The sequence below is a fragment of the Acinetobacter sp. MF4640 genome, assembly GCF_002018895.1.
GTDB lineage: Bacteria > Pseudomonadota > Gammaproteobacteria > Pseudomonadales > Moraxellaceae > Acinetobacter > Acinetobacter johnsonii.
Genome location: NZ_MVOM01000006.1, coordinates 1 through 57671, shown reverse-complemented (window position 1 = coordinate 57671; position 57671 = coordinate 1). Strand labels below are relative to the sequence as shown.

The 57671-nt window shown below is 40.0% G+C and carries 55 protein-coding genes and 2 pseudogenes (1 of these 57 running past the window's edge); 24 read left to right on the top strand and 33 right to left on the bottom strand.

Annotated elements, in window-relative coordinates; translation table 11 throughout:
• A protein-coding gene (locus MF4640_RS03210) for a hypothetical protein (RefSeq protein ID WP_078388665.1) crosses the window boundary here: on the bottom strand, window positions 1-782 show its beginning. The gene continues 1183 nt to the left of window position 1, outside the view; the window shows 782 of its 1965 coding nt (coding positions 1-782); its start codon is at window positions 780-782; the stop codon falls past the left edge of the window.
• A gap of 239 nt (window positions 783-1021) precedes the next feature.
• Between MF4640_RS03210 and mdh the strand changes: the two genes are divergently transcribed.
• Both mdh and MF4640_RS03200 read left to right on the top strand, forming a co-directional pair.
• Window positions 1022-2233 carry an iron-dependent methanol dehydrogenase gene (mdh, locus tag MF4640_RS03205; protein WP_078388664.1) on the top strand — a complete coding sequence of 404 codons (1212 nt, stop codon included), beginning with the start codon at window positions 1022-1024 and terminating at the stop codon, window positions 2231-2233.
• Between the two features lie 192 nt (window positions 2234-2425).
• Entirely contained in the window at window positions 2426-3397 is a 972-nt protein-coding gene (locus tag MF4640_RS03200) for an alpha/beta hydrolase (RefSeq protein WP_078388663.1), read from the top strand.
• 29 nt (window positions 3398-3426) lie between these two features.
• Here MF4640_RS03200 and MF4640_RS03195 read toward each other — a convergent pair whose 3' ends face one another.
• Window positions 3427-4602: a helix-turn-helix domain-containing protein gene (locus tag MF4640_RS03195; protein ID WP_010326873.1), complete on the bottom strand. Its 1176-nt coding sequence runs from the start codon at window positions 4600-4602 to the stop codon at window positions 3427-3429.
• Between the two features lie 198 nt (window positions 4603-4800).
• On the opposite strand from MF4640_RS03195, the gene MF4640_RS03190 reads away from it, so the two are divergent.
• The 4 genes from MF4640_RS03190 to eutC all read left to right on the top strand — a co-directional run bounded on the left by MF4640_RS03190 (window position 4801) and on the right by eutC (window position 10309).
• Window positions 4801-6312: an aldehyde dehydrogenase family protein gene (locus MF4640_RS03190; protein WP_078388662.1), complete on the top strand. Its 1512-nt coding sequence runs from the start codon at window positions 4801-4803 to the stop codon at window positions 6310-6312.
• A gap of 326 nt (window positions 6313-6638) precedes the next feature.
• Window positions 6639-8084, top strand: a complete 1446-nt coding sequence (gene eat, locus MF4640_RS03185) for an ethanolamine permease (RefSeq protein ID WP_078388661.1) — start codon at window positions 6639-6641, stop codon at window positions 8082-8084.
• A 13-nt stretch (window positions 8085-8097) separates the two neighbouring features.
• Complete coding sequence (locus tag MF4640_RS03180) at window positions 8098-9483, top strand: ethanolamine ammonia-lyase subunit EutB (protein ID WP_078388660.1); 1386 nt, start codon at window positions 8098-8100, stop codon at window positions 9481-9483.
• 10 nt (window positions 9484-9493) lie between these two features.
• On the top strand, window positions 9494-10309 hold the full coding sequence (eutC, locus tag MF4640_RS03175; RefSeq protein WP_078388659.1) for an ethanolamine ammonia-lyase subunit EutC: 816 nt from the start codon (window positions 9494-9496) through the stop codon (window positions 10307-10309).
• A 66-nt stretch (window positions 10310-10375) separates the two neighbouring features.
• On the opposite strand, the gene MF4640_RS03170 is transcribed toward eutC, so the two are convergent.
• Complete coding sequence (locus tag MF4640_RS03170; RefSeq protein WP_078388658.1) at window positions 10376-10972, bottom strand: 2-hydroxychromene-2-carboxylate isomerase; 597 nt, start codon at window positions 10970-10972, stop codon at window positions 10376-10378.
• Window positions 10973-10983: 11 nt separating this feature from the next.
• Window positions 10984-11751 carry an SDR family oxidoreductase gene (locus tag MF4640_RS03165; protein ID WP_078388657.1) on the bottom strand — a complete coding sequence of 256 codons (768 nt, stop codon included), beginning with the start codon at window positions 11749-11751 and terminating at the stop codon, window positions 10984-10986.
• Window positions 11752-11845: 94 nt separating this feature from the next.
• On the opposite strand from MF4640_RS03165, the gene MF4640_RS03160 reads away from it, so the two are divergent.
• Together MF4640_RS03160 and MF4640_RS03155 are read left to right on the top strand one after the other, a co-directional pair.
• Complete coding sequence (locus MF4640_RS03160) at window positions 11846-12409, top strand: TetR/AcrR family transcriptional regulator (RefSeq protein ID WP_078388656.1); 564 nt, start codon at window positions 11846-11848, stop codon at window positions 12407-12409.
• A gap of 116 nt (window positions 12410-12525) precedes the next feature.
• Window positions 12526-13230, top strand: a complete 705-nt coding sequence (locus MF4640_RS03155; RefSeq protein ID WP_078388696.1) for a glutamine amidotransferase — start codon at window positions 12526-12528, stop codon at window positions 13228-13230.
• Between the two features lie 103 nt (window positions 13231-13333).
• Here the strand turns inward: MF4640_RS03155 and MF4640_RS03150 are convergent, their stop codons facing one another.
• The 4 genes from MF4640_RS03150 to tkt form a co-directional block, all read right to left on the bottom strand.
• Window positions 13334-13930: a YceI family protein gene (locus tag MF4640_RS03150; RefSeq protein WP_004696771.1), complete on the bottom strand. Its 597-nt coding sequence runs from the start codon at window positions 13928-13930 to the stop codon at window positions 13334-13336.
• Between the two features lie 123 nt (window positions 13931-14053).
• Window positions 14054-14503, bottom strand: a complete 450-nt coding sequence (locus tag MF4640_RS03145) for a GNAT family N-acetyltransferase (RefSeq protein WP_078388655.1) — start codon at window positions 14501-14503, stop codon at window positions 14054-14056.
• 114 nt (window positions 14504-14617) lie between these two features.
• Window positions 14618-14833: a hypothetical protein gene (locus MF4640_RS03140; RefSeq protein WP_004696769.1), complete on the bottom strand. Its 216-nt coding sequence runs from the start codon at window positions 14831-14833 to the stop codon at window positions 14618-14620.
• Between the two features lie 116 nt (window positions 14834-14949).
• Entirely contained in the window at window positions 14950-16938 is a 1989-nt protein-coding gene (tkt, locus tag MF4640_RS03135; protein WP_078388654.1) for a transketolase, read from the bottom strand.
• Between the two features lie 720 nt (window positions 16939-17658).
• On the opposite strand from tkt, the gene metK reads away from it, so the two are divergent.
• Complete coding sequence (gene metK, locus MF4640_RS03130; RefSeq protein WP_004984924.1) at window positions 17659-18825, top strand: methionine adenosyltransferase; 1167 nt, start codon at window positions 17659-17661, stop codon at window positions 18823-18825.
• Between the two features lie 97 nt (window positions 18826-18922).
• Here metK and MF4640_RS03125 read toward each other — a convergent pair whose 3' ends face one another.
• A complete protein-coding gene (locus tag MF4640_RS03125; protein WP_078388653.1) occupies window positions 18923-19213 on the bottom strand; it encodes a hypothetical protein in 291 nt (96 codons plus the stop codon).
• 269 nt (window positions 19214-19482) lie between these two features.
• Between MF4640_RS03125 and MF4640_RS03120 the strand changes: the two genes are divergently transcribed.
• A complete protein-coding gene (locus MF4640_RS03120) occupies window positions 19483-19695 on the top strand; it encodes a hypothetical protein (protein ID WP_078388652.1) in 213 nt (70 codons plus the stop codon).
• Here MF4640_RS03120 and MF4640_RS03115 read toward each other — a convergent pair.
• Both MF4640_RS03115 and MF4640_RS03110 read right to left on the bottom strand, forming a co-directional pair.
• Complete coding sequence (locus tag MF4640_RS03115; protein ID WP_078388651.1) at window positions 19657-20298, bottom strand: LysE family transporter; 642 nt, start codon at window positions 20296-20298, stop codon at window positions 19657-19659. The two genes, MF4640_RS03120 and MF4640_RS03115, sit on opposite strands and share 39 nt — an antisense overlap.
• Before the next feature lie 131 nt (window positions 20299-20429).
• The gene (locus tag MF4640_RS03110) at window positions 20430-21011 is read right to left on the bottom strand and encodes an FxsA family protein (RefSeq protein ID WP_035327338.1); all 582 of its coding nucleotides are present in this window, start codon (window positions 21009-21011) and stop codon (window positions 20430-20432) included.
• A 122-nt stretch (window positions 21012-21133) separates the two neighbouring features.
• On the opposite strand from MF4640_RS03110, the gene ruvC reads away from it, so the two are divergent.
• The gene (ruvC, locus tag MF4640_RS03105) at window positions 21134-21679 is read left to right on the top strand and encodes a crossover junction endodeoxyribonuclease RuvC (protein ID WP_004984936.1); all 546 of its coding nucleotides are present in this window, start codon (window positions 21134-21136) and stop codon (window positions 21677-21679) included.
• An 8-nt stretch (window positions 21680-21687) separates the two neighbouring features.
• On the opposite strand, the gene MF4640_RS03100 is transcribed toward ruvC, so the two are convergent.
• The 5 genes from MF4640_RS03100 to MF4640_RS03080 all read right to left on the bottom strand — a co-directional run bounded on the left by MF4640_RS03100 (window position 21688) and on the right by MF4640_RS03080 (window position 25892).
• Entirely contained in the window at window positions 21688-22014 is a 327-nt protein-coding gene (locus MF4640_RS03100; protein ID WP_078388650.1) for a hypothetical protein, read from the bottom strand.
• 29 nt (window positions 22015-22043) lie between these two features.
• A complete protein-coding gene (locus tag MF4640_RS03095; RefSeq protein ID WP_078388649.1) occupies window positions 22044-22883 on the bottom strand; it encodes a hypothetical protein in 840 nt (279 codons plus the stop codon).
• A 145-nt stretch (window positions 22884-23028) separates the two neighbouring features.
• Window positions 23029-24327 (bottom strand): glutamate-1-semialdehyde 2,1-aminomutase, encoded by a 1299-nt coding sequence (hemL, locus tag MF4640_RS03090; RefSeq protein WP_078388648.1) that lies wholly within the window; start codon window positions 24325-24327, stop codon window positions 23029-23031.
• Between the two features lie 42 nt (window positions 24328-24369).
• On the bottom strand, window positions 24370-24990 hold the full coding sequence (thiE, locus tag MF4640_RS03085) for a thiamine phosphate synthase (RefSeq protein ID WP_078388647.1): 621 nt from the start codon (window positions 24988-24990) through the stop codon (window positions 24370-24372).
• A 518-nt stretch (window positions 24991-25508) separates the two neighbouring features.
• On the bottom strand, window positions 25509-25892 hold the full coding sequence (locus tag MF4640_RS03080; protein WP_078388646.1) for a DUF962 domain-containing protein: 384 nt from the start codon (window positions 25890-25892) through the stop codon (window positions 25509-25511).
• Between the two features lie 286 nt (window positions 25893-26178).
• On the opposite strand from MF4640_RS03080, the gene MF4640_RS03075 reads away from it, so the two are divergent.
• The gene (locus MF4640_RS03075; protein ID WP_078388645.1) at window positions 26179-27639 is read left to right on the top strand and encodes a CYTH domain-containing protein; all 1461 of its coding nucleotides are present in this window, start codon (window positions 26179-26181) and stop codon (window positions 27637-27639) included.
• A 397-nt stretch (window positions 27640-28036) separates the two neighbouring features.
• Entirely contained in the window at window positions 28037-29497 is a 1461-nt protein-coding gene (locus MF4640_RS03070) for a CHAD domain-containing protein (protein ID WP_078388644.1), read from the top strand.
• Window positions 29498-29567: 70 nt separating this feature from the next.
• Here MF4640_RS03070 and MF4640_RS03065 read toward each other — a convergent pair whose 3' ends face one another.
• Window positions 29568-30200, bottom strand: a complete 633-nt coding sequence (locus MF4640_RS03065; protein ID WP_078388643.1) for a hypothetical protein — start codon at window positions 30198-30200, stop codon at window positions 29568-29570.
• Window positions 30201-30314: 114 nt separating this feature from the next.
• On the opposite strand from MF4640_RS03065, the gene MF4640_RS03060 reads away from it, so the two are divergent.
• Both MF4640_RS03060 and MF4640_RS03055 read left to right on the top strand, forming a co-directional pair.
• Entirely contained in the window at window positions 30315-30710 is a 396-nt protein-coding gene (locus MF4640_RS03060) for a DUF3144 domain-containing protein (protein ID WP_004696747.1), read from the top strand.
• A gap of 121 nt (window positions 30711-30831) precedes the next feature.
• Complete coding sequence (locus tag MF4640_RS03055; RefSeq protein WP_078388642.1) at window positions 30832-31896, top strand: amidohydrolase family protein; 1065 nt, start codon at window positions 30832-30834, stop codon at window positions 31894-31896.
• Window positions 31897-31985: 89 nt separating this feature from the next.
• Here the strand turns inward: MF4640_RS03055 and MF4640_RS03050 are convergent, their stop codons facing one another.
• The 3 genes from MF4640_RS03050 to MF4640_RS03040 form a co-directional block, all read right to left on the bottom strand.
• On the bottom strand, window positions 31986-34763 hold the full coding sequence (locus MF4640_RS03050; RefSeq protein ID WP_078388641.1) for a M16 family metallopeptidase: 2778 nt from the start codon (window positions 34761-34763) through the stop codon (window positions 31986-31988).
• Between the two features lie 146 nt (window positions 34764-34909).
• The gene (locus MF4640_RS03045; RefSeq protein ID WP_078388640.1) at window positions 34910-35737 is read right to left on the bottom strand and encodes a PhzF family phenazine biosynthesis protein; all 828 of its coding nucleotides are present in this window, start codon (window positions 35735-35737) and stop codon (window positions 34910-34912) included.
• A gap of 152 nt (window positions 35738-35889) precedes the next feature.
• On the bottom strand, window positions 35890-37278 hold the full coding sequence (locus MF4640_RS03040) for an L-cystine transporter (protein WP_078388639.1): 1389 nt from the start codon (window positions 37276-37278) through the stop codon (window positions 35890-35892).
• A gap of 159 nt (window positions 37279-37437) precedes the next feature.
• Here MF4640_RS03040 and MF4640_RS03035 point away from each other — a divergent pair, with 159 nt between their 5' ends.
• Complete coding sequence (locus tag MF4640_RS03035) at window positions 37438-38043, top strand: flavin reductase family protein (RefSeq protein WP_078388638.1); 606 nt, start codon at window positions 37438-37440, stop codon at window positions 38041-38043.
• A gap of 108 nt (window positions 38044-38151) precedes the next feature.
• Window positions 38152-39354, top strand: a complete 1203-nt coding sequence (locus MF4640_RS03030; protein ID WP_078388637.1) for a YbfB/YjiJ family MFS transporter — start codon at window positions 38152-38154, stop codon at window positions 39352-39354.
• A 220-nt stretch (window positions 39355-39574) separates the two neighbouring features.
• On the opposite strand, the gene MF4640_RS03025 is transcribed toward MF4640_RS03030, so the two are convergent.
• The 3 genes from MF4640_RS03025 to icd form a co-directional block, all read right to left on the bottom strand.
• Entirely contained in the window at window positions 39575-40126 is a 552-nt protein-coding gene (locus MF4640_RS03025) for a M23 family metallopeptidase (RefSeq protein WP_078388636.1), read from the bottom strand.
• Between the two features lie 349 nt (window positions 40127-40475).
• Complete coding sequence (locus tag MF4640_RS19390; RefSeq protein WP_171263844.1) at window positions 40476-40649, bottom strand: hypothetical protein; 174 nt, start codon at window positions 40647-40649, stop codon at window positions 40476-40478.
• A gap of 285 nt (window positions 40650-40934) precedes the next feature.
• The gene (icd, locus tag MF4640_RS03020; protein ID WP_005401098.1) at window positions 40935-42188 is read right to left on the bottom strand and encodes an NADP-dependent isocitrate dehydrogenase; all 1254 of its coding nucleotides are present in this window, start codon (window positions 42186-42188) and stop codon (window positions 40935-40937) included.
• A gap of 385 nt (window positions 42189-42573) precedes the next feature.
• Here icd and MF4640_RS03015 point away from each other — a divergent pair, with 385 nt between their 5' ends.
• On the top strand, window positions 42574-43791 hold the full coding sequence (locus MF4640_RS03015; RefSeq protein ID WP_004984978.1) for a tyrosine-type recombinase/integrase: 1218 nt from the start codon (window positions 42574-42576) through the stop codon (window positions 43789-43791).
• 641 nt (window positions 43792-44432) lie between these two features.
• Here the strand turns inward: MF4640_RS03015 and MF4640_RS03010 are convergent.
• The 3 genes from MF4640_RS03010 to MF4640_RS03000 all read right to left on the bottom strand — a co-directional run bounded on the left by MF4640_RS03010 (window position 44433) and on the right by MF4640_RS03000 (window position 45735).
• A complete protein-coding gene (locus MF4640_RS03010) occupies window positions 44433-44642 on the bottom strand; it encodes a hypothetical protein (RefSeq protein WP_004676710.1) in 210 nt (69 codons plus the stop codon).
• Between the two features lie 501 nt (window positions 44643-45143).
• Window positions 45144-45413 (bottom strand): hypothetical protein, encoded by a 270-nt coding sequence (locus MF4640_RS03005; protein ID WP_004984984.1) that lies wholly within the window; start codon window positions 45411-45413, stop codon window positions 45144-45146.
• Window positions 45414-45507: 94 nt separating this feature from the next.
• Window positions 45508-45735: a hypothetical protein gene (locus MF4640_RS03000; RefSeq protein ID WP_005005832.1), complete on the bottom strand. Its 228-nt coding sequence runs from the start codon at window positions 45733-45735 to the stop codon at window positions 45508-45510.
• Window positions 45736-46297: 562 nt separating this feature from the next.
• Here MF4640_RS03000 and xseA point away from each other — a divergent pair.
• Together xseA and xseB are read left to right on the top strand one after the other, a co-directional pair.
• On the top strand, window positions 46298-47560 hold the full coding sequence (xseA, locus tag MF4640_RS02995; RefSeq protein ID WP_005005834.1) for an exodeoxyribonuclease VII large subunit: 1263 nt from the start codon (window positions 46298-46300) through the stop codon (window positions 47558-47560).
• Window positions 47553-47747: an exodeoxyribonuclease VII small subunit gene (gene xseB, locus MF4640_RS02990; RefSeq protein ID WP_004986572.1), complete on the top strand. Its 195-nt coding sequence runs from the start codon at window positions 47553-47555 to the stop codon at window positions 47745-47747. The genes xseA and xseB overlap by 8 nt, the downstream gene beginning before the upstream one ends.
• A 46-nt stretch (window positions 47748-47793) precedes the next feature.
• On the opposite strand, the pseudogene MF4640_RS02985 reads toward xseB, so the two are convergent.
• Window positions 47794-47996: pseudogene (locus tag MF4640_RS02985) on the bottom strand (transposase); the annotation flags it as partial.
• 260 nt (window positions 47997-48256) lie between these two features.
• Between MF4640_RS02985 and otsB the strand changes: the two are divergent.
• Both otsB and MF4640_RS02975 read left to right on the top strand, forming a co-directional pair.
• Window positions 48257-49111: a trehalose-phosphatase gene (otsB, locus tag MF4640_RS02980; RefSeq protein WP_005005835.1), complete on the top strand. Its 855-nt coding sequence runs from the start codon at window positions 48257-48259 to the stop codon at window positions 49109-49111.
• The gene (locus tag MF4640_RS02975; RefSeq protein ID WP_010326898.1) at window positions 49099-50535 is read left to right on the top strand and encodes a trehalose-6-phosphate synthase; all 1437 of its coding nucleotides are present in this window, start codon (window positions 49099-49101) and stop codon (window positions 50533-50535) included. Before otsB ends, MF4640_RS02975 begins: the two co-directional genes overlap by 13 nt.
• A gap of 61 nt (window positions 50536-50596) precedes the next feature.
• On the opposite strand, the gene MF4640_RS02970 is transcribed toward MF4640_RS02975, so the two are convergent.
• The 5 genes from MF4640_RS02970 to MF4640_RS02950 form a co-directional block, all read right to left on the bottom strand.
• Window positions 50597-51787, bottom strand: a complete 1191-nt coding sequence (locus MF4640_RS02970) for an MFS transporter (protein WP_005325067.1) — start codon at window positions 51785-51787, stop codon at window positions 50597-50599.
• A gap of 384 nt (window positions 51788-52171) precedes the next feature.
• Complete coding sequence (locus MF4640_RS02965) at window positions 52172-52816, bottom strand: glycosyltransferase (RefSeq protein ID WP_005325061.1); 645 nt, start codon at window positions 52814-52816, stop codon at window positions 52172-52174.
• The gene (locus MF4640_RS02960) at window positions 52813-53412 is read right to left on the bottom strand and encodes a class I SAM-dependent methyltransferase (protein ID WP_005325058.1); all 600 of its coding nucleotides are present in this window, start codon (window positions 53410-53412) and stop codon (window positions 52813-52815) included. Before MF4640_RS02960 ends, MF4640_RS02965 begins: the two co-directional genes overlap by 4 nt.
• Entirely contained in the window at window positions 53405-54181 is a 777-nt protein-coding gene (locus MF4640_RS02955) for a PIG-L deacetylase family protein (protein ID WP_004985005.1), read from the bottom strand. Before MF4640_RS02955 ends, MF4640_RS02960 begins: the two co-directional genes overlap by 8 nt.
• Window positions 54169-55182 carry an acyl-CoA/acyl-ACP dehydrogenase gene (locus MF4640_RS02950; RefSeq protein ID WP_004985006.1) on the bottom strand — a complete coding sequence of 338 codons (1014 nt, stop codon included), beginning with the start codon at window positions 55180-55182 and terminating at the stop codon, window positions 54169-54171. The genes MF4640_RS02955 and MF4640_RS02950 overlap by 13 nt, the downstream gene beginning before the upstream one ends.
• Before the next feature lie 264 nt (window positions 55183-55446).
• On the opposite strand from MF4640_RS02950, the gene MF4640_RS02945 reads away from it, so the two are divergent.
• Window positions 55447-55680: a DUF2171 domain-containing protein gene (locus MF4640_RS02945; RefSeq protein WP_004772208.1), complete on the top strand. Its 234-nt coding sequence runs from the start codon at window positions 55447-55449 to the stop codon at window positions 55678-55680.
• A 200-nt stretch (window positions 55681-55880) separates the two neighbouring features.
• Here the strand turns inward: MF4640_RS02945 and MF4640_RS02940 are convergent, their stop codons facing one another.
• The gene (locus MF4640_RS02940; protein ID WP_005005848.1) at window positions 55881-57287 is read right to left on the bottom strand and encodes an iron-containing redox enzyme family protein; all 1407 of its coding nucleotides are present in this window, start codon (window positions 57285-57287) and stop codon (window positions 55881-55883) included.
• 257 nt (window positions 57288-57544) lie between these two features.
• Between MF4640_RS02940 and MF4640_RS02935 the strand changes: the two are divergent.
• Window positions 57545-57671: pseudogene (locus MF4640_RS02935) on the top strand (IS5/IS1182 family transposase); the annotation flags it as partial.

Here is a 57671-nt window from a genome sequence, read left to right as displayed (position 1 = left end):
TCCCGATGCATAAGCCGCACAAAGCCAAGCATATTGGGCTGCTCTTTAGCATGCGGATATAACAAGTGAATGTCATGCGTATGATCCACCAACTCTTGTAAAGAAAACCGTTCAGGAAATGCCGTTTGTACAATGCGATAAACATACGGATCTAAGAGTTGACTAGCACTACAACACAGCTCGTCATAACTACTCATCAAAGACTGTAAGGGTAAAATATCTTCCGCCTGATCTGCATCTAAGCAGCATAAGCGCTGCAACTCGGCCAGCAAACTTCGCTCAGAGGTTGAATCATCTGTATTGAATTCAACTTGCTGGCACAGCTGTTGAAAGAGTTCTGATTGCGTTTGCCGTATTTCAGTCAAAATTGTTTGTACGCGACTCGGTCCATCGAACAAAAAAAACAGCTGTTGAAGAATCAGCTGACGCAACTGTTTAACTTTATTGCGCAAATACAAAGAATGTTGTGGAGATTGATCACCCACTAAAAACACAATGTCGTGTAAACAAAATTCTTCGAGCGCTTCTGCATAGTGCCCTTGATAGATAAACTGTGGAACACACAGCTCCGCCTGTTCCGTCGGTGTATAAAACTGAATATGAAAACAATGATTTAAAATTTGAATCCGTTGTTGTTTTGCATCGACACTTAAAACGTTTTGCACATTGAGTGTGGAAAGAAAAGCGAATTGCTCGTGATAAAGCTGCTGAATACTCGGAACAACTTGTCTTAACTGTATAGCAAGACTTTGATATTGCTTAAGCTTATCGTTTTTCTCCACGGCTGGCCCTCTTTGAATTTGGCTATTTTCACCACAACTTCAAAACCAATATAAACAAATCCTGAACCACAGGCTATGCCTTTTATCGATAGCCATTTTGTTCGGTGAAGCCATTTTTCCTCATTCCCTTACTCATGGTAGGTATTTGGTAGGTACACAAGTTTTTGGAATCATTCAATACTCTAAAAACGGTAATGAGCACCGATAACAACATAAATAATGGTAGAAGGAATCGCACCATGGCTTTTAAAAATATTGCAGATCAAACGAACGGTTTTTATATCCCTTGTGTTTCACTTTTTGGCCCAGGCTGTGCCAAAGAAATTGGTGGTAAAGCACAAAACCTCGGTGCAAAGAAAGCACTGATTGTAACCGACGCAGGGTTATTTAAATTTGGCGTAGCCGACACAATTGCAGGATATCTCAAAGATGCAGGTGTTGATAGCCACATCTTCCCAGGTGCAGAACCGAACCCAACTGACATCAATGTCCACAACGGCGTGACTGCGTATAACGAACAAGGTTGTGACTTTATTGTGTCCTTAGGTGGTGGTTCTTCGCATGACTGCGCTAAAGGTATTGGACTCGTGACTGCGGGTGGTGGTCATATTCGTGACTACGAAGGAATTGATAAAAGTACGGTTCCAATGACCCCTCTTATTGCCATCAACACCACGGCAGGTACAGCATCAGAAATGACACGCTTCTGTATTATTACCAATACAGATACCCATGTAAAAATGGCAATTGTAGACTGGCGCTGCACTCCACTGATTGCAATTGATGACCCTAAACTGATGATTGCAAAACCTGCAAGCTTAACAGCGGCAACAGGTATGGATGCCTTAACCCATGCAGTAGAAGCTTATGTTTCAACAGCAGCAAACCCAATCACTGATGCCTGTGCTGAAAAAGCCATTTCAATGATTAGCGAATGGTTAAGTCCAGCAGTTGCGAACGGCGAAAACTTAGAAGCGCGTGATGCCATGAGTTATGCACAATATTTAGCAGGTATGGCATTTAACAATGCATCTCTAGGTTATGTCCATGCGATGGCTCACCAACTGGGTGGCTTCTATAACCTACCTCACGGCGTATGTAATGCAGTCCTACTTCCACACGTCTGTGAGTTCAACTTAATTGCCTGCCCTGACCGTTATGCACGAATTGCTGAACTGATGGGAGTTAACATCACAGGTTTAACTGTGACAGAAGCTGGATATGCTGCAATTGACGCAATTCGTGAACTATCTGCATCGATTGGTATTCCATCGAGCTTATCTGAACTGGGTGTGAAAGAGCAAGATTTGGGTGTTATGTCTGAAAATGCGCAAAAAGATGCCTGCATGCTGACGAACCCACGTAAAGCAAACCATGCTCAAGTGGTCGACATCTTCAAAGCTGCACTCAAATCTGATGCTTCAGTGGTCGATTTTAAAGCAGCGGTCTAAGTTCTCCCCTTAACTTTTTGTTTGCTTTGACAATTTAAGTGGAATGAAACAGACGTCCATACTGTTTCATTCTGGTAAGCCTAATCCTTGCTTACCTGTGCACTTAAATTGTCTTTTTTTATTTGTGGTTGACAAAGTTTTGCACTTCATCAAGGATAAGAAAACTCATGACAATAACAACCAGAGCGAATTATGTCAGCAACTCAGACTCATCCTGCGTATACAACTGATGTCCTCGGTGAAGGCTATGAACAATTAAAACTCAGTTTTCCAGACGATTATGAAGGTGCTGTATGCGCAACCCTCGTACGCAAAAAAGCACCGCAAAATACTCAAAAAGCTGTGCTGTATATCCATGGTTTTATTGACTACTTTTTCCAAACCGAAATGGCTGAACAATTTAATCAGCATGGTTATGATTTTTATGCGCTCGATTTAAGAAAATATGGTCGTTCTCACTTGAGCCATCAAAAATATTATAACGTCCGTGATCTCAGCGAATACGATGCTGAAATTACCCAAGCCTTAGAGATCATTGGCAATGAAGGCCATACTACGGTGCTGCTTGCAGGACACTCTACGGGTGGCTTAATCACGACTTTATACGCTGCACACAATCCTAAGCATCCGCTGATCAAAGCACTTTGGGCCAATAGCCCTTTTTATGATTTTAATATGCATCCCATTAAGCGCAAACTTGGCGTGCCGCAGCTCAGTCGACTCGCAAAGCATTTTCCTGACCTCAAGTTTCCAAGTGAACTGAATAAATGGTATGTACCGAGCCTACATCAAAACGAGCATGGTGAATGGAACTTTGATTTGGAGTGGAAACAACCAAGCTACTCTATGGTTCGCATCAGCTTTGTACGTGCAATTCATGAAGCACAGAAAGAAATTCATCGCGGTGGTTTAAAGCTCTCTGTTCCTGCACTCATTATGCATTCACATCAAACGCTTAACCCGAAGAAATGGGGCCTAGCCGCGCAAACCAGTGATGTGATTTTAGATGTTAAAGACATTGAAAAGCAGGCCAAAAATTTACAAGGTGACGTCAGTGTCGTGACCATTCAAAATGGTTTACACGACTTAGTCCTCTCCGCACCTGAAGTTCGTGCCGAAGTCTATGCTGAGCTGTTCCAGTGGCTCGAGCAAAAAATAGTGTAAATACACCTTTCCAACACAATTCATAATTTTTAAATTTTATATTTCTCAAGTAGCTGATGCGCAGGATGTCCATCCGGAGTCAGCTCAATGAGTCGCTCAACGGCATCAATCGCCTCTGGGTAACGTGCGACATGTTTAAACAACATATCGGTTTCATTGGCTTTAAAAATCGCACTGCTTAAACGTGACTCCAAGCAGTCGCGCCATGCACATAGAAATGGACTTTCTGTTTTAGGCAGTAAAACACCTGAACACAGCTTCAATGCGGTCTCAATATAGGCAGCATCTAAGGCCTGCTCGGCTTGTAAAAAATCGGCCTCAATATGCGCCAAAATTCGATAGGGACGAGATCCCAACATGCCACCAAGCAAGTCACGCAGTTGTGACATTTCGGCCTTAAGTGTTCCCACACTCACCTTGCGCTCACCATATAAGGCCTGATGCAAAGTATCTAAAGTCATACCCTGTGGGCACAACGCCAAGATGGTCAAAATTTCAATTTGTCGCGGTGTGAGGACCATCACTTTGCCATTAAAATGTACTTGTGGTACACCAAAAGCACGGATATATAATTGTTGGCGCTGATATTCTAACAGTGCCGTTTGGATGATAGATGCACAGCGCTCTGCTGCGAGTAGACCAAGGCTATTATGATTTTTCCATGTGGTGGATAAATCAATCACCCCAAGGACGTGTTTTGAGTAAGGGTCAATGATTGGTGCAGCATAACAAACCCAATCATGAATGGAACTCATATAGTGTTCATTTGAAAAGACACAACTGGACTGTTGAGTTTTTAAGGACAAGGCCAATGCATTGGTCCCCACCAATTCCTCTCGCCACTGTCCACCTTCAACAAAATGTACACTTTCTGCCGCATTACGCATTTGTCTACTGGACGCACTCCAAATAATGGTACTACCAATATCGCCTACAGCCACCACCATAGACGACTGTTGTGCAATATGTCTCAGTTCATCTGCGCAATAACTCAAAGCATGTTGCAACGCTGAACCTTGTGACATGGAACCCTCAGAAATGGGCGCAGCAAAGCGATCTTTTGGAATTTCTGCGGAGTTAGAGCGCTGCCATGAACTTGCAATACTTTTTCCCAATTGTTCAGCTTGTACCGTCGAAATACTGCTACTGGTTCTAAGCTTTTCTATTTCTTGTCTTTTCTGTATTAAATGTTGCATTGCCATCATTCCTTATACTCAAAACAATTCCTGATATACGTCCACTGTATTACTTGGTTGTAAACATTTGTCAAAGGCTTGTAAACCTCCTTCCTTCCAACCTTTTTCCAACCTTATATTAGTTATGCTACTTAAATATTGTACAGATGTACCTTATACCAAAGCTGTAGATGCTTTTAAAAAATCAATAAGCAAAGGAACTTCAATATGCGCTATGTAGACCCTAACCAATCTGGTTCTAAAGTAGAATTTAAAGCACAGTATGACAACTTTATTGGTGGCGAGTGGGTTGCGCCAGTAAAAGGTGAATACTTTGAAAATATCTCTCCTGTCGACGGTAAAGTTTTTACAAAAGTCCCTCGCTCATCTGTAGAAGACATCGAACTTGCACTTGATGCTGCGCATAAAGCCAAAGAACAATGGAACAAATCTTCTCCAACTACACGTTCAAATTTACTCCTTAAAATTGCAGATCGTCTAGAACAAAATCTAGAAAAATTGGCTGTGGCTGAAACATGGGATAATGGCAAACCGATTCGTGAAACACTTGCAGCGGACATTCCTTTAGCCATTGACCATTTCCGCTATTTCGCAGGTTGTATCCGTGCGCAAGAAGGCGGCATTTCTGAAATTGATGAAGATACCATTGCCTATCACTTCCACGAACCATTAGGCGTGGTAGGACAAATCATTCCATGGAACTTCCCAATTTTGATGGCAACATGGAAAATTGCTCCTGCTTTGGCTGCGGGTAACTGTATTGTACTTAAACCTGCAGAACAAACCCCTGCGAGCATTTTGGTTTTAATTGAACTCATTCAAGATTTATTGCCTGCAGGCGTACTAAACGTAGTCAATGGTTACGGCGTAGAAGTTGGTCGCCCATTGGCAACCAATCCACGTATTGCCAAAATTGCATTCACAGGTTCGACTCAGGTCGGTCAATTGATCATGCAATACGCCACTGAAAACATCATTCCAGTGACTTTGGAGCTTGGTGGTAAATCTCCAAATATTTTCTTTGAAGATGTTATGGCGCAAGATGACGACTACCTAGACAAAGCACTCGAAGGCTTTGCTATGTTTGCGCTTAACCAAGGTGAAATCTGTACGTGCCCATCGCGCGCTTTAGTTCAAGAAAGCATTGCAGATAAATTCCTTGAAATGGCAGTTGAACGTGTAAAACGCATTAAAACGGGTCATCCGCTCGATACAGAAACGATGATTGGTGCGCAAGCTTCACTGGAACAACAAGAGAAAATATTGGGCTGTATCGCAACAGGTCGCGGTGAAGGTGCACAAGTACTAACAGGTGGTAGTGAGCGTAATGAAGTGGGTTCTGGTTTCTATATTGAACCAACCATTTTCAAAGGCACCAATGACATGAAAATTTTCCAAGAAGAAATTTTTGGGCCTGTACTTTCAGTGGCAACATTCAAAGACTTTGACGATGCAATTAAAATTGCCAACGACACTATTTATGGTTTAGGCGCTGGTGTATGGTCACGTTCAGCACATACCTCTTACCGCGCAGGTCGTGCAATTCAATCGGGTCGCGTTTGGACCAACTGTTACCATATCTACCCTGCACATGCCGCTTTCGGTGGCTATAAAAAGTCAGGGATTGGTCGTGAAAACCACAAGATGATGTTAGAACATTACCAACAAACTAAAAACTTACTTGTGAGCTATGCAACCAAGCCTATGGGCTTCTTCTAAGCACTTAGCTTATTCGTATACAGTTCTCTATGTGTTTAGGGTGATTCGTTACCCTAAACATTTCTCCATCAAACATCAAACATCAAACATCAAACATCAAACATCAAACATCAAACATCAAACATCAAACATCAAACATCAAACATCAAACATCAAACATCAAACATCAAACATCAAACATCAAACATCAAACATCAAACATCAAAACAATAATTCAAAACTGTGTCATATAAATATTAGACAGGACGTCTAGTCGCTTGGTACTGAAATTGCATAAATATTGCATCCATCAAGCCATCTATAAAACTCAAGATATGGAGCTTCACATGACAGATTCTCCCATTAACAGCTCAACGACTCCGCTCTCTACTTCAACAGTAAGTACATCTGACGACTATTTTGAAAAAAGGCAACTGAAACAAGGTGCTGTAGGCTGGCTATTATTAGTCGGTTTAGGCGTGGCTTATGTCATTTCAGGCGACTTTGCTGGCTGGAACTTCGGTCTTGCTCAAGGTGGCTGGGGCGGTATGTTTATCGCAACGGTTGTCGTAGCCATCATGTACTTATGCATGTGCCTGTCGATGTCTGAAATGGCCACCATGCTGCCCACTGCGGGCGGTGGCTATAGCTTTGCGCGTACCGCATTTGGTCCATTTGGCGGCTATCTCACTGGCACGGCGATTTTAATTGAATATGCCATCGCCCCTGCAGCCATCGCATGCTTTATTGGTGCCTACTGCGAGTCCTTATTTGGTGTCGGTGGATGGATCATTTATCTCATCTGCTATCTGGTTTTTATGGGTATTCATCTTAAAGGTGCAGGTGAAGCCCTCAAGATCATGTTTGTCATTACCGCCATTGCAGCCGTAGCTCTTTTTGTCTTTATCATCGCAATGGCACCACATTTTAACAGCGCCAACTTATTTAACATTGCACCGACTGAAAATATCGGTGCAAGTAACTTCCTACCGATGGGTTATATCGGTATTTGGGCGGCAGTACCCTATGCGATTTGGTTCTTTTTAGCGGTAGAAGGTGTACCACTGGCAGCAGAAGAAGCCAAAGAGCCATCTAAGTCCTTACCGCGTGGTTTGATCGGTTCGATGCTGATTTTGGCCGCTTTTGCCCTACTTATTCTGTTCTTAGGTGCTGGTGCTGCTGGCGCAGAACAACTTAAAGAATCAGGCGCACCTTTAGTTGATGCACTGGTAGCCGTCTATGGTCAAAACAGCTGGTTAGGCAGTTTTGTCAATTTTGTCGGTCTGGCAGGTTTAATTGCGAGTTTCTTCTCCATCATCTATGCCTATTCACGTCAAATTTTCGCCTTATCACGTGCGGGGTATTTACCAACCTCGTTATCCCTGACCAATAAAAACAAAGCGCCCTATTTAGCGATTATTATTCCCGGCATCATTGGTTTTTTATTGTCCCTAACAGGTGAAGGTGATCTGCTCATCCTGATGGCGGTATTTGGTGCGACTATTTCTTATGTCTTGATGATGCTTTCTCACATTAAACTGCGCATCAGCCGTCCAGAGTTGCATCGTCCCTATAAAACCCCAGGTGGGATTGTCACCTCATCAATTGCTTTGATTTTAGCCAGTATTGCGGTGATAGCTGGTTTTGTGGTGGATCCTAAAGTTTGGTTTATGGCTGCCGCTATTTATGCGGTCTTTATTGCCTACTTTATTTTCCATAGTCGCCATCGACTCGTTCAAGGTACACCTGAAGAAGAGTTTGAAAGTATTCGTAAGGCCGAACAAGACTTATAGAAGGACCTATGACATGGCTTATAAAACGTTGATTGGACATCAGCACTATATGTTTAATGATTTAAAAACTTTAATGGCAAAAGCAACCCCGCTGCGCTCAGGTGATCAACTTGCAGGTGTTGCGGCGGAAAATGCCACTGAACGTGTTGCCGCACAAATGGCATTGGCCGATGTTCCATTGAAGCAGTTTTTAACTGAAGTGTTGATCGACTATGAACAGGATGAAATAACCCGCCTGATTATCGATGAGCACCGTAGTGATTTATTTGCGCCGATTTCACATTTTAGCGTAGGAGACTTTCGTAACTGGCTACTCAGTGAAGATGCGACTACACAGAAATTACAACAACTTGCACTCGGCTTAACCCCTGAAATGGTGGCTGCGGTGAGTAAGATTATGCGCAATCAAGACCTCATCTTGGTTGCAAGTAAATGTGAAGTCATCACCCAATTTCGCAACACCATTGGTTTAAAAGGTCATCTCTCGACCCGTTTACAACCCAATCACCCAACCGATGATCTCTTGGGGATATCGGCCAGTATTTTGGATGGCTTGATGTATGGCAATGGTGATGCCGTCATTGGGATTAACCCTGCAACCGATAACCTACAAAATTTATCGGAGCTACTCAAACTACTCGATCATGTGATCCAAGAGCATCATATTCCAACCCAATCTTGTGTGCTGACGCATATCAGTTCGGGGATTCAACTGGCAGAGAAAAACGTGCCGATTGATTTAATGTTTCAATCGATTGCAGGCACACAGCGCGCCAATGAAGGTTTCGGCATTAACCTTGAATTATTACGTGAAGGCTATGAAGCAACACTGGCTCTCAAGCGTGGGACTGTGGGACAAAATGTGATGTATTTTGAAACAGGTCAAGGCAGTGCTTTATCTAGTAATGCACATCACGGCGTAGATCAACAAACCTTAGAAGTCCGTGCCTATGCGGTGGCTCGTAAGTTTAACCCACTACTGGTGAACACTGTAGTTGGGTTTATTGGCCCAGAGTATTTATACAATGGTAAACAAATTATCCGTGCAGGCTTGGAAGACCATTTTTGTGGAAAGCTCCTAGGCTTACCTATGGGCTGTGACATTTGTTATACCAACCATGCCGATGCCGACCAAAATGACATGGATGTACTACTCACCCTATTCGGTGCAGCAGGTCTGAACTTTATTATGGGCATTCCAGGTTCGGATGACGTCATGCTGAACTATCAAACAACGTCGTTTCATGATGCGCTGTATTTAAGGCAACTTTTGGGCTTAAAAGCCGCACCTGAATTTGATCTGTGGTTGGCGGAACAAGGCATCTTTAAACAACAGCAGCAGCACATTCTCTGGCCAGAACATATCCCGCCGCAATTTGAAAAACTTTTGCATATATAAGGAGCAACTTATGTCACTTGTTCCTCTAGAAAACTATCAATCTGAACAACATCAGGATGTTTGGGAAAATTTAAAGAAATTTACCGATGCTCGTATCGCCATTGGACGTGCAGGCTGTAGCATCCCGACCCATGAACTGCTGAAATTTCAACTAGCGCATGCGGAAGCGCAAGATGCGGTACATCAAGCTTTAGATGTCGAACACTTAGTTGCAAGTTTTAATACACTAGGTTTGGATAGTCTGACGGTACACAGTCAAGCTGAAAATAAACAAGAATACTTAAAACGTCCTGACCTAGGTCGCCTGTTAAGTCCAGCTTCACAACATGGCTTAGAGGTCTTTAAAGCCAGCAACCCGCAAAACTATGATGTCTGCATTGTGATTGGTGATGGACTATCTGCACGGGCAATTGAAGAAAATGCAGTGCCTTTTATTCAACACCTTATCCCGCAGTTGCAAGCGGAACACTGGAGCATTGCACCGATGGTTATTGCTACTGGAAGCCGAGTCGCTTTGGGTGATCCAGTTGCAGAGTGCCTACACGCGACTATGCTCGTGATGCTGATTGGCGAAAGGCCTGGCCTAAGCTCACCTGATAGTATGGGCATTTACTATACATGGAAAGCAGCCTCAGGTACTTTGGATGCTAAACGGAACTGTATTTCAAATGTTCGACCTGCAGGCTTAAGCATTCCTGTTGCAGTACAACGACTAATGTCTCTCATGCGTGGCTCTAAGAAACTCGGCTACTCAGGTGTAGACTTAAAAGATGAACATGAAATGGTCAGTCTAGACACGGAACATACGCCTAAACGATTATTCTAATTTGGAGCAGATCAGCCGTGATTTTACGGCTGATCTTAAATAGCATGTTATGTTGATTTAGTTTTTTTAGCTTGCTTTATTCAGCGCTTGTTCTACAAAATGTAGACGATCTTGCCCCCAATACATTTCATCACCCACAAAGAATGTCGGTGCGCCGAAAAGGCCACGTTGAATAGCCTGTTCTGTTTCAGTGATCAGTTTTTGTTTCACCACATCCGACTGAACCATACTCATGATATCTTCTACAGAAAACCCACTCGGTTTTAACACTTCTGCCAAGACATTAGGTTCATTCAGATTTTGTGGTGTACCAAACATCGCATCGAATAAAAGTTTCAAAACTTGCTCGAACTTTTCTAGATGCAACAATTGAACGCCTGTCAAAATGCGCATTAGGGTTAAAGTATTCATCGGAAAATGCGGATTCATTTGCATTGGGATATGGTAATACTCCGCCCAGCGCTGCATGTCTAATATTAAATAAACCCCTTTGACAGGAATCTCTATCGGACTACGATTGCCTGTTGCTTTAAACACCCCGCCCAATAAAATAGGCTTATACACAATCTGAATCTCTTGCTGCTCTGCTATTTGCAGTAAACGATAGTAGGCCAAATAGCTATATGGGCTGCCTAAATCAAAATAAAATTCTACGCTTTTCATGCTTCGTCCTTTTACCACGTTTCCATCCAAGGTCTTAAATCTAACTCATGCGTCCATGCATCGCGCGGTTGCTGCGACAAATGCCAATAATTTTCTGCAATATGCACGGGATTTAATATGCCATCCTGTTCTTTGCGCGCGTACATGTCAGGAAAAGTGTCTTTAATAAAGTCGGTGTCAATTGCCCCGTCGACCACCACGTGTGCCACATGAATATTTTTCGGGCCAAGCTCACGTGCCATACTTTGGGCTAAGGCACGCAGTGCATGTTTCGCCCCTGCAAAAGCGGCAAAGTTTGCAGCCCCCCTTATTCCTGCGGTTGCACCCGTGAAAATAATACTTCCGTGTTCACGCACGACCATACACTTTGCCACTTCACGCCCTGTCAAAAACGCACCGAAGCAAGCCATTTCCCAAATTTTAAAATACTTACGTGCAGTTTCTTCTAAAATACTACATGGCACATTCGCCCCAATGTTAAACACTAGAACATCGATTTCACCAATATTGGCTTCAATTTCTTCCACCAAAGCGATGACTTGCTCTTCTTTACGTGCATCAGACGCAAAACCATATGCCATGCCACCTTCGACTTCTATTTCTGCAATTAAGGGCTGGAGCTTTTCGGCATTTCTTCGCGTCATGCAGGCGATGTATCCACCACGTGCAAAACGTTTCGCGATTTCACCCCCTGTAGCATCTCCTGCGCCAATCACTAACGCGACTTTCTTTTTAGCATCAGCCTTTTGCAACTGCTGTTCTGGCTGTAATCCATCCATAAATACACTCCCTTTATAAAATAACGATCGTTATCATAACGATCACTATGTTATAGTTTTCAGCATCAGTCAATTTTATTTTGATGAAACTCCTATGCGCTATAAAACAGGCTATAAAGAAGAAAAACGTCAAGAGCTACTTAAAATCAGTGCTCAACTGGCCAAGAAGCAAGGCTTTGCCAATACTGGCGTCGACGGTTTTATGAAAGCGGCTCAAATGACCAGTGGTGCTTTTTATTCGCATTTTTCATCAAAACATGAATTATTTGAAGCACTGATCCAGTCCGAGTTGCAACACAGCTTTCAAGCATGGCAAGCCAATCCGCATGACAATATCGAAGAGTGGATTGACTTCGAACTTGAACGCTATTTAGCGCTATCTCATGTGCAACGTCCAGATCAAGGTTGTGTTATTCCCTCTCTTGCAGCCGAGGTAGCACGTAGTAGTGAAACAACAAAACTGTGTTTTCAACAGGAAATGCTTCGTGGTCACGCACTCTTTACACAACATCTAGGCAGTGAAACACAAGCTTGGGCGGTACTGTGTCAACTGGTCGGTGCAATCGTCATGGCGCGTAGCATGGCGGATGAACATCTACAAAGGGAAATTTTAAGCTCAAGTAAATGGATGATTAAAAACATGCTACAGCGCAAGTGAAAGCTTGGATTGAGTTCATAGTTTTTTTCTACATATTTTCTGATTTTTTGCCTTCAACTTCTGTGCATTTCCCTGTACATTTTTACACTTCTTTAACGCCTGTGAACGAGCCAGCTATGACGACACTACCCGATACGATTTACGCGATTCAGCATCTTGCTTTTGAAGATTTGGGCGCATGGGAAGATGTGTTATATCAATTGGGTTATCGGGTACGATATTTTGAAGCTGGCAAAGATGACTTAGCTAAAGCGTTAAACTACACAGGTCTAACCGTCATTTTAGGTGGCCCAATTGGGGTATATGAAATTGAAGACTACCCTTTCTTACAACACGAAATAGACTTACTTAAAGTTCGTTTAGAAAAAAACTTACCGACTGTAGGAATTTGCTTAGGCGCACAGTTGATTGCATATGCACTCGGTGCAAAAGTATATGCAGGTCATAGCAAAGAAATTGGCTGGAGTCAGTTACAGCTCAATACCGTTGAACAGAACCCACTACAAGCACTGGTAGGAACTGAAGTGCTACATTGGCATGGAGACACCTTTGAACTCCCTGCTCAAGCTGAACTGTTGGCCAGCTCAGAAGTTTATCCCAACCAAGCTTTTCGTGTAGGCAAAAATATTCTTGGCTTACAGTTCCATCCTGAAGTCGCAGCGGATGGTTTAGAAAAATGGCTAATCGGGCATACTGCTGAACTTCGTCAAGCGAACATCAATATTCCAGCATTACGTGCAGACAACCAACGCTTTGCAGCTCAACTAGAGCATGTCTCTGGACAAGTTTTGGCAGCGTATTTAAAAGCACTCGTTATATAATTCAGCCATAATCCGTTCAATGCGCCTATTGCTCTAACTTTTAAGTTTACAGCAGACATAAAAAAGCACCTCTATGAAGGTGCTTTTTTGGGTAGATAATCGCTTATTTTGCAGCAGCTTTAGGCTGTGGAACTGATGCTTCAGTGGTGATATTCACAGTGATTTTATCACCCACGTTTGGCACGTATGCGCCTACACCAAAAGCAGAACGGTCAAATGAAGTGGTTGCGTTGAAACCAATTGACTGTGCTTTAGTCATTGGGTGCTCACCTTGTTTATTCAACACTGCATCTAAAACGACAGGCTTTGTCACATTTTTAATGGTTAAATCACCTGTGATTTTGTACTTATTCGCGCCAACAGCCTGTACTTTTGTACTTTTAAAGGTGATGGTTGGATATTTTGCTGCATCAAAGAAATCAGCCGCTTGTAAGTGTTCATCTAAAGCTTTTACGTTGGTGTTTAAGCTAGATAAAGGAATCGTTACATTCACCGATGAGTTTGCAGGTTTTGCATTATCAACGTTAATCACGCCTTGAATGTCGCTGAAGTTTGCAGATGGCGTTGAAAAACCAAAGTGGCTCCATGTAAAAACTGTTGCTGTATGCGTAGGGTCAATTTGATATGCCACAGGTTTTGCCATAGCAAATGTAGTCGCAGTTGCAACAGCCAAACCGATTGTTAAAGCTTTAAAGTTCATGTTTTTATCTCACATTGGAATACTGCTTAGTCTATAGAGTTCTACAACGAATACATCTATAAAGATAAAACGATATGTTGCAACTTTAGAACGATATAATTGTTTTTAAATGTAGCAACTTACCTACTCCCGATATTGAATAAAACCAATCTTCTTCACGACTTTATTATAGATTTGCTGTGAGATTAAATTATCCTGATGGGTGAGCCAATAGACCCAATCACATGCTCGCTTTTCGGTATGCATTTTGACATGTTCGATTAAAGCTCTTGCAACCCCTAGCCCACGATAGTCCTCATGCGTAAATAGATCTTGCAAGTAGGCATAAGGCTTTAACGTCCAACAGCTATCATGCTCTATCACATGCACAATGCCTACAACCCGACCTGCTATAAGTGCAGCAAAACCATACATATGCTCACGCTTAGAATCAGTCAATTTATGCCACGTGTTTTCAGAAATCTTCTGCAATAAATCAACCTGATAAAATGCCTGATAAGCTTGCCATAATGTAATCCAGATCGACTGATCGATTTCTGTCAGTAGTACAATGTGAATATTGTGTACTTCCATTTTGTTCTCAAAGTGATGTTTATTTTTGTAAGGCTTATATTTAAGCTGAAATCACTACAAAGAAAAAGCCTTATTGAATCGCTTCAATAAGGCTTCTTTAAGACGTGACAACCATCATAGTTTTTCAATCAGAATCCGATCAATCAACTTCATACCTGTCTGCTTTTCATGGTTTTTACGACGGATCTTAATTTGCTTATCTTCTGCTAAATCTTGCAATAACAGTTCAACAGCAACCATCGCCTCCAAAGGTAGATCTGGTCCAATCCACTTCTGTTCGCCCGCATCCATCAATACAACTTCATCATGAATTTGATCGTACAAGCTCATATCATCACCTAAAATTTATGCAGCTACTTCAACAGCAGCTTGCATATTATATACGCCATTCAAAATAAAAGACGCCCCTAAACTGGAGCGTCCTTCAAACAGTCAATTTTTAAAAATTAAGCTGTCAATTCTTTTACCGCAGCAACAACTGCTTCAGTGGTAATACCGAAGTATTGGTATAAGTCTTTCGCAGGTGCAGATTCACCATAAGTCGTCATACCAATTACACGACCGTCTAAACCTACAAACTTCCACCAGTAGTCTACATGTGCTGCTTCAACTGCAACACGTGCACGAATGTTTGATGGAAGAACCGCTTCACGGTATGCTGCATCTTGCTTCACAAATTCTTCAGCACATGGCATAGACACGACACGCACACCTTCAAGTTGTGCGTGCGCCTCCATCGCTAAAGATACTTCAGAACCTGTCGCAATAATAATCGCTTTTAATTCGCCTTTTTCTTCAGCCAATACATAACCACCTTTCGCTACATTTGCAATTTGTGCATCTGTACGTGTTTGGAATGGTAGGTTTTGACGAGAGAAGATCAACGCAGTTGGGCCTTCTGAGCGTACAAGTGCAGATTTCCAAGACACAGCGGCTTCAACTGTATCACATGGACGCCAAGTATTTAAGTTTGGTGTACCACGTAAAGACGCAATTTGCTCTACAGGTTGGTGCGTTGGACCATCTTCACCCAAACCAATTGAGTCATGAGTATATACATGGATTACACGTTGTTTCATCAACGCAGACATACGTACTGCATTACGCGCATATTCCATAAACATAAGGAATGTTGCAACATAAGGAATGAAACCGCCGTGAAGCGCAACACCGTTTGCAATTGCAGTCATACCAAACTCACGTACGCCATAGTGTACGTAGTTACCTGCTGGATTGTCTTGAACCCCTTGGCAACCTTTCCAAAGTGTTAAGTTAGAACCCGCCAAGTCCGCAGAGCCGCCTAATAGTTCAGGCAATAATGGACCAAATGCTTGTAACGTGTTTTGGCTTGCTTTACGCGTAGCAATGGTTTCAGCTTTTGCATTAGTTTCTGCGATAAATGCATCTGCTTGAGCAAGGAATTCAGCTGGCAATTCACCTGAAAGGCGACGTTTTAATTCAGCTGCTTCAGTTGGATATTTTGCTGCATATTGCGCAAATAATTCATTCCAAGCCGCTTCAGAAGCCGTCCCTTTTGCTTTTGCATCCCATGCTGCATAAACGTCAGCAGGAATTTCAAATGGACCTTCAGTCCAGCCCAATGCTTCACGTGTTAATGCGATTTCGTCATTACCTAGCGGCGCACCGTGGCAGTCTTCTTTACCTTGCTTGTTTGGTGAACCTAGACCAATAATCGTTTTACAGATAATGATCGTTGGTTTTTTCGTTTCAGCTTTTGCTTGCAAAGTTGCAGCACGTAATGCATCTGCATCATGCCCATCAGCTTTAAGTACTTGCCAACCATAAGCCAAGAAACGTTGCTCTGTATCGTCAGAGAACCAACCTTCTACTTCACCATCAATCGAAATACCATTGTCGTCATAGTAAGCAATCAGTTTACCCAGACCTAGTGTACCTGCAAGTGAACATGCTTCGTGAGAAACACCTTCCATTAAACAGCCATCACCTAAGAAACAGTAAGTGAAATGGTCAACAACGCTCATCTCATCTTTGTTGAACTGCGCTGCTAAAGTTTTTTCAGCTAGAGCAAAACCAACTGCGTTTGCAATCCCCTGACCAAGTGGGCCAGTTGTAGTCTCAATACCTGGTGCATAACCTAATTCTGGGTGACCCGGCGTTTTAGAGTGCAGTTGACGGAATGCTTTTAAATCTTCAATTGATAAATCATAGCCCGTAAGGTGCAATAACGCATATTGCAGCATAGAGCCATGACCATTTGATAGTACAAAACGGTCACGGTTCGCCCATTGTGGGTTAGTCGGGTTATGGTTGAAAAACTCACGCCATACCACATCAGCGATATCAGCCATCCCCATTGGCGCACCTGGATGTCCAGAGTTTGCTTTTTGCACAGCATCCATTGCCAATACACGAATTGCGTTTGCAATACGACGTTCGTTAAGCGGGGTTGTCATAGGTCAGAGTCCAAACAAATGATTTAAAGAGTAAGATGAATAGAATTCAAAGATAGGTGTATTGTCTTAAAAAAAGAGGAATGGGTAAAGCCTAATGGACAATATTTCGCTATTTATTCATCATCAATGTCTAATAAATGCGGGCATTGCCTAAAATCACAACAATTTCACTCAGAAATGTCTCTATCGCTTTTCTCTGAGTCAAATTCTACACGATAGAATCATCAATTTTTAAAAACAAAGCTCGGCCACCCTATTCACTCATCAGAACAAACCGTTATCCTTGAGGATCAAACACATCACAAGATACATTTGTATTTTTTACATACAATTAAACATTCATGGTGAATTTTATTCACTTTTTTAAATTATTCATGAATTACTACAGATTATCGATTATTTTCTGATGCTTATTTTGAGCATTTTTTATTTACCCACTTAACACCCAAGCCAAAAAAGACTCAAACAAACTATTGTTTTACAATTAGATATAACCAAAGCAAAACACCTCATAATAGGTACCTGTATACTTTGAAGCAAAACCCGTTATTTTGTCATTTCGAACTAAAAATAAACGCTATATCAATTTTTTAGATGCTTATATCAGATAAAAAGTCGTTGAATTGAAATAAATTCAGTCATTTTGGTCGTGTAGAACTGGCTCAAACGGCTAAGTCGATGTACCATATTGCGTCTTTTAAATTAACTGTGATAGGACTTATGCGCGAGTACGCTGTATTTACCTCGGAATCTGTAAGCGAAGGCCATCCAGATAAAATGGCTGACCAAATCAGTGATGCTATCTTGGATGCGATCTTAAAAGAAGACCCATATGCGCGGGTTGCTTGTGAAACGCTTGTAAAAACGGGTGCGGTAGTACTTGCAGGTGAAATCACAACAACTGCAAATGTGGACTTCGAAGCGATTGTTCGTCAAACCGTAAATGGCATTGGTTACCACCATTCTGACCTTGGTTTTGATGGTTCAACATGTGCCGTGATCAACATGATTGGTAAACAGTCACCAGAGATTGCTCAAGGTGTTGACCGTCAAAAGCCTGAAGATCAAGGTGCAGGTGACCAAGGTTTAATGTTTGGTTATGCAAGCCGTGAAACTGACGTGCTTATGCCTGCTCCAATTTCATATGCACACCGTTTAATGGAAAAGCAAGCTGAGCTACGTCGCAGTGGCGCTTTACCATGGTTACGCCCAGATGCAAAAAGCCAAGTGACTTTTGCTTATGAAAATGGCATGCCTGTTCGTTTAGACGCAGTCGTATTATCTACCCAGCACGATCCTGAAATTTCTCAAAGCAACTTAAAAGAAGCTGTGATTGAAGAAATCGTGAAAAAAGTGATCCCTGCTGAAATGTTCCATGCAGACACCAAATTCCACATCAACCCAACAGGGATGTTTGTGATTGGTGGTCCAGTGGGCGACTGTGGTTTAACAGGTCGTAAAATCATTGTAGACACTTACGGTGGCATGGCACGTCACGGTGGTGGTGCTTTCTCTGGTAAAGATCCATCTAAGGTTGACCGTTCTGCTGCATATGCAGGTCGTTATGTTGCGAAAAATATCGTAGCAGCGGGTCTTGCAGACAAATGTGAAATTCAAGTGTCTTATGCCATTGGTGTGGCTGAGCCAACATCTATTTCGATCAATACCTTCAATACAGCAAAAGTATCTGAAGAGCTGATCATTGCGTTAGTCCGTGAACACTTCGACTTACGTCCATACGGTATCACTCGTATGCTTGACCTCATTCAACCGATGTATAAGCAAACTGCTGCTTATGGTCACTTCGGTCGTGAAGGTTCAGATACTGCATTTACTTGGGAAAAAACAGACAAAGTGGAAGCGCTTAAAGCTTCAGCTGGTCTATAAGTTTGATCCTAAAAAAAACCCGCTTAATGTGGGTTTTTTTTATTTGAACTGATGGAAAAATATTGCATCAGTTCAGTCGTGAAGTCATTGAACTCCACTACTTGGGTTTGTTGTCATGGTTAAGTACATCAAAGAGCGAAGTCACGGCAGCAGGTTCGCTGTTTCGGTCGGCCAAATAGACTTGTACAGATTTAACGATAATCGCTGCTGCAAGACATGCAACAATACAGAAAATCCAAAATCCAAAAGGACTTCGAATATTATGTGATCCACAGTTTGGACACTCTTTATCTGTTGATGCGACAACTGTTTCACAACATGCGCAGTGGTATTGATAGAGCATGGCTTTACCCCCTTGTTTTTGTCCTTTCTTGTTTTTATTGTCCATCACCCTGCCTCACAGAATGTTAGATTCATTTATCTTATGTGAGTATTTGTTGAGACTCAAGCGCCATTCGCCTGAAGTGATGTCAGCAATGCTTACACTGAAAGATTAATCAATTGATTTAACGCATATTCCTCTTTATAACACCGAATCATGACAATTTCATTTTGTAACATAATAGTTTTTTGACGTATTCCGTCATATTTGCTTAAAACCCTTTAGTTTTCTCGCGATTGTTTATTAAAATAAGATGCAACGATGAGGAAGAAAGAATGATTCAGTTGATTAAAAAAGGCGGTTTACGCGAACGTGCCAACCGCAGTCGTAGCTATAAGGGCTCAGAAAATACCGAAGCGACATTGCAGCCCAACCGCTATGCGCAAAGTAAAAAAGACGAAGTGTCTAGCTTGGAACAGGCTCCATCATCTAAAGAGCTTAAAAATGACTTAGATGTAGATTGCGAGAGCATCGTACCAAAGCCATAAAGCAAAAATTAGGAACAACCCGCCAGAAAAAATGTCGATATAACTCCCTGAACGCTGATATGCCGCCTTAATTTTAGGTAATGACAAGAGCAGCATCAGCAGTGCAAAAGTCATAAAAGTTTGGATTGGAATAATCACCGCAAGTTGCATTTTTAAATAGGGACTTGCGCTAGAACTCAAGGCTAGTGAAAACACACTACTAAAATAAATCAGTGTTTTCGGGTTAGACAAGTTAGTCAGCAAACCTGACATGAAATAATGGTTGGCCTTTGGTGGAGGCAGTTTTTGACCATCATCTAGCAAGGCTTCTTGCTGCATTGTGTTGAGACCGGCTTTCAACATCAGCCAGCCCATACGTGCAAGGAACACCCCACCAATCACCATCAATACTTGTTGAATCCACGGCATTTTGTCGATCAGTACGGTAAAACCTAATAAGGTTAAAACCACCCAAACTACGATGCCAACGGAAATACCTAAGATAGTTTTTAAAGTATTTTTTTGTGTAGTCGAAGCTGAACTTTTGGCAATCAGCAAAACATCAGGACCAGGACTTAGCTGCGCAACAAAATGCAATGCGCAAATCGTGAAAAGCAATGACATAAAAAAGCGGCATAAATTTTAAAAAATAATTATATCGTTTGTTATATTTATTTTAAATCATAAGCACTTAAAACATTTTCATAAAGATAAAAAAGCCGAATTAGAACTCGGCTTTAAAATTAGGTATGAAATTATTTATTCACATCTTTCATTTCAATTTTTTTCGCATCTGGCGTGACTTCTCGTGCTTCGCCATCAATAATACTCGAGTCACGATAAGCTGAACCGCCCTGCTGTTGCTGCATTTCTTGCATCTGACGCATGATATCTGCAAATGGGTTTTGACCTTGAGCACCACCGCCCATGCCATTCATATCCCCCATCATGCCACCCATCATTTTTTCCATCATCGCTTGCTGACGTTTCATCATCACGTTCATCAGTGCACCTGTCATGGCTTTTTGCACTGCAGGAATAAGCAATAACACGGCAACCACGTCTGTCACCAAGCCAGGAATCAATAAAAGAAAACCCGCAATGATTTTTGGCAGATTGTTTGTTAATGCAGGATCTGCACCCATCTGGCCCGCTTGCATTTGCTGCATTTGTGGCATTAAACCTGCTGAATACTTACGAATCAGGCTCATACCAATAAAGAAAGCGGCAATAAACCAGAAGAACACGTACCACATGCTACCAACGAGGTCACCCACGCCAATCCATACGAAGACTTCGAGAATGACACCAGCTAATATAAAAAGAAATAATTTCATGAAAATTAATCTAATCTCAACAAAATGAATAAGGTGCAAGAATCAAGTGCTCAATCTACATCAAGCTTTTTTGATACGCTTATGTAACAATATGGGCATATTATTTTTTTTAAAGGGCAAGCATGTCATTAATTATTGGTATTGACCCCGGTTCTCGCCTCACAGGCTACGGTATTATTCAAAAAGAAGGTCAAAAACTAATTTTTGTCGATGCTGGCACCATTCGTACCGAAGCTGCTGATATGCCTGAACGGCTAAAACGTATTTTTGCAGGGATTGATCGTATTGTAAAATTTCATGGCCCAACCGAAGCCGCAGTTGAGCAAGTATTTATGGCACAAAACCCTGACTCCGCACTGAAGCTAGGGCAAGCACGCGGGGCTGCTATTGCTGCACTGGTAAACCTTGACCTACAAGTTGCAGAATACACCGCACGCCAGATTAAACAGTCGGTGGTCGGTTATGGCGCTGCGGACAAAGAACAAGTACAAATGATGGTGATGAGACTCCTAAACCTGAGCATCAAACCACAGCAAGATGCCGCCGATGCTCTCGCTGCTGCTATTTGTCATGCACATGCTTCAGGCAGTATGACCAAGCTTGCTGTACTCAATGCTCTAGGCGGTATGGCGCGCGGACGCAGCCGTAGTAGCTCTCGTCGACGCTAAGCTAAGTGTTAAGTGAGATGGTTTTTAAAGTCTTTACGCATTTCACGTACCGACGGTGCTTTGGGATAAGTTGCTATCAGCATTCTTCCTGAAATGCGTAAATTTTTCTTTTGAGCAGGATCGATACGAATAAAGACCAATTCTTCTGGCTCATTGCGATGGTTGATCTCACAAATCATAATGGTGTAGCTTTTTTCGATCACTTTATAACGACTAAATGCCTGCTGTACGATTTGTTTAAAATTTTTCTGTCCACCTGATGGTGCAAGTTGGGTGTAAATCACCAACAGTATGCATGCACCAACCACCAAGGCCACCAGTAAGTATTTATCCATTCTTCCTCCTCACTTTTACCATTACTACATCAATGTTCTTTACCCGAAGCATTTACTTTATTTTCTTCTATCTGAAAAGAATTAAATAATTTTAAAGAATCACGCTGAATTTTTTCCCAATGTGGCAGAAGCTCCGCATGGAAATCTATATCCAAATTACTAGTATTAAAACCATAATTTGGTACATGACTATTTAATTCACACGCCGTAGCACCACTTGGATATGAAGCACACGCAATGACTACACCAATGCCTTTCCCGTTTTCTTCTTTCCAGTAAATTTTTTTAGAAATATTATCTTGCTCTCCCAAATCTATTTCATAAAGTGACAAACTTGCATTAAATTTCTTCTCCGAATTAATCTCACTTATGCTCATATCTTTTCGAGCACCCATCCGTTCACTTAAATAAAATTTCAATGAAGGCGTATAATCAAAAAACGTTTTGTCGTCTCCCCACTCATCCTTCCAATTGCCACGTTGTGATAAAGTGAAAGCGATGTCACTGATTTGATTTGAGGAAAGCCTAAAACCTTCTGAAGGATGCATTTCTGGCCATTTCACAAGAAATGTGGCGTTACCGATTTGATCATTACAACCTTTGGTATTATGTAGTGGATTAGAACCTTTCTCCCAATAATTAACATCTTGATATTCAACACTTGCAAAAAATAAATATCGTCGATCAATGCGCATTTTCTGATCGCCAAAACTTCCACACTCATATGGTTTTTCTTTTAAGCTCAGTACATCACTTGGTTCTAATACACTAACAATAACACTCAAAATAACGATAATGATTGGTGACAATAGTATAAAGATCAAAAAATGTTTTAGCTGAATAGGCTTTCGAAGAAAATTTAAAATCATAAGTCATCTTATTTAATTATTCATTTTTTTCATGTACTCCTAAAATTAACACAAAGTATTTGAGATATAGTATTTTTTTATTCAAAATACCCATCATATAAAAAGCCCATCAAAGGAGATGAGCTTTTTTAGCAAGGACAAATACTTACTTCATGCTTCCAAAAACTTCTTTCGCTGCTTGCAGGGTAAATTCAATATCTTCATCAGAATGAGCAGCTGAAATAAAGCCAGCCTCAAATGCAGATGGTGCAAGGTTCACACCACGGTCTAACATACCGTGGAAGAACTTACGGAATGCATCGATATCACACTTTAACATCGAGTCGAAGCTAGTAATGTCTTCTTGATCAGTAAAGTACAAACCAAACATACCGCCTACTTGTTGCGTTTTAAAAGCAATACCCGCTTCATCAGCCGCGGCTTGTAAACCCACAAGCAGTTTTTCTAGCTGCGCTGTCAATTTTTCATAAAAACCATCTTGGCGCAGGTGTTTAAACATCTCAATCCCTGCACGCATTGCAAGTGGATTCCCCGACAGTGTTCCAGCTTGGTAAACTTTACCCAGTGGAGCAATACACTCCATCACTTCTCTTTTCCCACCAAAAGCCCCCACGGGTAAGCCTGCACCAATAATTTTACCCAATGTGGTTAAATCAGGAGTCACACCATAGTGAGCTTGCGCACCACCCAATCCAACACGGAAACCAGTCATCACTTCATCAATGATAAAAACAGAACCATGTTCATCACATACATCACGAATCGCTTGTAAGAAGCCTTCGATTGGTTTGACTAGGTTCATGTTTCCTGCCACAGGCTCCACAATCACGCCTGCAATCTCTGAACCAAACTTAGCAAAGCACTCTTTTAAAGTAGCAATATCGTTATATGGAAGAGTAAGCGTGTGTTTAGCAAAGTCGGCAGGAACACCAGCTGAAGTCGCTTCACCTTCGCCGCTGGTTAACAAACCTGAACCTGCTTTTACTAGCAGTGAGTCTGAATGACCGTGGTAACAGCCTTCAAATTTTACAATCTTGTCGCGACCTGTATAACCACGTGCAAGACGAATGGCGGTCATGGTTGCTTCAGTGCCTGAGTTGGTCATACGAACCAGCTCAATTGACGGCATAATTTCGCAAATAATGTCGGCTAAAGTCGTTTCATGCACGGTAGGTGCACCGAAGCTTAAACCATCCACTGCAGCATTTTGAACGGCTTTAATAATTTCAGGATGAGCATGACCTAAAATCATTGGTCCCCATGAGCCCACATAGTCTACATAGCGCTTACCATCCACATCGTACAAGTATGCACCTTGCGCCTTTTCAATAAAGACAGGCGTTCCGCCTACGCTATTAAATGCACGTACAGGTGAGTTCACACCACCCGGAATATGTTTGCTTGCTTGTTTAAACAATTGTTCTTGCTTTGGAGATAAGCTCATGAAGTTACTCAACTCAAAAAATAAAAAAACATCTAAAAACGCTTAAGCTTTAGATGCAAATAAATCAGCCCACTGTTCTATACGATCAGGAATCGCAGACATTGATAGCCCTAATATATCACTAATCACCGCGCAAAGGTCGGCACCGGCTTCGATCACTTCACCTGAATTTTCAACTGTTAAGCCACCAATCGCACAAATCGGAACATTCAATTTGGGTTTGGCTTCTTTTAAAGTCTCCAAGCCAATATTGCCAGCTTCTGGCTTGGTCTCAGTTGCATAAATTGCACCAAAAGCGACGTATGTTGCACCTTCAGCAATAGCTTTCTCTGCCAGCTCAATCGAGTTCAAACACGTACGACCAATCACTGCATCTTTTGGCAGGCGTGCGGCAGCTTCGGCAACTTCGCCATCACCTTGCCCTAAATGCACACCAACACCGTATTTGACTGCCATTTCTAAGTCATCATTGATCACAAAAGGAACACGATACTCAGCGCACATCGCTTTCATATACTCAACTTCATAAGCCTGTTCTTCTTTGGGTACTTTTTTACGGCGATACTGCAAAATGGCAACTTCACGTGTTGCCATTGCACCTTCTAATTTAGCCAAAAGTAGCTCTAAAGGATCATCATTTGTAATTAAATATAAACCGCGCATTTAACTCTACCTTTGGGTTATGTCGTTCTATTATAAAGCTAAAGGTGACTAATTCTTTAATGAATTGGGACTGAAAATGCTTTGCTTTGCACAAAAATCCCGCGACCAAGCTCAGGCTATATAAAAATACCTATTTTCAGTGATAGTCGCCCCACCGCTTTCGCAGTTTAATGGATACAGAAAGCAACAAGAATAAAATAAAAATAACAACTTTATAACAAGAATAAGAGACACGCAGCGATCTGATACGGCTTTTTAGCTTTTTAAACCAGTGATGTTGAAATAACATCATAAAAGCTAAAAAGCCGCATATTTTATTTAAAATCCGCATAAAAAAAGCCTAGAGAAGGTCGCTCTAGGCTTGGAAAACTAAAAGCACTTTGAAGTTCAAAGCACTTATATATTATTTGATGAAAATATAAACAACGATCTCATTATTAGAACATTCACTCATACTTTGCAACTGTTAATTTCAAGCTTTTCATAAAACTTTCATGATGAAGTCACAAAGTGCTTCACTAACTTGGAATTTTATCCAAGGCACGATCTTGTAAGCTTAAATTTCCTCGTAAAACATCGGAAAACATGCGCCAGTCAGAAATAAAACTATACAAAGGCTGTTTAAAACTAGCTGGCTTATTTTTTTCAAAAACAAAATGACCTACCCACGCACAAGCATAGCCAGAGACTAAGCCGTATATAAAATAACACGGCTTGCGTTTAAGTATGGCTTTAGAGAAAAAGTACAGTCCAATCGAACTGCCCGCAACATGTAGCCGACGACTCATGATGTTGCGGTGCTCTGTTAAATAAAAACGATAAAACTGGTGATAGTCCTTAATCGGCAATTTAAAATTAGGTTCAGCGTCGTGTTCCTGTTTCGGTTCAACCTGAGCATTCATCTGTCATCATCCTGATGTTTTTCTATCAACATAACTGAAAATATGCAATCTGCAAAGTGCAATCGCCTCTGGGAGCGCGTCCACTAAAAACAGAATTGTTTTTTGATCAATTTCGCACTGCAACTTTGTTTTATTGTGTCGTCAAGTCTTACATACTGTCTCTTTTTCGCTACAATCCAGTGGTCCATTGGTGTGCCTTTAGCGCACATAAAAACAAACTACAGATCATGCATCTAAATACATAAAGGCTTGGCACTGACCTAGCCCCTCAAATTAGGAATTTTTCATGGTTGAAATTGAATTAAAATTTCAGATTAGCGAAACACGACGTACCGCCCTTCTTAAAGCTTTAGATCCTAAAAAATCTGAAACGATTCAACTTCAAGCCAAGTATTTTGACACGCCTGATCGCCTCTTGGCCCAACACGGCGCTGCTTTGCGTCAGCGTCTTGAGGGTACTAGCTGGATTCAAACACTCAAAGCCGCAGGTAAAAGTCATTTACACCGTTTTGAACATAATCATCATTTGAGTGAGTTAGAATCATCTCCTGAACTGGACTTAAGCATTTATGCAGCTATGCCAGAGGCTCAGCAAATTTTAACCCAAGCTTTAGGATCGGATGCGGCTGCGTTAAAGCTCACCTTTGAAACGGACATCCAACGTACCTATCGCGTCATTGAGTTTGAAGACGCTGAAATTGAAGTCTGTTTAGATGTTGGTGTGGTTCGTGCATCTGGTCGAGAACAGACCATCCATGAGGTAGAATTCGAACTCAAATCAGGCTCTGTTCAGTCGCTTTTGGCCTTTAGTTTTGAATGGGTGAAGAAGTATCAACTGTGGTTAGATGTCCGCAGCAAAGCCGAAATGGGTAATCTACTGGCACTTGAGCAAACCGTAAGTCCAGCACGTTTTGAAAAAGAGTTTGTCTTATCGAAAAAAGAAAGTGCGGCACATAACCTGAGTTTGTTGATTGGTCAGCAAATGCAGCATTTACTGCCGAATATTGCTGCAATTTCAGCAGGTGTTGCTGAGCAAAGCCATATTGATCAGGCTCAAACCGCTTTAGAGCACTTACAACTGACCTTAGCTTTGTTTAAAGACTGGAATAGTAATATTTCTGATAAATGGGCGATGCAACTTGCTGCATTTAAGCATCAGTTTGATCATTTACAACATTTGCAGCATATGCAAAGTACCCTAGGTGCTTTTCTTCAAAACCCAACCACTACTGAAAATCTAGCCAAAGACATTTTATATGCTCAAGAAAAGCTTGGAAATTTAGTTAAATCGACCCAAAACGTACACCATTATCTTGAATTATTGACCTTTAGTTTAAGTTCACATGATCAGGTACAAAAGCAGGATTTAAAAACCTATGCACACAATACCCTGCAAAACCAATATCGACAGCTACAAGAAAGCTTAAATGCTGCAGATATTAGCCACTTTGAAAGCTTAGATGTATTGGCGCAGAAAATTAAGGAATTGAAGTTTAGTTTTCCTATTTTAACGTCCATTTATGATGTAAAAAATTTGCAGAAATACAGTAAAGCGTTGAATGATGCCCAACAAGCCGCTCATGAATATCAAATCTTAGCGACTTCAGCTGCATATATTCAACAGACCGAACTTGAAGCCAGTGATTGGTTTGTTTTGGGTTGGCTCACGGCAAAGCTTGAAGTTTATGCCGATAAACTTTTAGAAGCGACAGAACAGTTCATGGTCAGCCGTAAATTCTTAAAATAACGCAGTGTATACCAAAGCAGTCATGTTAAATACATGACTGCTACCGTCCCCCACAAAGCCTGATAAGCCGCAAAACCACGATAGAAGATCGTGATTGGTCGCTTCAAACCACTAATTTATCTATGACAAAGCGGTCTATTATCAAAACAATACAGGCTTTATATTCCTTTTTATTCTTAAAAAGTAAGCCTATACATTCCTACTCAATGTAGATTTATTATCACTTCGATGCAACCATCTGTACTTATTAACTCTGCATATTTCTAACCACTATCTCATTTTAAAAGTGACATCTAGCACACTATTTCTGCTCTTTTAGCTTATACCTATTCAAATCTGGACTTTTTTTGCTCAATTTAGCATATAGTAAAACCTAGGTTGTCATGAGTCATGGGCTATGCAAGAGATTGAGTTTAAGTTTCAAGTTCCAGTTAAGAAGCGTAAGGCCTTGCAAAAAGCCTTTACACTGCTCAAGGCTGAGCCGATTCATTTAGCAGCCCAATACTTTGATACAGCGGATCAAACACTTGCTAAGCATTGCATCGCGATTCGACGTCGGCAGGAAAATGATGAATGGAAACAAACCTTCAAAGCAGTAGATACCGCAAAAGCATTGGGTCGCTTTGAACTTGAATTTGATATAGAGCCACCTGAGACGACTACACTCGACTTAGATAACTATAAAGATTATTCCGCTATCTACAAAAAATTAAAACGCGCTTTGGGGCTTCCACTTCCAACCCTTGAATTGCTCTTTGAAACCAAGATCCAACGTTTACGCGTTTTGCAGGATGTTGGAAGTAGTACAGTTGAAATTGCTCTCGATATTGGCAAAATTTTTAAAGAACAAAGCAGTGTAGATATTTTCGAAATCGAATTTGAATTAAAACAAGGATCGATAGAAGATCTGATCGCATTTATACAACCTTGGATTCAAAAATACCAACTGAGTCTCGACACACATAGTAAATCTGACTATGGCCTTCTAGCTGTTCGTCAGCAAAGTTACTTTTCTGCGCAGTATCAAACACCTCTTGTACTGAACAGAAGCTCAAGCGAAGTTGAGGCTCTACAAAGCATAGTGGCCAATTGCTTACAGCATTTACTTCCCAATGCCAGTTCAATTGCTCGACAGCAGTACTCCAGTGAGCATGTCCACCAAGCCCGCGTGGCAATCCGCCGCTTACGTACCGCACTGAAAAGTTTTGCTGCATGGTCGGAGGCTACGCAACCGCATTGGAAAACTGAACTCACCACTATTTTTCAAGCCTTAGGTGGAACACGTGACATCGATGCCTTAAATGAAGATTTACTCCCCCAACTGATAGAGGCTGGTTATCCTTTAGACCATCTTGCTCCAAGTACAGAAGCCATCACTGATGTCTGTGCCCTGTTCCAACGAGCAGAAACGACGCAACTTTGGCTTGAATTGATTTTATTTACAGAGCAAGAACTAGATTCACCTTCAAAAACCAAACTGAAAAAGCATGCACTCAAAGTGATACAGGCTTTACACCATAAAATATGCGCACATGCCGAGCACTTTAGCCAGCTTGAAGATGAGGAAAAACACCGTATTCGTAAACAAGTCAAACAACTGCGTTATAGCATTGAGTTTGTGACGTCTTTACTCGATGTAAAAGCATTAAAAACCTATTTAAAAAAACTCAAAGCAGTTCAGGAAAGCCTAGGGCACTATAATGATTTGGTGGTTGCAGATGCCTTATTTCAACAAGCCCCTGAACCAGAAGCCGCTTATAGTTTTGCCACAGGATGGATCGCCGCGGAAAAAAATAGAATGCTGAAATTGGTTGAACAACAGCTGATGCTGTTCAGTCAAACCAAAAAGCTGAAATAGTCTTTTAAATTAAAATATAGATCAGCAGCGAAAAGTTCTTCTATAGGTGAATTCCCTGTCTACACCTAAGTTAACGATACTTTCCGTACACTTTCCACGTATTGTTATCTGCTAAGGGGTCGTTATAGCTATCACTGCGCTGCTTACGTGGTTTGTCTCGTGCATCGACCAGTTCAAAGTGTGCTTCAGTACTTAACACGATACCATTTACATAAAATCGGGTACGGGTATATTCACTCTGTCCGTGTTGAAAGACGTAGGTTCTGAGATCAATAAACTCCCTATGCGCAACCAAGGCGGCATTATCATCGCTGTCCAACCAAGCGCGCATAGCGTGCACCTGTTCTGGTTCAAACTGCCCACATTTTTCGATTAGACTTGCAATACCACGAAAACTTTTAGACTCTTTGGCGCGGGTTTTATTAATCCGAATACGATCGACATGAAAATAAAACAGCGGTAAATTCAAATGACTAGGTAAATGAATTGCATCCAATACATCTTCTTCCATAAAGGGTTGGAACAAGTCTTGTGCCCGCTCAATCAAACCCGTCCACTGACGGTAGTAATCCTCAACTTCCGCTTTCGTGCCGTAATAGATTGGTAAGCCTTCGACATTGGCTAAATTTTGTGGTGGCCAAATATTTTGACGCAATAAAGCAATATCACTTTTTAAACTTTGTACCGCAATCGCGTCTTGCATGGATATTCTCTATTTTATTGCTTAGGCTATTTTTAGATTAAGGCAAAGGTTTAGTTTCTGCAAGGCTTTGCCTATAATGCAGTCTGAGTTATTTATGTATTTTAGGACAAGTTCATGGTTCAGAAGATTGAAGCAACAGATGTAACCGAAGAAGAAGCGTTGAATGCTGCTTTTTTTGAACGTGCAGATGAATTTATTAAGCAAGCCAACGATTTTTGTCGCACTGAAAAAGGTTCACAAGTGAAACCTGCTGAAATACGTGGCCAAGTGAGTGCTGCGATGTTGTTTGGTACAGCCCGTTTTAACACGTGGGTGGCAGCCAACAACTTTAAAGATGGCGATGAAATGCGTGATGCCAAAGAGCAAGTGATGTCTTATATTTTGCAACAGTTCCAAATGATGCTTGAAGACAACTATGACGAATATTGTGAACAGTTTGAAAACTACCTTCGTTTCCGTCATAACGAAGAATTTCATGCCAACAAGCATGACCACAAACACGATCACTGATCAATCCAAGCCTGCCTTGCGCAGGCTTTTTTCATTTCGTCGTATTTGAAACGAAATACAATGTTGCAACACCTAAATTTACAGTAAGGTAATCGCTAAGGAATATGACTTAGGGAAGAACATGCAGCATTTGGACTTTGCACTCATCGATCCACACATCCATCAGTGGGACCCCTATAACACGCCACATGCAGCGGCTTTGGCAGTCAAATTATTGGGTAAGCATCCTAAGCTTTTGGACAAAATGGTTCGTTTGGTGAAACCTAAAGATCTGATTGAAACCCTAGGCCTAACCCGTCATATCACACGTCCTTATTTGCCCCAAGACTATAAACTCGATACTGGCCCATACACAGTAGAGCAAGTGGTACATGTTGAAGCCAGTTGGCATCACAGCAAAGGTAAAGGCGTGGTTGAGGAAACTCAGTTTATCGAGTCTTTAGCTTTTGGGGTAGATACCGTCAAATTGGGTGGCATTGTCGCAACAGCTGACCCACGTGATCGTAACTTTAAAAAGATCCTAAAATTACATCATAAAGCTTCACCACACTTTCGTGGTATTCGTAAAATGGCGTCTTTTCATGAAGACAAACAAATCCATGCGTGGACAGATGAGCCACAGTTATATCGCAATAAAAAATTTCTCAAAGGCTTCGAAGTACTGTCCCAATACAACTTGAGTTTTGATGCTTGGGTTTATTCGACACAGCTTGAAGATGTAATTTATCTGGCCAAGCAGTTCCCAGAAACTTCCATTGTGCTGGATCATTTGGGTACACCCGCAGGTTTATTTGGCCCAATTGGTGCAAATACAGGGATGACACAGACGGCGCGGGAAAATATTTTCTTCCGTTGGCAGGACGACTTAGCTGAACTTGCAAGCTATCCGAATGTCTATACCAAAATGTCGGGGCTTTTCATGCCTGTATTAGGACATCGCTTTCATAAAGAAGGCCGACTGGCGTCCAAACAAGAAGTCTTTGACCTTGCAAATCCCATGATTACGCATGCCCTCGCCTGTTTTGGCACATATCGGGTAATGTTTGCCTCTAACTTTCCTATGGATTCGGTCAGTACATCGTTGGTGAATATTATCGATGCCTTTAGCGATGTCGTCGCTGTCTATGAGCCTGATGCTTTAGAGCGCGTATTCCATCACAATGCCAAACAGTTTTATCGGCTTTAATTAAAAAAATAAGAAAACTAATTTCTAAAAGCTATAACAAAAAGAACCCCTCAATTTTGAGGGGTTCTTTTAAATGAAAACTGAAATCTTTACTTTTTCAGCGCTGGTTGCGCTTTGCCATATTGGTCAGCCATCACTTCAACCAACTGATCCAGCTTAATATACTTCTGAATCACCGCATCAACATCGGCTTTGCCAATTTTTGCCAATGCTAAATCACGCTGTTCGCGATCCAGTAAAGTACGATTTCGCTTCATTTGAGGAATTAACATACGATGGATATTGCGACTATCTTCAAGTGCAGTCACACGTTTTTTCAAAATATCGGCCTTGGCAGCTTCCACTTCCTGTTCAGTAACGCCTTTTGCCAGTAACTCATTCAACACTTTATACACCGCCTGAGACACTTGAGCCGATTTGCCTGCGCTATAGTTTGCATCAATCGTCAGCGCTCCTGACTCCGTCCAGTCATCCAGCGAAATGCTGCTGCCAAAACCATAGACCAAGGCATTCTTTTCACGTAGCTCTTGCGCCAAACGAGAAGACAACTGCGACTCACCTAAGATGTGCTCGAGTACCTGTAAAGCAGGTGCATCTGGGTGGTATGTACCCACAGGGAACGTCATAATGCTCTGATAGCTGCCAAACTCACGCTGCTCTGACAGTGCATGTACACGCTGCGCTTTATATGCAGTAAAGTCAGAAGTAATCCGCTGATAAGTCGCTGCCGAATTCCAGTTTGCAAAAGCCTGATTTAAAGTCTTTTTCATCTTTTTCGTATCAATCACGCCCGTTACCGAAATTTGTGCATGATTCATCGCAAAAAACTGCTGATACAACTGTTTAACCTGAGCTTGTGTTGCGGCCTGATACTGCTTCTTGACATATTCAGGCTCGAAGTGATGTCGAATATCCCCTATTGGATAAGTTTCAAGTAAACGAGCAATGGTTAAAGCCGCTACAGTTTCAGGTTCTGTATATGGTCGATCTAGACTTGCTAAGCTTTGCGACTTAATCAAATCAAACTGGCTTTGTTCAAAGGTTGGATTTTTAAGGACATCAATCACGAAGTTAAAAAATTCATCAAACTTTTCTTTCTTCGCCACGATTGAAATATTAATCCCATTGCCATTACTTGCTGCACTTGCACCTCCACCCGCATCTATAGAATGATCGGCAATATCTTGCAAACTATATTGAGTTGACGCTCTAAGCAATAAATAAGAAGTAAGATCTAACAACTCTGCTTTATTAAACAAACTTTCTGCGGTACCAAAGTCAATCGAAATGGTGGCATAAGTCTTATCATCACGCGTGGTACTTGGGTACAGCGCATATTGCATGCCATTTTTTAACTTGCCACGCTGAATTTGTTTTTCAGCACTTTCTAAATACTGCTTTGAGCTTTTTACATATCCAGCCACTTCTGCCTTATACGCACTGACATCTTTCAATGGTTCTTCAGCCACTGCTTGTTGGTCTAAAGTTTTTGCTGGGGTCGCTGCTGCCGCTTGTTCAAGTGCTTTTTTCTGATCTTCTGGGGTCGGTAAAATAGTGCCTGAAATACGATGCTCAGGCACTAAAAAGTCATCTAAACGTTGGTTCACATCAGTAACGCTGAGCTGTTGTAACTGTTGCTGATCTTTAAAGTATTGTGTCCAATCACCATTGGCAGAGACCACATAGTCACTGAGCATGCCACCGACTGCTGTTGCACTGCTGAACATGCTTTCTTGTGCATTTTTAATCATACTCTTCACGCGGTTGAGCTCAACCTCGTTGAAGCTTGGTGTTTTTTCTACCCCAGTAACCAAAGCCGACTCGACTTTTTTCACATCATGGTTGGGGGCATAAACTGCGCCCATAAACACCATATTAAAATCTTGGTCTAACCATGTGGTCGACTGAACTGCTGTCGCCGTTCCCGTTTCTACAATGCTTTGGTACAAATGCCCACTGGGTTGCATGGTGTATAAATACGGTGACACCGCCAACGCAGTCTTAATGTTCTCGTTTTTACCATTCAGGTAGATATTGTATTTGGCTAAGTTACTGCCTTTTTTTACTACAAACTGGCGTTCTTTAATCTTACTGGCATCTAAGACAGGCACTTTAACTTTCGCAGGCACAGCACGCGCTTTAATCGCACTAAACTTTTCATCAATCTGCTTCAATACAGCTGCTTGGTCAAACTTACCTGAAATGACAAACACCGCATTATTCGGTGCATACCAGTCACGATAAAACTTATTCAGCTCAGCCATTTTGATTGACTGTAACTCGTTTAAATCACCAATCGGTAAACGCCCTAAATATTGATTACCATAAGCGGACTTCCACATCTGATCCATAAGCACTGAAAAAGGCTGATCCATACGGACTTCGCGCTCGCGTTTTACAATCGCGATCTCAGACGGTACATATTTTTCTTGGAGCACCAAGCCATCCATACGCTCAGCTTCAAGATGAATCAGCTCATTAATCGCATTTTGTTCAGGACGAACCACATTAATATATTTGGTTGAATAATAGTCTGTGCTGGCATTATTCATTAAACCGTATTGATCTAAACGGCGCTGAAACTCGTCCCCTGGAACATTTTTAGTTCCCTTGAACGCTAAGTGTTCCAGTAGGTGCGCTAAACCGCCCTTACCTTTTGGGTCGTTCAATGAACCAGTCAAATAGACCATGTTCATATACACTTTATTTTCTTTATCGTTTGGCGCAAGAATAATGCGTAAACCGTTATCTAATTTATATTCTTCAATTTTCTGTTCCGATTTTACCAATACGGGTTGTGCCCATACTGTGCCCCCAAAGCCAAGTAGCAATACCGACAAACTCAATGTTTTAAAACGCATAAACATTATTTTTCCAAATAATTCGACAAAATATGAATGATTCTCAACATCATAGAGGAAAGTGAAATTATTTTTATAGTAATTTGGTGAAAAATAGCATTTTAATCAATGCTTATTTTTCACCAGTAGTTTTAATTTAAGAGAATTACAACTTAATCTAAGTAAAGTTCAGCCGTCATATATAACTTGGCATAGCCAGAAATTTGGATTCGTGTTTCAGACTGAATATCACAGTAAAGCAATCCTCCACGGCTCGATGCCTGATAGGCAATCAATGAGGTTTTACCCAACTTCTCCGCCCATAGTGGTGCAAGACCTGTATGCATGGAGCCTGTCACAGGGTCTTCATTGATGCCTTTATGCGGTGCGAAATAACGCGCGATATAATCATAGTCTTGAGACGTTGAGGTCAGGGTAACATCCAAGTTTTCGGCAGTAATCGCAGTACTGACTTTGTGCTTTTCTGCCAGTTGACGAATTTTATCTAAGTTCGGTTTGGCATCCTTAACGGCCTGCTCAGACTCACACACTAAAATATAAGCCTGTGGGTTTAAATAGACTTCTTTAATTTCACAATCGACCAATTCATGAATTTCCGCAGGATAGTCTTCTAACTTTTGCGGTGCACGAATTGGAAAATTCATATGAATCTTGCCATCAACATCTTGATCAATGATAAAAACACCCAAGTCTTTCACATGAAACTGGATACGTTTAGCATCGGTATAATCCCGAAACAGGACGAAACTACTGCCTAAAGTCGCGTGCCCACAAAAGTCCACTTCAACCTGAGGGGTGAACCAACGAATTTCATAGTTTTCAGCATCAATCACTTTCACAAAAGCCGTTTCTGCCAAATTATTTTCCAAAGCAATATTCTGCATCAAATCTACTGCTAACCATTCATCACGTACAATCACAGCGGCAGGATTACCTTTAAATAATTCAGTTGTAAAGGCATCGACTTGATACATTTTCATCGTTTTTCTCCTAAATTGAAGCTTTATTTTGCAAAAAACTGAGTAAAAAAGTAGATACAGTTTTTAGTCATTTATGGATACACGCCCAATAAAAAGAAGCCTAATCATGAAGATAGGCTTCTTTTCAGTTCATAAGCTATATATTTCTCAGCTTAGACTTCTTTTAAGTCCACATTGTCTTGCTCAAAAATACGCTTATCCGTTTGACCTAAGACTTGGCTGGTCACGACACCTGCGGTCATAGAACCATTCACATTCAAAGCCGTACGCCCCATATCAATTAAAGGCTCAATTGAAATAAGCAGTGCAACCAAAGTCACAGGCAAGCCCAGCATCGGCAGGACAATCAGTGCTGCAAATGTTGCTCCACCACCTACACCCGCCACCCCAATCGAGCTCAAGGTCACGACACAAACCAAAGTCAAAATCCAAAGTGGATCGAGCGGATTAATACCTACTGTCGGTGCAACCATAACAGCCAGCATCGCAGGATATAGCCCTGCACAGCCGTTTTGCCCAATGGTCGTACCAAATGATGCTGAAAAGCTGGCAATCGACTCAGGTACGCCCAGACGTCGTGTTTGCGCTTCAATATTTAAAGGAATACTGGCAGCACTTGAACGGCTAGTAAACGCAAAGGTCAACACAGGCCAAACCTTTTTAAAGAACTGAATTGGGTTAACACCTGTGAACGCCAAAATCACTGCGTGCACGATAAACATAATCGCCAAGCCGATATAAGACGCAACCAAGAAGCCACCTAAGTTTAAGATGTCCGCCATTTTAGAGTTGGCCACAATATTGGTCATGAGTGCGAACACACCATAAGGCGTGAGCATCATAATTAGACGCACCAACTTCATGACCCACGCTTGCAAGATGTCAATTGCAGACAACAGCTTTTGCCCTTTTTCAGCATCCGCTTTCATGAGGTTCAAGCCTGCAATGCCTAAAAACACTGCAAAAATGACTACGCTAATAATGGAGGTTGGATGTGCCCCAGTCAGCTCGGCAAAAGGATTGCTCGGAATAAATGACAGAAATAAATCAGGCACTTGCAAGTCAGCCACTTGCCCGACATAGTCAGTTTGAATCGTATTTAAACGTTCAGTTTCTTGTGTCCCTTGCACTAAACCTGCCGCAGTTAAGCCGAACAGATTGGTCACCACCACACCGACAAATGCAGCAATCGCTGTGGTAAATAACAAAGTCCCAATACTGATAAAACTAATTTTACCCAATGAACCCGCATCGTGCAGCTTAATCACAGCGCCTAAAATGGAAACAAATACCAAAGGCATCACCACCATTTGTAGTAGTTTGACATAGCCTTTACCGACCAAATTAAACCACTGTACCGACTCTTGCAGTACAGGCGAATTCGTACCATAAAACCCATGTAAAGCGAGACCAAAAACAATACCGAGACAGAGACCTGCCAGTACCTTCTTCGCTAAACTCCAATCGGTTTTACGGGTTCGGCCCAGTAAAAAAAGCAATGCAATAAAAATGATGACATTGACGATTAAGGGGATATTCATATTGTTTCCCTAAATGATGCTGTCATAATTATAAATCAAAATTTAAACGGGCTTACTGTTTTGCGCCATATTCCACGCTGAATGTACAAATTTAGACTGAATTGGCAGTTTTAGAATGTGGTATAAAGCATTTAAACGGCTGTTAAAGTGTTCTTTTACATGAATCAATCTTTGCTTAATCCTCACATTCTGCCCGTCCCTTTAGAAAAAGCATATCGGCTACTCAACCACGGCCCAACCGTGCTGGTTTCCAGTCAACATGATGAAAGCACCGATGTCATGGCCGCGGCTTGGGCATGCGCCCTAGAGTTTAGCCCAGCCAAAGTGACGGTCGTACTCGATAAATCGACAAAAACCCGCAGTATTATTGAAAAATCGGGTTTGTTTGCGCTGCAAGTCCCTACACTTAAACATCTGAAAATGGTCTACGCACTGGGCATGATCAGTCAATATGATGCTCCTGAAAAGTTACGTCAGTGTGGGGTCGACCTTTTTCAGTTTGGTCACAGCCCAATTCCAGTGGTTGAAGGCTGTAGCGCATGGATTCTGTGTGAACTCATTCCTGAACCACATAATCAGCAGCAGCATGACTTGTTTATTGGCAAAGTCATTGCCGCTTATGCAGATGATCGTGTTTTTAGAGATGGCCATTGGTACTACCATGAAGCCGCAGATGAATGGAAAAGTATCCATCATGTTGCAGGCGGGCATTTTTATACCATTGGTGATGCAGTGGATATCAATCAACTCAAAGATACTGATTAAATTGACTGCGCCTTTACTCCGCTCGACTAAAGGTGGACATCACCCGATTGTTTTATTGTAAATTTCATCTTATAGTTCAAGTGTGTTTTTTAAACAAATAGTCAAATTATGATGAACAGGACGTTCTCAAGCACCGTACAACTGAGTCTCTTTCTCTGCCTGAGTATGTGCTTGGGAATTGGCATCTTACGTTTTTCTTATACCGCTCTACTGCCGTCCACTCGCGAAGCCTATGAATGGTCACACAATTTCGCCAGCCTACTCGGTAGCGCCAATCTGCTGGGTTATCTAATCGGAGCATTTTGGGCGATGAAGTTGCCACAAAATGCAAAAATGCCGATCTATATCATTTTTGCTGCGCTCTTTGGTTCAATCAGCCTATTTGCCTGTGCATTTGCGCATTTTAACGAAGTTTGGTATTTGGTGTGGCGCATCATTTCAGGTATCGGCGGTGGTTTGCTGATGATTCTATCGCCCAGTATTGTGGCGCAGTGCAGTGAGTTACAGCACCGTTTTAAAATTAATCTCATTGGATTTAGCGGAATAGGAATTGGTGTATTGGCAGCCACGCTGTTTATGCCGTATTTAGACCGTATTGCAATCAGTAGCGCATGGTTCATTCTCAGTGGCTTTGCATTTGTCATTACATGGTTATTATGGATACTGGTTCGCCCTTTCCAAAAGCAACTACACAGTATCTCTACAAGCCAGCCCCAAACTCATACAGTGAATAAAATTTACTATAGTTTACTCATTGTTTATGCCTGCAGCGCCTTTGCCTATATTCCCCATTCTTTGTTTTGGATTGATTATTTAAGTCATGTTTTAACGCTAAATTTATATTGGATCAATTTTAACTGGATTTTATATGGCTTAGGCAGCGCTTTGGGTGCAGCGACAGCTTATGCTTTAGCACGTAAATTTGGCAACTTTCTGGCTTTAAAGATTTTATACAGTGTCTATATTGCGGCAGTTTTTATTGCGGTTCTGAGTTTCTCGCCTGTATTTACGCTCCTGTCTTCATTTCTCACAGGTCTACTGAACCCTGCGGTAGTCTTTCTCACCTCCTACACCATCTTACAACTCTACGGCTTGGCCTATAAAAAGTTGTGGAGTATGGCAACACTCAGCTTTGCAACGGTCCAGCTGGTCAGTGGCCTAAGTTTTAGTACCTTGCAGCATTTGGGTTGGTCATATCACTTTCAGTTTATGCTTGCTGCGGGAGTACTCAGTTTAGGAACACTGCAACTATTTTATTTTACTCGTAGGACATCCACCTCCAATCCAACAACTAAAAAAGAGGCCTTTTAAGCCTTCGCATTGAAGAGAATCAAAAAAGAATTAACCTACTTGCGTTAGTCGGGCGCGTTATAGAGGGTCATCCATGTTAAATACGTAGTGATATTTTTAACTTACCTCTAAATACTACAAATGTATTGTGTAAGTATAAGAAAAGAACCCAATTGAGGGACCTTCTATGACCAATACAATGGATGCATTCAAACTTTTACATCTGTAGATCAAAGCTCGGTTATTTCAATGCATTTAAAGTTAAATACGGATAAGGATTTACGGCTCCTTTTCCAGTCCTATAAATTCCATAGTGCAAATGTGGTGGCGTATTCTTGGCATTGCCCGTGTTCCCGACATAGCCCAATACCTCTCCCACTTCAACCCAATCACCAGTTTGAATATCAGGCGCATAAGCATCTAAATGTGCATAGTAGTGACGGCTTAAGTTTGGTCCCATTACCCATACTACTTGTCCACCTAGACTATTGAGGCCGACATCCAAGACAATGCCTGATGTGGTGCTTAAGACAGGTGTTCCGCGTTTAGCGAAGATATCAATACCTTGATGTTTTCGTCCCTGACCACGTGCTGCCCCCCAAGTATCTTGTATCTGCTTATGGCTTATACCTTGTACAGGCACATTTAAGTTTTTCTCTAAAGGTGTCTTATATAACTGCCAATATAAATATGGATAACTCAAACCTGCTGCTTCACCCGAAGCGGGTGGCTGACATCCACTCATCAACAGACTTGTACTTAAAATAGCTCCACTCAGAACTAAACGAGACATGATTCAACTACTCAGCTAATTTTTAGATATGAAAATAAGATAAACTTACTTATTCATACTAAATGCTTCATATATTGAAAGATATCTTACAAATGTAACGACAAAGCCCTCATATAAAATGAGGGCTTTGCTTCAAATAAACCACATAAATTACTTACGTTTCTTCAGTTCTTTCTCTAAGGCTTTCAGCTTAGACTGATGCTTAGAGATCTTTTTTAAACGTGCTTTGATCTTCTGTTTTAATGTTTTCACAACATTATTCGACATAGGGTCCTCCTTTGGTTCAACTCCCTTTGATCGATTCCTCCTTGAAATGCCTTTAACATTCGTTCATGAAATAGCAATACGCCTAGCGTTGTTGCTGATCTGGGTTCGGTTGGTTTTGATTCGGCTGTTTTTGCGGATTTTGCTGTTCTTGTGGCTGGTTCGGCTGTTGCTGTTGTTGCTGCTGATCTTGCTGTTCTTGGGGTTGATTCGGCTGTTGTTGACGTTGTTGCTGATTATTTTGTTGTTGATTAGCCATGAGACTACTCCTTTTTCATCATTTGCCGTAGTTGACAAGTCCCACCTTACAGTAATATGGAGAAAACCCAAGCCATAAGCTGTATCAAGGTGATTCAATGTAATTACATATATAAATTATGGTTAAGAATCAACTCCCCCTTATTATTCAGCCTTACCTATACTCACTGAAAGCACAAATCCTTTAACCTAGTTTTACATTACAAACCTATTTCCAGACCTATTTTCAAGCCAACAAAAGAGAACCCGCAGTATATGCGGGTTTCTATCATTTTTAGCTTAAGGCTTATTCCATATTCGCAATAATAGCCTCACCAAACTCCGAACAACGCAATAAGGTCGCATTCGGCATTAATCGCTCAAAATCATAAGTGACTGTTTTCGCCTCAATTGCCCCTGAAATACCTTTAATAATCAAATCTGCCGCCTCTACCCAGCCCATATCCCGTAGCATCATTTCAGCAGAAAGAATAATGGAGCCTGGATTGACTTTATCTTGACCGGCATATTTTGGCGCTGTTCCGTGCGTGGCTTCATAAACAGAAATCGCCCCACCAATATTCGCACCCGGCGCAATACCAATCCCTCCAACTTCTGCAGCCAGTGCATCAGAAATATAGTCACCATTCAGGTTTAAAGTCGCAATCACTGAATAGTCCGCAGGACGCATTAAAATCTGCTGCAAGAATGCATCGGCAATCACATCTTTAATGATGATGTCTTTACCATTTTTTGGATTTTTAATTTTTACCCATGGCCCGCCATCAATGAGCTCACCACCGAAACGGTCCATCGCAAGTTCATAACCCCACTCTTTAAACGCTCCTTCGGTATATTTCATGATGTTGCCTTTGTGAACCAAGGTCACACTCGGCTTATCATTATCAATGGCAAATTGAATGGCTTTACGCACAAGACGCTGCGTTCCCTCTTTCGATACAGGCTTAATCCCGATACCACAGTTATCTTCAAAGCGGATTTTAGTCACGCCCATTTCTTCTTTGAGAAACTTAATTACTTTCTTTGCCTCGGGAGAATCGGCTTTCCACTCAATTCCTGCATAAATATCTTCTGAGTTTTCACGGAAAATGACCATATCGGTCAGTTCAGGGTGCTGAACAGGTGATGGTACCCCTTCAAACCAACGTACAGGACGTACACAGACGTACAAATCTAATTCTTGGCGTAGCGCCACGTTCAAAGAACGAATGCCCCCACCCACGGGTGTAGTTAAAGGGCCTTTAATTGAAACCACAAACTCGCGTAGCGCATCAAAAGTTTCTTCTGGCATATAAGAGCCATAAATTTTATTGGCTTTTTCACCACAATAGACTTCCATCCACTCAATCGAGCGTTTACCACCATATGCTTTTTGTACTGCAGCATCTACTACAGTTTTCATGGCTGGTGTAATGTCGACACCAATACCATCGCCTTCAATAAAAGGAATAATCGGTTGATTTGGAACATTTAATGATAAATCTGCGTTTACGGTAATTTTACTACCATCCGCAGGAACGATGATCTTCTGATAACCCATTTTGCAGGTGCTCCCTTTTATTATAATTGGCAAATTAAAAAATAATTGCCGATAGACAATACTTTCCACTCTTCTTATCGCATAATAGCTTAATCGAATTCCGCTGTTTTTGAGATTTATACGAGAAATAACTACATTTCTCTATTAAATAAATCTTGATATTTCTTATTTTATGTAATTACAGAAGTTATTGACTATGAAAATCGTCATCCTGAATAATGCTGATAATATGAGTCTGTATCAATCCGTTACAATCTAATGAAAACCACTAAAACCCTTACAAAACAAAACTTACACTCTATTTTAGTCTTTTTTATTCTATTTTAATCCTCAATAAAAACGGGTATCTTAACGGGTAACATATTTCTATTAACAAGATACCCGTATGCTCACCGATGCAAAAGTCAGAACTTTAAAATCACTAGAAAAATCTTACCGAATACTTGATGCTGAACGTTTATATATTGAAGTGCGCCCGACTGGTAAAAAAATTTGGCGATTCAAATTTGTCTTACATGGAAAAGAAGGGACTATTAGTTTTGGCGAATACCCTGCAGTATCACTTCAGGATGCTCGTAAGCTTAAAGACGAGGCTAAAGCTAAACTTGCTAAAGGCTTGAACCCTGTTGAAGAAAAGAAAAAAGATAGAATTGAAAAAGAATTGGCTGTTAACAATACATTTAAGGCCATTGCTCAAGAATATGTTCAAGAGAGAATGAAGTACAAATCAGAGGACTATATCGGCCGTTTTAATAATTCTATGGAAAAGGATGTCTACAAAGCCATTGGCAATAAGCCAATCAATGACGTTAGCTCTGCAGATATCTTATCCATTATGAAGAACACTGTTCAACGTGTATTAAGTCAAGGGAAGCATGGCACTGGTGAGTCTGCTGCCAACCTTAATCGTAGATTCATTGGTTTAGTTATGCGCTATGCAATTGTGACTTTACGCGCTGATAACGATCCCACCTACGCGGTAAGGGAGGCCATTGAATCCCCTGAGGTAGAACATGCTCGACCACTTGAAAAGCATGAGAAGAATGCACTACGACAAAATATTGATAGTTATGGAGGTTCTACAACCGTTAAGAATGCATGTTTGGCAATGCTTTACTCTATGCTCAGGACTGTTGAAATAAGAAAAATGGAATGGAGTTTTGTAGATTTTGAAGAGAAGATTATCAAATTTCCTAAAGCCTCTAGACGATTAAAGCAAGAACGAATAATGAAGAAAAATCGAGTTCATATCGTTCCCATTTCCAATCAATTACTTAATATTTTGAATGAACAATATGCTTTTACTAAAGATCAAAAATATGTATTCCCTTCCCCGCAAAAAAGAGACTGCATGATCTCTAGAACTACTCTAAACAAAATGCTTACATATATTGGCTTAAATCAAGTAACAGCTCATGACTTTAGGGCTACAGCCTCAACTGAATTAAATGGCCTTGGCTATAATACTGACTGGATTGAAACACAACTAGCCCATGCCGAAGTAAATAAGACCCGCGCTTCATATAACCATGCGAAATATTTGACTGATCGTAGAAAGATGCTTCAGGATTGGGCAAATATTGTAGATAGCTGGAGCACATGAATTATTGCATATTCCTATATAAACCTACCATCTATTCTTGGCTTTGTTGCACAAAGATTTCATAACTATATGATTTTAAAAGTTTTGATAATTTTATGATCTAAAATTAAATTTATTTAAATCAGATGCTTACATATTTATGCAACAAAGCCATTAATTACTCGTTTGTTACGTAAACGAAACTTCCAGTAAATATTGTAAATTCATAATTACACTAAAATTTAACCAGTTTACATATTCTATCCATATTGTGATGTAGTTATATCTTGCAATAAAAAACCACCCGAAGGTGGTTTAACTAAACATCATGGACATCTGTCCAAACTCATAAATGAGTAATGTGAGACCAAATGCTGAGGCTGAAAATACGAGTACTTCTTGCGAGGTCATATCCATCTCCTTCTATTGTTCTATTTAATGCTCTAGTCATTAAGAATGCATTTGACTCTAAATGCAAACAATTATCACAAATTCTAGGGATAGACATGTAAGAGATTTTATAAAAGTAACTGTGACGTTAATTAAGTGTATAAAGTTGTATAACAACATCCATAAGAGAAAAAAACCTCCGCGAATAATAGATATCGAACGGGGTCTTTTATGTCTGATCCGTTTTAAAAAAATAGAGGCTTAGAACTCTCTTAAGATGGATTGCTTAAAAATTTACGCATCTGTCTATGTCTTCTAGTGAGACCTAGTACCTCTTTACGCTTAATAATTTCATCTTCAGTAAAAGGCAGATGATTGATAAGCTGCTCAATCACCATAAAACTATTTTCAATTAAGAAACTATCTTGCTCGGTTGTCCAATTTGAGGTTATATGCTCAGATTTTTTAGACTGTCTTTTCATAAAAAGAAATTATACCTGTTTATAAGGACTCTTGACTTTCTTCAAGCACTCTCGGCATACACAAATTTCTTTTTGGTCATTGGTGTAATCAATCTCTCTAGCACCATGAAGGCCAAATATACACATTAATAATCTGATCATCTTATTTCTCCTTTAAGTACTTAAAAGCTATATATCTTAGGCATCTATATTTATATGAATCCCTGTAAGACAGCATTTCGAACAACTTTATCGAAGTTTGAATGAAATGAATTTTCAGTAGTGTGACTCTTTAACAATAAACAGAAACTTGCTACCGCACCTATGCTCACCAAAGTTAAGAATTTCATCTTTAATTCCATCCATGTAGAACTTTTGATTCAAACATATCACTGTGATTTGTATTTATCTAACCGCCTTCTGATGAATTACTGTTCATAATGTAACCACATTATTATTTATGTAATTGAATTTGTTAAACAATGAAACAATTCCTATTAAATTACACTGATTTATTACAACTTATAAATTTAAAGCTTTATGTGCCCATTTCAGAAATTTATCTTTATCGTTGAAATTAGGGACATTCAATAAATTGATATAGGAAACTTCACCAAAGTTTCCTGAGATTTTATTTGATTCAAGAATTGTAAAATCTTCTTCTCGCCCTACATGTACTTCCCGAAAAAACTCCGTAACTTTACGATCAAGGTTTAGTGAGGTAAACGCCTCTCTTTCAACTAAAAAGTCATAGATCTGGCTAATCACATGTAGTTCAAATTTTCTATTCATTTTTTCCGTTCTCATAATTATTTTAACAATTGGTTCAATTTAAACTAATTTCTTTTACGGATAAAGACAATAAAAAACTTACTATCAGGGACAGTTAAATAGATTTTCGCTTAGTCTTTGCCAGTAAGATCTCTATACGTTGAGTAACTTCCAACAATTTAAGCTCAGCATCACGCCAAAAATAATAGACGTCACCATGTATGACATACATTTGCTTAATGTAGTTTTCTGCTTTTGTCTTGTTTACTTTTTTAGCATTAAAACATGGTTTATCAAGCACTATTACCCTGCCATCTAAATCACCACCGATACAAATATTCATTTCTATTCTTCTTGTTGTAAGTAATGATTAAAATATATCAGAACAAAAAAGCGCAATTATTTGAACGCACTTTATCGACTAAGCATCTGATAAAAAATTAAAATTTATACCAATACGATTAAGTTAAGCTCCTATTAAAAAAGCCCTACATTTCTGTAAGGCTTTCCCCTTGGTCTTTTGCGCCGAAACAAGGAATCGTTGTTTTTATTTACAACAAAATAATTAAATCATTAATCGAATAAAAAATGAAGAAAAAAAAACCTGCAACTTGGGGAAGGTGCAGGTATAAACTGATATTAACTACCATGGAGAACTTAATACCAAATAATATACTTGGTTTATATTGAGATCTCATTCGCATTTTATACCAAATTATCTAGTAACAAAAAAAGCCCATCAAATGATGAGCTTTTTACGGTAATTAAGTGAATTTCCATATGTACGTCCACTATAGAAGAAATATGCCATATACCTTGATCAAGGTCAAGTGAGCATATTCTCAATTTGCACTTATAGCTTTGCTTTAATACTATTCATCTAACCACTTAAAATAATTGACCTAATGTCTGAACCTCAGTTTTCTCTTAGTGATTATCTATCCACAGTACAGGAAGTAATTCAAATTACTTTCAATGAGCCTGTATGGGTGAAAGCTGAGATCCGTAATCTAAATATTAAGGGCGGACATTACTATCTTGAGTTAGCTGAAAAGGATGAAAGTACCGACAAAGTTATAGCGAGTTGTAAAGGAACCATCTGGAAATTTATAGCTCAGAAAATGGTGCTTAAGTTTGAAAGAGAAAGCGGTGTAGAGCTTTCAAAGGATTTAAATGTCTTGTTAAAAGTTAGAGCCAAGTTTGATCCTCAGTATGGCTTTTCGGTGAATGTTGAAGATATTGATTCAAGCTATACGCTTGGAGACATTGCACGGCACTATCAACAAATTTTAGAAAGACTTACCTCTGAAGGCCTATTAAATAAAAACAAGCTCGTCCCTACTCCTTTTGATATTCAGAATGTCCTGGTAATTGCTCCTGAAAATGCTGCAGGTCTAGGTGACTTCAAAAAAGATGCTGATGCTTTAGAAAAATCTGATGTATGTCATTTCAAGTACTACTCAGCAACATTCCAAGGGAACACAGCTGCGCAAAGTATTATCACCTCTCTAAGTAATGGCCTCAGACAATGGGCTACCGATTTCAATACACCACCTGATCTCATTGTGATTATTCGCGGCGGTGGTGCTGTAAACGACCTTGCCTATTTAAATGATTATGAACTAGCAGCATTGTTGGCCAAACGAACCGTTCCGATTTGGGTCGGCATTGGTCACGAGAAAGACCGTACGATATTGGATGAAGTTGCAAACCGTTCTTTTGATACACCAAGTAAGGTAATTAGTGGCATTCGTAATCTAATTGCTGAACGGACTCAGGATGTCTTAGATTTATTCCAAACCATTAAGCTATTATCCCAACATCAAATCACGGCGTACCAAAGCCAAAATGATCAATACATGAGAGTGATTAAGACGCTTGCGCATGGACAGATTAATGAAGCAAATAAGAGCGTAGATTTGATGCTAAGCACCCTACATTATTTAGCCCAGCAACAGATCAAACTGGCAACTAATCAAGTCGAATCACTGCTGCGGGAAACCCTAATTCAGAATCCAAGAACCGTGATGGCTAAAGGCTACGGAATTGTTCGTAGTGAAGGAAAAGCTATTCGCTCTATTCAACAGATTTCAGGTGATAGCATCCAGGTCGAATTACAGGATGGCACCATTCAAGCAAATGTAACGAAGGTAATTAGTAATGAGTAAAAAAGAACTCTCTTTCAAGGAAGGCTATGGAGTCCTTAAAAAGAATGCCGAGCTATTGGAGTCACAGGAAGAGCCAGACATCGACAATTTAATGAAAATCGTTGAAGAGTCTATGGTGGCATACAAAGCCTGTAAAACACGTGTTGATGCTGTACAACAAGCTTTGAATGAGACATTTAAGGAATAATAAGTTAATAATATGGGAAAATTTTATTTTACTTTTTGGTCTACATTAGATGGAATAAGGATTTGATCATTAAACAATATTGAATAGCGGTGTCAGAGTAAGTTTGATTTCGACCATGCTTGCCTTGTGATTGTGCATACACTAGGTCTTTGGATCGAACCAAATGGCAATATTCCCACGATTAATGAGAGCTCGGTTATATGCGGGCCAATTGGTTGTGCGGTAGATTTTGTGTGTAGGCTTCTTCATTTGAAAATTATATTGCTGAAGAAGCCTTCAAGAATAGGTTTATGCAATAAAGCGACTTCAACTTATACATCTTTGTGTAGCAAAGCTATAATAAATATAAAAAATGAATTCTTATTAAAAATGTAAGAAATATTTACCATGTATTCTAAGCATTACTGATGTAAATTACGTTCTACTTGTGTTTGCTTATTGACAACTTAAGTATTATAAAAAAAATATCAACCTATAATAAAATATAATTGAAATATGAGATACTAAAATTGAGAAATATAATAGATGAATCAATTTCACAATTAGAATACTTGAACTCTTTATTAAGAGACAAGCTTAACTCAAATTACAATAAGCCATGTCTATTCTTAGATATAGATGGAACTTTATCTGATTTTCAATTAGATCCTACTAACAGTTATATTCCGACTAAGACTTTAAATATTTTAAGACAAATTATTTCAAATAAAATTCCTGTTATAGCTGTGACAGGACGAGACATTGATTCTGCACGTAAATTATTTGAATCCCTTGATCTTCCAATTGCTGCATTGCATGGATTAGAAATATATCTTGGAAATGAAAAAGAATTACGTACACCAAAGGGTTTCTTAGAAATTTCACATATTCACAAAATTTTAGCTCGAGCATGTATCGCCTATCCAAGTTTACTGATTGAAAACAAGAAATCATCAATTGCGTTGCATTATAGGAAAGCTCCAGAGCTAGAAGATATAGCAAAAAAAATAATGTTAGAAGCTCAAAAGATATTCCCCAACCTAAGATTAATTCAAGGGAAATTCGTTTATGAATTAATACCCGCTCAAGCCAATAAAGGCTTGGCAATCAAGGAAGTTTTAGCTCATTTAAACCAGTATGAGGTTTACACACCAATTTTCATTGGTGATGACTTTACGGACGAAGATGGTTTTTATTTTGTGAATCAGTTGGAAGATGGCATCTCAATCAAAGTCGGTCAAGGGCTTACCCATGCCAAATACCAGCTTAAAGACACAAAGCAAGTATATGATTTTTTAGAATTATTTTTAGACCATATTCGAAACCATGATAACAATTTTAAGGGTAACAACAACTTAGATGGAGAGAAAACATGTCTAAATTAATTATTTTATCGAATCGAGTCAGTATTCCCAACGGGCAAAAAACTACCGCAGGTGGGCTTGCAGTCGCTATACAAGATGCATTAGATGATATTGGTGGTGTATGGCTCGGATGGAATGGCGAACGAGTTCATAAGCAAGAGGAAGTACATTTTAATATTTTTCGGAAGGATAAAGTTGATTATGTCACCTGCCCTTTAACAAATTCTCAATATTCAGATTATTATGCAGGGTTTGCCAACAATTCACTTTGGCCTGCCATGCATTATCGTTCAGACCTGATTGAGTTTAAAACATCAGAATACGAAGGATATCAAAAAGTAAATTCTTTATTCGCTCAAAAACTTGCCGAAATTGCAGATCCAGACGATACCATTTGGGTTCATGATTATCATTTTTTAAGTGTGGCGAAATATTGCCGTGAACTCGGTATGCAGAATAAAATTGGATTTTTCCTGCACATTCCTTTTGCACCTTTATTTATCTGGCAAAAAATTCCATGTGCTCAACAATTGATTGAGGATCTATGCCAATACGATGTGGTGGGTCTACAAACAGATAAAGATCAAAAAGTGTGTATGCAAGTATGCACATCTTTATTGAACGCACAGAAAATTCAACAAACTTTATTAAGCTACCATCAACGTTTAACCATAATTAAATGCTATCCAATTGGTGTAAATCCAACAGCGATTCAAAAAGCGGCTCATAAGTTTATTGATGTACAAGACTTCCTTACCCGTCCAGTAGAGCTGAATGCTGCAAAAACCATTATCGGCGTAGATCGGATTGATTATTCAAAAGGTTTACTGGAACGCTTTTTGTCCTATGCAGAGTTCTTAGAGAAATATCCTGAGTATCAGCAGCATATTCAACATTTACAAATTGCTTGCCCATGTCGTTTGGAAGTTCCAGCTTATCAACGTTTATTTGAGCGTTTCAAGATTAAGATCGAGATGATTAATCAGGAATTTGCAAAGGAAGAGTGGCAACCCGTGGAATGTATTTATGATGCAATAAAACATCATCATTTGATGCAAATCTATCGTCAAGCCGATGTGTGCTGGATCAGTTCAATACGAGACGGGATGAATCTGGTCGCGAAAGAATATATTGCCGCGCAAAATCCATCAAATCCTGGTGTACTTATTCTATCCAAATATGCAGGTGCAGCGGAACAGATGTCTGAAGCACTTCTGGTTGATCCCACCGACAAAATGGCGATGGTCAATGCCTTAAAAAAAGCACTGGAAATGCCACGACGTGAACGTATTTCACGTTACAAACAACTGATGAAAGGTTTAAAAGATTTTGATATTAATGAGTGGCGCAATGCATTTCTTAACGACTTACAGAACAAAACCGCTATGCAGGATTTCAGATTCCTGGGAATGCGTAACGTTAACCCTATTTATCAAAATTTATAGTACTTTGATTTGTAAGGAACTGGCAGTATCCAGATATTGCCAGTTCAATTCACTATGAGGCTTATTTCACATAAGTAAACCGATTTAAAGCCACAATCAATAATAATAGACCCGATAGTGCCATAAACACTGTACTTAGGCCAATCAGCTCACTCACCATTCCAATGAAAGCAGGTCCAACCAGAATACCCGTATAAGCCATGGTCGAAACACAAGACAATGCAACTGCGCTCGGCATCACCGTCTGACGTCCAGCACGGGAAAACATGATCGGGACGATGTTAGAACAACCTGTCCCAACCAGTGTATAACCCACTAAAACCAGCCACCAATAAGGCGCGATACTGACCAAAGCTAAACCTAAAGTTGCACAAATCGCGCTATAGGTTAAAAGCTTTTTTTCACCAAAATAACGGATCAGATAATCCCCCGTAAAACGTCCTGTGGTCATGGCAATCGCGAAGAAGGTATACGCCAATCCCGCAAAAGCGGCATTAACTCCATATTGTTGCGTTAAATAAATACCACTCCAGTCCATCGCCGCACCTTCCGTCATGAAAATGATGAAGCAGGCAATACCAATTAATATAATCAAAGGTTGTGGCAGACGCTGTCGTATCGACTTTTTCACTTTCGATGACGCTTCAAGAAGGGTGTTTTCTACAGCTTTTATGTTGTATGGCACTGAAAGAAAAACAATAATTACCAACAGTAAACTCACAGCAAATGCGCTCATAACAGACGAAATACTTAAAGCAAGCAATGCAGTAATCGTCAGTACCCCAGCTAATCCGCCTAGACTCGCCATACCATGAAAGCCAGACATCAATGATTTTAAGCTATTTTTCTCAACCACTACGGCCTGAATATTGAGTGCAACACCCAGACTTCCTGCTGCTGTACCAAATAAGAATAAGGTGATCGCCATCATTAACGGCGAGGTCCATAAGCTTAGGCTTGGCAATAAAACGGCAAGCAAGAGTAAAGCGAAACCGATCGGCACACGACAACCAATACGCTGAACAATTTTACCTGTCGCAGGCATAGCTAGCATTGCACCTAAGCCGCTGCATAATAGCAACAAACCAAAATCGGCATGATTAAAATGCAAACGTTGCTGGGCAAAAGGAATCAGCGGCGCCCATGCAGCCGTGGCGAAACCAAGACCGAAAAAGCTAAAACGAGTTGAAAGACGTTGAGCACTTAATTGAATTTCAGGATCAATAAGAGCAGTTCTGGAAAAAAGGATCATTTAATACCATCCACACAAATTAACTCAGAGCGTCCATCTCGGATAAATCGCCATAGAAAAACCCCTGCTAATCTATAGAGAAGTTCTATAAATCCACAGAGGCTTTTATGGCGAAATTATACACAAAACCAAGCTAAAAATAGTATTTTTTGCAAGAAATAAAATCGCTACATATCAATCATTTATCTTCATTTATTTAAATAAAATTAAAGCGTTTATTTTTAACACTTTTTATTCTTAGCTTTTCAATTAAACAAGGCAAAGATATGAATTTACTTAAGTTTTGAAGAAATGACTGAATTAAGCAGTTCATTTATAAAGCTGAATAATATATTTCACTCGGTATAGCTGTGGATTAGCTTTCTCCACCAAATCAGATCAATTTTATAAATGTTTTAAAAAGTACGATAAACCTTCAGGTGCACGTCCATTTAATCTACTGCTAGTGGTGACGCGAACCAAATTACTCCAAGTGATTTTGCAACATTGCTTAATAAATTTTTCAATTAATGAGACATCCTCATGACAAGGAATAGGTTCAAAGCCTCCCGCCTTAATATAGGCTTCGGCACTAAAGCTTAAATTCGCCCCATGTATATGTTGATGATTCATCATGTCCTGATAATGCGTCAGATATTTTTGCTGTTGTTGTATTGATAAGTGACTAAGATCATCCAGTATAACGATTCCACAAATGGCATCTGTTGGTTGATGTCGCATTTGGCATAGTAACCAATCAGGATCTACAATTGTATCAGCATCCGTGCAAGCGACCCATGTAACTCCTTGATCGATTAGCTGCCTAATGCCAAGGTCTCTGGCCTTGCCCACACAAGCAAAATTACATTCAAGCCAATTCATCTGATGTGACTTTACAATCATGAGGGACTGGTCAGTACAACTGTCTAAAACCACTAGAATCTCGACCTGACCGTGACCTATATGCTGTATAGCGTGTTTAATTGACTGCAAACAAGCGGATAAATTTTGTTCCTCATTATGGGCTGGGATAACAATACCTATTTTCATACTAAGCCCTGTTGTTTTGCCAAAGATGAAGGATTTACCGTCCAGATATCAATGATGAAATCTGGATCATTCAAACTTAAATAATGAGTGAACAACAAAGATTGTTTTAAACAATGATGGACTTGATAAGCATCTAGTTCAAAATCCTGAATGGCGTGACGCCAGTGACAACACAGAATTTCACCTTGTGGCGTTAAACTGTCTTGGAGCTGATCGATCAGTTCATGCAGTTCATTGCGTGATAAGTAATAGGCCACTTCACTGATGACAATCAGATCAAATTTCTGTTCAGGAAAATATTCAGGAATTTTTTGGTGTTGAACGCTCACATGCTTCAAATTCTCTAAACGTTTAGAGGCCCAATGAACAGCATGTTCAGAAAAATCTAGACATAAAAGCTGATCAGCGCGTTTGGCTAAATGTACACTTAAATGGCCATTGGAACAGCCGATTTCCAACACTGATGAATAATGCTGTTGAGTAAGCAATGCCAAACAAATCTGCCTTTTACGAGCTTCATACCAATGTAAATCATAGCCCCAAGGGTCGTTATTGTGATGATATAAGGCTTCGAAATATTGACTAGAATCATTCACAAAGATAAACCTCCCAAGGCATTAACAAACGTTCGATGATTGCTGGAGATAAAATCGCAGAATTGCCTGTACTTTCATCAGCTTCAATCTGACTCTTAAACTGCATGATGGCCCGACGTTTTTTGATTAATTGAGCCTGAGTTAAGTTGTAAGCTCTAGCCTTTTGCCAGTTGATACGCGGATCTAGTGGTAGCGCCCAATGCCAAGCCCAGATCAGCACGTGTAAATATGACATGTCATGAGCTAGAGCAAATGCCTGTACAGTTTTTCCTACCGCTTCATGATCTGGATGCCCATCCTGTGCATAGCTACAAATTAAAATATCTTCCGCTTTAACCAACTTGTCTAATTCTTGCCACAGATGTTCCCTGTGCAAATGAATCTGCCCATCTGGTAAATTTAGTGCAATACGTTGAACATATTCAGAAATATCTAGACGCTGTAAGGCCGCCAAGCTTTCTTGTGGGCGAATTTGATCTAATTGATCTGGGCTGTATTTGGTTGAATGTGGATGGCTTTGTGTCCCATTACTTACGGCCACGATCACCAACTGACAATTCAACATAATTAATTGTTGCATCAAGCCGCCACACCCCAGTATCTCATCATCTGGATGGGGTGCAACAATCAAGATTCTTTTAGACTGAAATTTTTTAAAATTGAGTAGAGAAAGCGGCTGCTGCTCAAATGCATGCAGCCATTGTTCTCGGGAGGTCCCTTGCCCTTCAATAATACGATCTTCGACTAAAGGATGTTTTAGAGCTGCCATGATATTTGCTCCTGTAAACATCGTTCAGCAATTTGCTCATCATCGAATGCCGCATGACTTTGCCGAATAAATACAGGTAAATCAGCCATTAGGCTGGCAAAAGTTGCTTGTTCACAAAAAGGCCGTGCTCCAAGCGCTTTTCCTACCCCTTCAATAACCTCCAAACAGCTTTGTTCTGCCTGCGCACGCAAGATCCGTACATCCCGTTCATGGCTAAGCTTGGGTTGGCTATCAATCAGTTGCGCGATATATTGGAAATATTGTCGGGTTACAGCAAGTCGAGTTACCAACCGCCCTAAATACATTTTCTTAAAAGGATTAGGGGCTTTAAGGCAACTTTGTTGTAGCTCATCCACTAACCGCACCGCGGCACCGTACCAGCAAGCTGCAACACCCGCAGCACCATGCCAGAAACCAACCCGATCAAGGTAGTCATTGGGGTGACCAATGAGTTTGACTGCTATCTCTTGAAAATTGACTCTTGCGGTCTGTGTTCCCTTCATGCCTATAGCTTGCCAGTGAGCCAGATCAATGGTGATCAAGGATTGGTTGAGGTCAATAATGCAGAGCTGAGATTGCCCCTGTTGATCTTTAAAACTGATTAATGCTTTATGAATAAATTCAGCGCCTGAACACCACGGCTTAATTCCATTACAAAGCCCATTTTCGACCTGTAACGGCACGGGTCCACCATCGGCAGCCCAAACAGCCCATGTCTCCTCATTGATTTCATGTTGATAACCGAGTTCATGCAAAATACTTAAAGCATCAAAATGGGACTCAAAAAGCTTTGCTAAACTTAGGTCAAAGCCAGCTATCTGGGCAAAAATTTGCCAGCGTTGATAGGTTTGTCCCGAAGCAGGGTCAGGCAATCGTCCAACAGAATGAATCAACTGTTTCAACACAATTGGACGTTGAGTTAGCTTTTCTTCAGCTGAATACTGCTCAAAGCGATTTAATATGTCTAAAGTTGAGCTTTTTATAAATATTTTTCTATTCATTCTTAAAATGTTAATTCAAATGAGTTTATTTAAACAATAATTGAAATAATCTGTTTAGTTAAATAGATAAATTGTAATGAAAAGATAATTATTCGTAATTATTTAACTATTTATTTCTTTTTGTTTCATTGTTAACTAAATAGTAGGTTTAAGTGAATCTATAAAATCATCATGTAAGGATTATTTAAAATCCAACAATTATGAGGAAATAAGCAGTAGCTTAAAGGCTTCTGTGTTGTAATGTTTATAAAAGAGGTTTAAGAAATGAGTACTTTAAATATTCAAGATATTAAAAAACATTCAGATGTAATTGCTTCTTGTGGTACCAAAGTCGGAACAGTTGATCATCTCGAAGGTGATAGCCAACTCAAACTGACGCGTGATGAAAATGATCAGCATCATCTGATCCCAACGGCATGGATTGGTGAGGTCAAAGATGACAAAGTAGTTCTGATTAAAAATTCAGAAGAAGTTAAGCAACAATGGCAAGCTATTTAAATTATCGTAAAATAAAGAGTACGGCTAGAATTTGATCGTACTCTTTATTTCTTTGTAAGTAATTTCAAAAAAGCCCTAAGCCTTCGCAATGTCCGTTTGAATCAAAGGTGTTTCATTTCATACGTGTAAAAAATAGCGAGATGCAATCTATTTGTCATAGACTACATCTATTCTGTATAAATTAATAAGTTAGCCTACTCTTATTTAAAATTACTGCCTAAGAATGGGAAAATATATTCAACTACTTTTTGCGTAGCCCATAAACCAATCTCTTGGTGATGTTGATGTGGAGCTAAATATGGCATCAATTTGCTAATTTTATGTCCAGTATTTGTAGATATCTGAATTTGCTGCTGTAACAGCAATAATTCCTTTTCTGACAAATAACTAAAATCATTTAGTTCTATAAAGTTTTTTATATATTCTGTATTTACTGGGTTAATGCGTCTACTTGAATTAGCACCAGCAATCCAATCATAAATAAAAGCTTTTTCTGCAGCAGAGAAAACTCCAAACATTTTCCCATCTTCATCATTGATCATTTTCCAAAATCGGCTATGTTCAGGATCTTCGTTAAGCTTAATCCATCCTATTTTTATTAGCTCAAGAATGAATTCCTCAACCTGATCTTCTTCTGATAGCCATGAATTTACAGACTTATTCTTAAACTTGCATTTCTCATTATGCATGTGCTTTCCAACCAAAGCTTTGCTCTTGAAAATGTCCAGAACCACTCGCTCAGTATTTAGGTTCTTTATTATTTGAACTGAGCTAATTCCCCGATTATTCAATAAAAAGCCTATCTTTAATTTACGAATAAATTCGGATTGATTTGGGTAACGTTTGGCTAAACATTTGATCGCATTTGTAGCTAATTGAGCATGTCCATTATCAAAGTTATCAATTGTAATGTGTAGGTTAAAATATTTGGAATCAATACCTAACTCTTTAAGTTCATAATTTGTAATCAGTAAATGAAGTGGTAGTTGTTCGTATCCAAAATTAAAACCTGCAATCTCGGGTATAAAATCTGATGGAGCATAAGCTAAAGCCAATTGTATTGCTGACTGGTGATAGTATTCATCAGGTAAATTCATTGAAAATTGATGAAGACCAAGTGATAGAAGTAATTTATTGAAAATTTTTACATGGTTACTTTGACTAGAACCTAACCCCAACTCCTCAACATATATCTGTATAAAGTCTCTAAAAGCTGGATCATTCCAGTACTGCGTAAAGCTATAAAGCCAAGCACCGTCTACACGTTTGGTCGGTGCTACTTTGTATAAAAATTCATAAGCTTTACTTGTAGTTCCAAAAAACTCCCTTGCACTCCCATTTTCACGCCTTTCTAAGTACTCTTTGTAATGCAAGCATTGCGTTTTATTATGTTTCTGCATCCAGACTGCCAATTGATCAACATTAGTAGGAAAATCAGAGAAATCACTATCCAAATGAAGTATTTCGTTTTCTAGGAAATGATAAGCTTTCAACTCTTTTTCAGAACGTGACATTGATGGATCTAAGAAAAATTGTGTTATTTCAAAATATTTCTGATGGGCATCGGTTATTAAATTTAAAATTCTCTCTTTTACTGCAGTAGGCATTATAATTCTCTCGCGGTAAATAACTTATACCAACATAATTGACACTTGTACTTAATTAATTAACAACTTTGAAAAGAAACGTTAACAAATGTAATCCTTTAGTTTATTTAGTTTTAAAATACAAAAATTTAAGTAAATAATTATAATATTTGAAATAAAGAAACATTTCACTATATGTGATTTCAATCACATTCATTAAAATTAAAAAAATATGGTAGACCTCTTGCGAAAGTAAAAACCACCTCAATATAAATTTCATGAGATATCAGAAATTAAATCGTTTTTCAGATTCTGAATTCAAACGCTTGGTTGGCGTACCTCGACATGTTTTTACTGAAATGGTAGAGGTTTTAGAAAAAGCAGAATCACTCAAAAAGAAATCAG

Bases quoted from the DNA above. Each gene is read 5' to 3' on its own strand.
- MF4640_RS03120 (WP_078388652.1), top strand. From the start codon at position 19,483: ATGATTCAGTTGATTAAAAAAGGCGGTTTACGCGAACGTGCCAACCGC.
- MF4640_RS02945 (WP_004772208.1), top strand. From the start codon at position 55,447: ATGAGTACTTTAAATATTCAAGATATTAAAAAACATTCAGATGTAATT.
- MF4640_RS03030 (WP_078388637.1), top strand. From the start codon at position 38,152: ATGATGAACAGGACGTTCTCAAGCACCGTACAACTGAGTCTCTTTCTC.
- MF4640_RS03065 (WP_078388643.1), bottom strand. From the start codon at position 30,200: ATGCAAGACGCGATTGCGGTACAAAGTTTAAAAAGTGATATTGCTTTA.
- ruvC (WP_004984936.1), top strand. From the start codon at position 21,134: ATGTCATTAATTATTGGTATTGACCCCGGTTCTCGCCTCACAGGCTAC.
- icd (WP_005401098.1), bottom strand. From the start codon at position 42,188: ATGGGTTATCAGAAGATCATCGTTCCTGCGGATGGTAGTAAAATTACC.
- xseA (WP_005005834.1), top strand. From the start codon at position 46,298: ATGTCTGAACCTCAGTTTTCTCTTAGTGATTATCTATCCACAGTACAG.
- MF4640_RS03055 (WP_078388642.1), top strand. From the start codon at position 30,832: ATGCAGCATTTGGACTTTGCACTCATCGATCCACACATCCATCAGTGG.
- MF4640_RS02970 (WP_005325067.1), bottom strand. From the start codon at position 51,787: ATGATCCTTTTTTCCAGAACTGCTCTTATTGATCCTGAAATTCAATTA.
- MF4640_RS03045 (WP_078388640.1), bottom strand. From the start codon at position 35,737: ATGAAAATGTATCAAGTCGATGCCTTTACAACTGAATTATTTAAAGGT.
- MF4640_RS03010 (WP_004676710.1), bottom strand. From the start codon at position 44,642: ATGAAAAGACAGTCTAAAAAATCTGAGCATATAACCTCAAATTGGACA.
- MF4640_RS02965 (WP_005325061.1), bottom strand. From the start codon at position 52,816: ATGAAAATAGGTATTGTTATCCCAGCCCATAATGAGGAACAAAATTTA.
- MF4640_RS03015 (WP_004984978.1), top strand. From the start codon at position 42,574: ATGCTCACCGATGCAAAAGTCAGAACTTTAAAATCACTAGAAAAATCT.
- mdh (WP_078388664.1), top strand. From the start codon at position 1,022: ATGGCTTTTAAAAATATTGCAGATCAAACGAACGGTTTTTATATCCCT.
- MF4640_RS03190 (WP_078388662.1), top strand. From the start codon at position 4,801: ATGCGCTATGTAGACCCTAACCAATCTGGTTCTAAAGTAGAATTTAAA.
- MF4640_RS03180 (WP_078388660.1), top strand. From the start codon at position 8,098: ATGGCTTATAAAACGTTGATTGGACATCAGCACTATATGTTTAATGAT.
- metK (WP_004984924.1), top strand. From the start codon at position 17,659: ATGCGCGAGTACGCTGTATTTACCTCGGAATCTGTAAGCGAAGGCCAT.
- MF4640_RS03100 (WP_078388650.1), bottom strand. From the start codon at position 22,014: ATGGATAAATACTTACTGGTGGCCTTGGTGGTTGGTGCATGCATACTG.
- MF4640_RS03070 (WP_078388644.1), top strand. From the start codon at position 28,037: ATGCAAGAGATTGAGTTTAAGTTTCAAGTTCCAGTTAAGAAGCGTAAG.
- MF4640_RS02940 (WP_005005848.1), bottom strand. From the start codon at position 57,287: ATGCCTACTGCAGTAAAAGAGAGAATTTTAAATTTAATAACCGATGCC.
- MF4640_RS03115 (WP_078388651.1), bottom strand. From the start codon at position 20,298: ATGTCATTGCTTTTCACGATTTGCGCATTGCATTTTGTTGCGCAGCTA.
- MF4640_RS03200 (WP_078388663.1), top strand. From the start codon at position 2,426: ATGTCAGCAACTCAGACTCATCCTGCGTATACAACTGATGTCCTCGGT.
- thiE (WP_078388647.1), bottom strand. From the start codon at position 24,990: ATGCGCGGTTTATATTTAATTACAAATGATGATCCTTTAGAGCTACTT.
- MF4640_RS03040 (WP_078388639.1), bottom strand. From the start codon at position 37,278: ATGAATATCCCCTTAATCGTCAATGTCATCATTTTTATTGCATTGCTT.
- MF4640_RS03170 (WP_078388658.1), bottom strand. From the start codon at position 10,972: ATGAAAAGCGTAGAATTTTATTTTGATTTAGGCAGCCCATATAGCTAT.
- MF4640_RS03125 (WP_078388653.1), bottom strand. From the start codon at position 19,213: ATGGACAATAAAAACAAGAAAGGACAAAAACAAGGGGGTAAAGCCATG.
- MF4640_RS03080 (WP_078388646.1), bottom strand. From the start codon at position 25,892: ATGAATGCTCAGGTTGAACCGAAACAGGAACACGACGCTGAACCTAAT.
- hemL (WP_078388648.1), bottom strand. From the start codon at position 24,327: ATGAGCTTATCTCCAAAGCAAGAACAATTGTTTAAACAAGCAAGCAAA.
- MF4640_RS03050 (WP_078388641.1), bottom strand. From the start codon at position 34,763: ATGTTTATGCGTTTTAAAACATTGAGTTTGTCGGTATTGCTACTTGGC.
- MF4640_RS02955 (WP_004985005.1), bottom strand. From the start codon at position 54,181: ATGGCAGCTCTAAAACATCCTTTAGTCGAAGATCGTATTATTGAAGGG.
- MF4640_RS03000 (WP_005005832.1), bottom strand. From the start codon at position 45,735: ATGAATATTTGTATCGGTGGTGATTTAGATGGCAGGGTAATAGTGCTT.
- MF4640_RS03155 (WP_078388696.1), top strand. From the start codon at position 12,526: ATGACGACACTACCCGATACGATTTACGCGATTCAGCATCTTGCTTTT.
- MF4640_RS03140 (WP_004696769.1), bottom strand. From the start codon at position 14,833: ATGAGCTTGTACGATCAAATTCATGATGAAGTTGTATTGATGGATGCG.
- MF4640_RS03005 (WP_004984984.1), bottom strand. From the start codon at position 45,413: ATGAATAGAAAATTTGAACTACATGTGATTAGCCAGATCTATGACTTT.
- MF4640_RS03145 (WP_078388655.1), bottom strand. From the start codon at position 14,503: ATGGAAGTACACAATATTCACATTGTACTACTGACAGAAATCGATCAG.
- eutC (WP_078388659.1), top strand. From the start codon at position 9,494: ATGTCACTTGTTCCTCTAGAAAACTATCAATCTGAACAACATCAGGAT.
- MF4640_RS02975 (WP_010326898.1), top strand. From the start codon at position 49,099: ATGTCTAAATTAATTATTTTATCGAATCGAGTCAGTATTCCCAACGGG.
- eat (WP_078388661.1), top strand. From the start codon at position 6,639: ATGACAGATTCTCCCATTAACAGCTCAACGACTCCGCTCTCTACTTCA.
- MF4640_RS19390 (WP_171263844.1), bottom strand. From the start codon at position 40,649: ATGGCTAATCAACAACAAAATAATCAGCAACAACGTCAACAACAGCCG.
- MF4640_RS03025 (WP_078388636.1), bottom strand. From the start codon at position 40,126: ATGTCTCGTTTAGTTCTGAGTGGAGCTATTTTAAGTACAAGTCTGTTG.
- MF4640_RS02950 (WP_004985006.1), bottom strand. From the start codon at position 55,182: ATGAATAGAAAAATATTTATAAAAAGCTCAACTTTAGACATATTAAAT.
- MF4640_RS03035 (WP_078388638.1), top strand. From the start codon at position 37,438: ATGAATCAATCTTTGCTTAATCCTCACATTCTGCCCGTCCCTTTAGAA.
- MF4640_RS03165 (WP_078388657.1), bottom strand. From the start codon at position 11,751: ATGGATGGATTACAGCCAGAACAGCAGTTGCAAAAGGCTGATGCTAAA.
- xseB (WP_004986572.1), top strand. From the start codon at position 47,553: ATGAGTAAAAAAGAACTCTCTTTCAAGGAAGGCTATGGAGTCCTTAAA.
- MF4640_RS03095 (WP_078388649.1), bottom strand. From the start codon at position 22,883: ATGATTTTAAATTTTCTTCGAAAGCCTATTCAGCTAAAACATTTTTTG.
- tkt (WP_078388654.1), bottom strand. From the start codon at position 16,938: ATGACAACCCCGCTTAACGAACGTCGTATTGCAAACGCAATTCGTGTA.
- MF4640_RS03075 (WP_078388645.1), top strand. From the start codon at position 26,179: ATGGTTGAAATTGAATTAAAATTTCAGATTAGCGAAACACGACGTACC.
- MF4640_RS03060 (WP_004696747.1), top strand. From the start codon at position 30,315: ATGGTTCAGAAGATTGAAGCAACAGATGTAACCGAAGAAGAAGCGTTG.
- MF4640_RS03150 (WP_004696771.1), bottom strand. From the start codon at position 13,930: ATGAACTTTAAAGCTTTAACAATCGGTTTGGCTGTTGCAACTGCGACT.
- MF4640_RS03110 (WP_035327338.1), bottom strand. From the start codon at position 21,011: ATGAAATTATTTCTTTTTATATTAGCTGGTGTCATTCTCGAAGTCTTC.
- MF4640_RS03195 (WP_010326873.1), bottom strand. From the start codon at position 4,602: ATGATGGCAATGCAACATTTAATACAGAAAAGACAAGAAATAGAAAAG.
- MF4640_RS03160 (WP_078388656.1), top strand. From the start codon at position 11,846: ATGCGCTATAAAACAGGCTATAAAGAAGAAAAACGTCAAGAGCTACTT.